Source organism: Arthrobacter sp. G.S.26 (assembly GCF_050847375.1).
In the GTDB taxonomy this organism is placed as follows: Bacteria; Actinomycetota; Actinomycetes; order Actinomycetales; family Micrococcaceae; genus Arthrobacter.
This window is the reverse complement of the sequence record NZ_CP193752.1, coordinates 2,499,143-2,556,813: the sequence shown is the minus strand read 5'-3', so window position 1 is coordinate 2,556,813 and position 57,671 is coordinate 2,499,143. Positions and strand designations below refer to the sequence as shown.

The following is a 57,671-nucleotide window of genomic DNA, read 5'->3' as shown; positions in this document are numbered from 1 at the left end:
CACCAAGATCCTTGCCTACGACCCCTACATCACCTCCGCCCGCGCCGCGCAGCTGGGCGTGCAGCTGGTCACCCTGGATGAGCTCCTGGCCCAGGCCGACTTCATCACCATCCACATGCCCAAGACCCCCGAAACAGTGGGCATGCTGGGCGCGGACGCGTTCAAGAAGATGAAGTCCACCGCCTACGTGGTGAACGTGGCCCGCGGCGGCCTGGTGGACGAGGAAGCCCTCTACACCGCACTGCAGGCAGGCGACATCGCCGGTGCCGGCGTCGACGTTTTTGTTAAGGAACCGAGCACGGACCTGCCCTTCTTCAAGCTCGACAACGTGGTGGTCACGCCGCACCTTGGCGCCTCCACCGACGAGGCCCAGGAAAAGGCCGGCGTCTCCGTGGCCAAGTCCGTCCGGCTGGCACTCGCCGGCGAACTGGTCCCCGACGCCGTGAACGTCGCCGGCGGCGTGATCGCCCCCGACGTCCGCCCGGGCATCCCGCTGATCGAGAAGCTGGGCCGGATCTTCACCGCCCTGACCCACGCCTCCCTGACCCAGTTCGACGTGGAAGTTGCCGGTGAAATCTCTTCCCTGGACGTCAAGGTCCTCGAGCTCGCCGCACTCAAGGGCATCTTCGCCGACGTTGTGACCGAGCAGGTCTCCTACGTCAACGCCCCCGTCATCGCCGAGCAGCGCGGCATCAACGTGCGGCTGATCACGACGGCGGAGACGGAGTCCTACCGGAACGTCCTGACCCTGCGCGGCGCCCTCAGCGACGGTACCCAGATTTCCGTGGCCGGCACCCTGACCGGACCCAAGCAGATCGAGAAGCTGGTGGGCATCAACGGCTTCGAGGTGGAGATCCCCATCAGCGAGCACCTGGTGGTGGTTGCCTACACCGACCGTCCCGGCGTGATCGGCACGATCGGCCACATCCTGGGCATGAACAACATCAACATTGCCGGCATGCAGGTGGCCCGCCACGACGAAGGCGGGCAGGTGCTGGCGCTGCTGACCATCGACAGTTCCGTGCCTCAGCAGGTCCTGGACGCCATCAAGGCCGGCATCGGTGCCGAGATGGTGCGCGAAGTGGACCTCGAGGACTAGGAAACGCCGTAGCTCCCGCTCCGCTTGGGCGCGCCCCGGCGGGGCCACGTATGATTGGCCGGTCTGCTTACAATGGCTTGGTCCTGGTTCAGGACCGCGCCGGCAGGCCGGCCAATACCTTTTGCACATCGTCCTTGATGGACCATGTCCGGCTCGGGCGGACATATGTGTGCGTACGCAATCCAGGTTTCAGGGAGTTCCATGAACGCCGTCCAGAGGTTCATCAGAAGCAAAGTGCTGCTGTTGACCGCTGCCATTCTGATCGCAGCCATGTGCTTGTCGGTCCTCGTCCAAAGCCAGTCGCAGGCGGCCCTTAACCGGACAGTGGATGAAAATTCGCGGGGGCTCTACGATGTCCTGGTCCAGGCCAAGACGTCTTCCGGCACGTTGCTGCAGCCGGAGATCGCCACCGGAACCGGCGGGATCGGCTTCGACCAGCTGGAGGCCATCAGGAAACTGTCCGGCACGGCCGTGGCGGCTCCCATCAGCCTGGTGTCCCGCGTGACCCAGAACCTCGAAACGCCGCGCCTGGACGCCATGGACTTCCTCGGCTACAACTCCGGGCTGGCAGGCACCGCGACCGCTGACCAGGCAACCGGCGCCACTGCGCCGGACAAATGGCCGGCCGCGGAATCCGTTCTGACGGACGAAGCCAAAAAGTACCGGCTCACCGCCAGCGCCGTCAGCTCCGACGGCGTCTCCGAGCAGACCCTGTTCAAATCCTCCGCTGAAGGCACCCTCGGCAAGGCCAAACTCCTCGAGGAAAAGGCCGGCGGCGGCAGCAGCATCCGCATCGCCGCGCCCGAGGACGAGACCGGCATCAAGTTCCCGTCCCCGGCCGGCGGCTCGGAACACAACCTTTTCAACCTCTCCGTTGCCCTGCCCATGGCACCTGAAGTCACGGAGTCCGTCGTCGCCGTCGACCCTGCCTCCGAACGCGCCCTCCTGGGGACCGCGGGAGACTTCCTCGCACCGCTGGAGAAGGCCCCGCCCGCCGACGCGCGCAACGCCGGCGCCGTGGGCCGTTACTTTGAAGGCCTCTTCACCAACGGCATTGACCTTTCCGAACTTGAAGAAGGCCCCGATTTCCTGGGTGTGAAGCTCAAGTACTGGGCGCCCCTGATGACCCAGTACCAGCAGGCCAAGCGCACCGGCGAGCTCACCGCCGACTCCCAGGCCATCCCGCTGGTGGTCCGGTCCGGGACGTCCCTTGACCTGACCTACAACGTCAAGATCGAGGAGATCGACGACGCCGGCAAGGTGGTCAAGGACGTCGGCACCGTTTCGCGCTCCCTGGGCAAGGATTACCTCCCGTTTGTGTCCAAGGACCCGTTTGTTCTCTCCTGGCCCGGTTCGACGGACCATTCCTCCCTCCTGGGCAGCAACGGCAACTTCAACCAGGGCCTCTACACACCGGCGAAGTGGAGCACCGATTTCTCGGCAGCCCCCAAGTACCAGGACGGCGAAACTGCCGCCAACGGCGCCGAGGGCAAAACCGCGGTGCCGGGGGAGTGGGTCACCGTCAACCGGCTGCCCGAGAAGAGCGCCACCGGCGGTCCCGTGGACCAGACCCAGCGTGAACCCGTGGACGAGCGGTCCTACCGGGACAGCGTTGCCACCGGCCAGAAGCTGGCAGCACCGTTGGCCATGGTGTACGGCACCTTCGATCCGGCCGCCGTCTCACAAGCCGCCGGCGACGTCAACAAGCTGCCGCTGGGCGGCTATGACCCCACCCCGTTCTCGCTGGTCAAGGACGCAGAGGGCAAGGCTGCCAACGCCGAACTGCAGCCCTCCCTGAGCGCCACGGGACTGGCCAGCCAGTCCGCCGGCGCCATCACCGACTACTACGGCCTGGCTGCCGCCCGCGGCTACACCGAAAACGCTGCCGTGATCGATGCCGTCCGGGTCCGGGCAACCGCTCCGGGCAGTTGGAAGGAAGCCCAGCCTGAGGTGGAGAAGCTTGCCGCCGACATCCGCAGCATGGGCCTGGAGGCCACAGTTGTGGCAGGCTCCGCGCGCGAGGACGCCAGCATCTTCGTCCCCGGCTACTCCAAGGACGACGCCGGCAAGGAATCGGCGCTGGGCACCGTCCAGCAGTCCTGGGTCCGCCAGAACGCCGCGGACGCCGTGACGGGTTCCCTGTCCGGAACCAACATCACCCTCCTCTTCCTCACCCTGTGCGGGGCAGCCCTGCTGACCGGCGCATCCACCGTGAGTTACATCCGCAAGCGCCGCACCGAGGCAGGCACGCTCCGCGCCATGGGCTGGACCCAGCGTAGGATCCGCAGCTGGGTGCTCGCCGAATTCGGTGTGGGAGCCATCCTCCTGGCCGCCGCCGGTGCCCTGCTGAGCCTGCTCAGCTGGAGCCTCACCACGGTCCTGGTCACGGCCGCCGTCCTGGTGCTTTACGCCGGCGCTGCGCTGTTTGCCGCGCAGCAGCTGCGCCACCGGGACGTGGTGGACCAGGAACCGCAGCACGACGAACGCCTCATCCCCGTTGACTCACCGCTGACCTTCGCCAACCGGCAGCTCGCAACGAACAAGTTCAACACCCTGTCGCTGGCCATCGCCGTAGGCGTGTTCGGCGCCGCTGTGGGCGGCCTGATCTCACTCCTGATCGACATCCCCCGGGCCGCGGGCGCCAGCGCCCTCAGCGGGCTGGCAGCAGCCAGCGTTGCGCTTCCCAGCATCCTGTTGGCAGTCGCCGGGGTGGCCGTGGGCCTGGTGCTTACCCTGGTCACCGGACGCTTCGAACTGAACGCCAAACGGCAGTACCTGGGCATCCTTGCGGCCATGGGCTGGAACCCGGACATGCTCCGCCAGGTGCGCCTGTTCGAAAATGCCCTGGTGGGAACCGTGGCCCTGCCCCTGGGTGTGCTGGGCGCTCTCGGGATAGGCCTGCTGCTGGCCCCCTACGCCGCGCTCTGGGCCGGCGTGGCCGGCCTGGTGGCTGTACTTTGCTGGATACCTATTGCAACGAAAGTGGTCCAATGACAAACCCGACGAATGTCCAACGGAGCCGCAGGGGCGGCGCCGGCGAGGTGCCCCTGCAGACCCGCGCGAACACCATCGTCAAGGCCGCCGACCACGCCACCCCGCTGGAACTGAGCGACATCACCATCCGTTACGGCGGCGGCAAAGGCGGGGCCGAAGCCGTCAGCGTGGTGGAGGGCTTCGACCTGACCCTGCACGCCGGTGAGATGCACTGCGTCGCCGGCCGCAGCGGCTCCGGCAAGACCAGCATCCTGACCGTCGGCGCCGGACTGACGCTGCCGACGTCGGGCCGGGTCTTCTGGGAAGGCGATTCGCTCGAAAGCATGGGCGACGACGAAATTGCCGACCGCCGTCGGGCGCTGATCGGTTACGTCGACCAGGGCGGTGCCCTGATCGACGGCATGAGCGCGCTGGAGAACGTCCTGCTCCCTGCCGTTCCGGACGGCGAAGTGGACCAGCGCCGGGACATGGCCAAGGACCTCCTGGACCTGGTGGGGCTGGGCCGCCGCATGCGGCACCGTCCCGCGCAGCTGTCCGGCGGTGAGCGCCAGCGGGTGGCCATTGCCCGTGCGTTGATCCTGGGCACCCGCGTCCTGGTGGTGGACGAACCCACGGCCAGCCTGGACCGTGCCTCCGCCAACCGCATCATCAGCATCCTCAAGGACACCACCTCCGACGGCATCGCCGTGCTGGTGGCGTCCCACGACCACGAACTGGTCCGGCTCAGCGATACTCTGACCGAACTCATCTAGCCTGTCCCTCCGCACCGAAGGTAACGCTCCAACCGTGACTGCTTCCGAGAAAACGCCGTTCTACATCACCACGGCCATCACCTATCCCAACGGTGTGCCGCACATCGGCCACGCCTACGAGTACATCGCCACGGATGCCATGGCGCGGTTCAAGCGGCTGGACGGCTTCGACGTGATGTTCCTGACCGGCACGGACGAGCACGGGATGAAGATCGCCCAGGCGGCCGAGAAGGAAGGCGTCACGCCCAAGGACCTGGTGGACCGGAACGCAGAGGTCTACAAGGCAGCGCACGCCGCCCTGGGCATCACGTATGACCGTTTCATCCGCACCACTGACGAGGACCACTACGCCGCGTCGCAGGCCATCTGGAAGAAGATGGAAGCAAACGGCGACATCTACCTCGACAAGTACGAGGGCTGGTACTCCGTCCGGGACGAGGCCTTCTACGGCGAGGATGAGACGGCCGTGAAGGACGACGGCGTCCGCTACTCGAAAGAGACAGACACCGAGGTGACGTGGACGGCTGAGGAGAGCTACTTCTTCAGGTTGTCCTCCTACCAGGACAGGCTCCTGGCCCTGTACGGCGAGCAGCCGGAATTCGGCGCCCCGCAGTCACGGTTCAACGAGGTCATCAGCTTCGTCAAGCGCGGCCTGGAGGACCTTTCCATCAGCCGCACCACGTTCGACTGGGGCGTCCCCGTCCCGGGCAACGACAAGCACGTGATGTACGTGTGGGTTGACGCCCTGACCAACTACCTCACCGGTGTGGGCTACCCGGATGTGGACTCGGCATCGTTCCGGAAGTTCTGGCCCGCGGATGTCCACGTGATCGGCAAGGACATCTCCCGCTTCCACGCCATCTACTGGCCGGCGTTCCTGATGAGCGCCGGGATCGAGCTGCCCAAACGCGTGATGATCCACGGTTTCCTGCACAACAACGGCGTCAAGATGTCCAAGTCCCTGGGCAACGTGGTGGCCCCGGCCGACTTCGTGGCCCAGTACGGCCTTGACCAGGTCCGGTTCTTTTTCCTCCGGGAAGTGCCGTTCGGCGCGGACGGCAGCTACAACCACGAGGCCATCGTGGGCCGGATGAACTCGGACCTGGCCAACAACTTCGGCAACCTGGCCCAGCGGTCGCTGTCCATGGTGGCCAAGAACTGCGAGGGCATGGTCCCCACGCCGGGAGACTTCACCGAGGCGGACAACGCCATCCTGGCGCAGGCCAACGGGTTGCTGGCGGCGGCCCGCGCTGCTTTTGAAAAACAGGAGTTCAGCCGTGCCCTGGAAGCCATCTGGACTGTCCTGGGCGACACCAACGCGTACTTCGCCGACCAGGCGCCCTGGGTGCTGCGGAAGACCGACGTCGAGCGCATGAACACCGTGCTGTACGTGACACTGGAGGTGTTGCGGATTGTCTCGATCCTGGCCCAGCCGGTGATGCCCACCGCCACCGCTGTACTCCTGGACACCCTGGGCCAGCCCGACGGCGACGCCCGGCAGTTCACGGCCCTGGCCACACCGATCGTGGCCGGTACCGTCCTGCCCGCGCCGGCACCGGTCTTCCCGAAGTTCGAGGAACCCGCCGCCTGACCCAACTGACTCGCAGTTGTTGTCGTTCTGAGCCCTCAAAACGACAACAACTGCGAGTCAGTTGGGCGGGGGCTACGTCGTGGCCAGCCCCGCCACCGGGGAAAGCCGCGCCGCGCGCCGCGCCGGGACCACCGAGGCCAGCAGGCCGGCGATGACTGCCACAGCGAGCACTCCCAGCAGCTGCAGCCACGGAATTGCCGGGGACACATCGACCACGCCGCCAAGCGCGGACATGGCACCCAGCCAGCCGTAGGCAACCCCCAGGACCGTTCCCATGATGGCGGCGACGGCTGCCACCAGTACCGCTTCAAGGGCCAGCATGCCCCGCAGCTGGCCCTTGGTCAGGCCCAATGCCCGCAGCAGCGAGTTCTCCCGGGTCCGTTCCAGGACGGAGAGCGAGAGGGTGTTGGCCACGCCGATCAGGGCGATCAGCACGGCCACCCCCAACAGCGCCGTGACCACCAGGAGCAGGACGTCGATCACCTGGTTGAAGGTCAGCCGTTCGATGGCCGCGCCGCTCACCGCGCTTGCGGGCACTGCCAGCGCCTCCGCCACCTGCTGCTGGACAGTCCGGACATCGTCCCCGGACAGCGTCCCGCCTGCCGGGTCAGCCAGCCGCAGCCACACGGCCTGGCCCACCGTGGGTGTCCCAAGCTGTTGGGCTGTCTCGGTGCTGACCAGCGGCGGCATGTTCCGGGTTTCCAGCACCACTGCGCTGAGATTGGCTGTACCGGCGGTGCCCGTGACGGTCACAGTGCCCGGCGTTGAGCCTTCCGGCAGGTAGATCTTTCCCGGTTCCAGGACCAGGCCGGCATCCCGGAGGATGGCCGCGGCCTGGCCTGCCGGCAGCGCCAGGATCTCGCTGGGATACCCGTCCAGGTCCGCCGAGCCCACTGCCGGCAGCGCCGCCGCGGACTCCACTCCGGGGAGGCCGCCCACAGCCGCCAGCTGCGTTTCGGTAAAACCGGCCGCCGCACCGGGGGGCTGGGTTGCAGCAGGCCCGCCGAAGGCACCGGCGCCAGGGGCGGTGACTGCCATGTCCACGGGATAGTTCTGCGCGAGGGCCTTGTCGAAGGCAATCCGGGACGTTGCGGCTCCCGTCATCATCATGGTCACCAGGGTGACGCCGATCAGGAGCGCGGCGGCCGTGACCGAGGTCCGGCCGGGATTGCGGACGGCGTTCAGCGCCGCAAGCTTTCCCGGGACGCCGGCCGCCGCCGCCAGCTTGCCCACCAGCGAAACCAGCGCGGGAATGAACAGAGAGGAACTCAGCAGCACACCAAGGAAGCTCAGCAGCCCGCCGCCGAACGCCGGAACCAGCTGGACCTCGAGGGCACCCCACACCAGCAGCGGAACGCCGGCCAGCAGGGCGGCGATACCCAGCACCAGGCGTACCCGGCCTTTGGTGTTGCGCAGCGAAGCGTCGTCCGCGGGGCGCAGCGCGGCCAGCGGGGCCACAGCCGTGGCGGCGCGCGCAGGAACCAGCGCCGCGGCCAGGGTCAGCAGGACTCCCACCACCAGGCCGGAAATGATGGCCGACGGCGGCACGGCCAGGGTGGCGAACGTCGAGTTGGGCTGGGAGCTGGCCCAGCCGATCAGGCCGGCCATCAGGCCGGTACCGGCGAGCACGCCCAGGAGCGAGGCGACCACGCCCACAACGAGGGCCTCCAGCAGCACGGAATTGCGGACCTGGCGCCGGCCGGCGCCCAGGCAGCGGAGCAGCGCCAGCTCCCTGGTGCGCTGTGCCACCAGGACCGCGAACGTGTTGGAGACCACCAGGGCGGCCACCACCAATGCCACGGCAGCAAAGATCAGCAAAACGACGGTGAGTTGGTCCTGGCCGCCGGTCATGGCGGCCACCTGGCTGGTCACTTCCTCCTGGGCGGTCCGGACGGTGGGGTCGGCTGCCCCGGCCGCTGACAGCACGCCGGCCAGCGATGCCTGCGCGGCGGCGGCGTCGGTGCCGGGCGCCAGGACCAGCTGCAGGCCCTCGGCGCCGGCCGGGCCGGCATCGGGTCCGCTGTTGGCCGTGAGGGTTCCCACGGTGGGTGAGAGGGCCACCAGTTGCGCGGTGGCACTGGCGAACGGGTCGTTGCTGGCGCGGAGGATCCCCGAGACGGTCAGGGACACGGTGGTGCGTTGGTCGCCGGTGGCCACTACCAGGGCCTGCCCGGCGCTCAGCCGGTAACGGTCCGCGGTGGTCCTGTCCACGGCCACCTGGTTGGCAGCAGCCGGGAGGGAACCGGATTCCAGGGAAGCCGGTTCCAGGGCTGCGGGGGCCAGGTTGCGGACCTTGCCGAAGATTTCCTGGCCGTTGACGCCGATGTAGGCGTACGCAGTCTGCTGGGCGTAGACGGCGCTGACGGCCGGATCCGCAGCCACGGCGTCAACCGCGGCCTGGCTGAACCCCGACGGGCCGGAGCCGTTGCCGGGACCGGGGGTGGCGATCAGATCGGCCTTGTTGTAGGACTCACCGAGGCTGGCGCCCAGCGAGGCCTGGGTGCTGGCGCCCACCATGAGCGTGGTGGCGAGGAAGGCGACGGCCAGCATGACCGCCAGCCCCACGGCGATGAAGCGCCTGCTGTGGGTCCGGAACTGCGAGAGGGCTACCTGCAGCACGGCTATGCCCCCAGCTTGCCGAGGGCTGCCAGGACGGAGTCGGCGGTGGGCTCGTGGATCTCGCCCACCAGGTTGCCGTCACTCATGAGGACCACGCGGTCCGCGTAGCTGGCCGCCACGGGATCATGGGTCACCATGATGATGGTCTGGCCCATCTCCTGGCTGCTGCGGCGCAGCAGGGCCAGGACCTCGCCGCCCGCCGTCGAATCCAGGTTGCCGGTGGGTTCATCGCCGAAAATCACGTCCGGGCGGGTCAGGAGGGCGCGGGCCACCGCCACCCGCTGCTGCTGGCCGCCCGAGAGTTCGTGCGGGCGGTGGCGCAGCCGGTCCTTGAGCCCCAGCGTGGCCACCACATAGTCGAACCATTCCTTGTCGGTTGCGGCGTTGGCCAGGGCCAGCGGAAGGGTGATGTTTTGTTCGGCCGTCAGCGTGGGCACCAGGTTGAAGGCCTGGAAGACGAAGCCGATCCGGTCCCGCCGGAGGGCGGTGAGCTGCTTGTCGTTGAGCGCCGTGATGTCCGTCCCGGCCACCAGGATCTGCCCGGCGTCAGCTGAGTCCAGGCCGGCCAGGCAGTGCATCAGGGTGGACTTACCGGAACCGGAGGGTCCCATGATGGCGGTAAAGCGGCCGGCCTCGAAGCTGACGCTGACATCCCGCAGGGCGCTGACGCGGGTGTCGCCGCGGCCGTAGGTCTTGGCCAGGGAGATGGCCTGGACGGCCGGGCCGGCGGCCGGGTTGCCGCTGGCGGGGGAGTGATGGTCATGCAGGGAAGTTGTCATGGTTCCACGCTATGGGCCGGCGCCGGATCCGGGATCGGCCGACGGGCTGGTCCTTTACGGCCGGTCCCTCATACCGTGGGCGGACGCCCGGCCCGGGCCTGTCCACCCACGTCGCTGCCAGGTGCCGTTGCCACGGATCGCTGCCAGGTGCCGCGCCGGACCGCGGCCTAGTTTCCGGGGACCACGATTCCCGTTTCGTACGCGATGACCACGGCCTGGACCCGGTCCCGGGCGCCCAGCTTGGCCAGGATGTGTCCCACATGGGTTTTGACGGTTGCCTCGGAGACAAACAGGCCCACAGCGATTTCAGGGTTGGACTGCCCCTGGGCGATCAGTTCAAAGACCTCCCGCTCGCGGGCGGTCAGCCGGGCCACCGCGGCGTCGTGTTCCGGCTGCGCCGGTGCCTGGGCGCGGAGCAGCGGGGCAACGTGTTCCAGGAGCCGCCGGGTGGTGGAGGGGGCAATCACCGCGTCGCCCCGGTGCACCGTTCGGATGGCTTCCAGCAGTTCCTCCGGCGGAGCGTCCTTGAGGAGGAAACCGCTGGCGCCGGCCTGGATGGCGGCCAGCGCGTATTCATCGAGGTCAAACGTGGTCAGCATGACGATCCGGATGTTGGCCCGCCGGGACCCGGCGGGTGCGGCCAGGGCGCGTTCCATCAGCTGGCGGGTGGCTTCGATGCCGTCCATGCCGGGCATCCGTACGTCCATCAGCACCACGTCCGCGGAGACCGCGGAGAGCGCCTGCAGCGCTTCGATGCCGTTGCCCGCTTCGGCCACCACTTCCAGGTCGGGTTGGGAGTTGATCAGCATGCCGAAGCCGGAGCGGACCAGCCGCTGGTCATCCACCAGGGCCACCTTGATGGTGCCGGCCGGCGGGGCTTCCAGGGGGTCGGTCATCGCTCAGGCTTCCGTGTAGGGCAGGAACGCGGAGACGTGGAAGCCTCCGCCGGCGGCCGGGCCGGCCGTCAACGAACCATCGTAAAGGCTGATCCGCTCCCGCATTCCCCGCAGGCCGTTGCCCGCGCCGTCGGTGGGATCGGCAGCGGCTCCCCGGCCGTCGTCGTGCACGTCCAGCTGCAGGCCCCGGGACTGCCAGCTGAGCAGCACCCTGGCGCCGGCCTGCGGCCCGGCGTGCTTGAGGACGTTGGTCAGCGCTTCCTGCAGCGCCCGGTAGGCGGTGAGTTCGGCCCCGGGCGGCAGGGTGCGCCGCGGAGTGCCGTCCTGGCCGGACTCCAGCCGCATCCCGGTGGCGCGGAAGCCGAGGAAAAGGTCATCGAGGTCCGCGAGTCCTGGCAGGGGCCGGGTGGAGGCGCCATCCTCCTGGCGCAGCACCCCCAGCAGCCGGCGCATCTCCGCGAGGGAGCCGCGGGCCGTGGCCGCAACGGTTGCCAGGGTTTCGGTGGCGATGGCCGGATCCGCGGCCGAAGCATACCGGGCACCGTCCGCCTGCGTGATGATCACCGACAGCGAATGGGCCACAATGTCGTGCATTTCCCGGGCGATGTGGGCCCGCTCATCAGCGGCAGCCAGTGACCGTTCCTGCTGTTGCTCGGTTTCCAGCCGCCGGGCCCGGTCCGAGAGGGTTTGGAGCTGCAGCCTGCGGACCCGGGTGAGGTCGCCCAGGGTCCAGCTGAAGAGGACCAGCATCCAGATCAGGACGGCATAGACGGCGCTGATGGTCAGGCCCAGCACCCCCGTTTCGGCGGTGCCGCTGAAGTTCCGGCTGGTCAGCATCACGCCGCCCACCAGCCCCAGGATCAGGACGGTGCGGCTGGCCCAGGCAGGCCCATAGGCTGCCACGGCATAGATGATGACGGGGACGGCCACGAGTCCGGCCAGCGGCTCCAGGCCCAGGGACCACTGGACCAGGCAGGCCAGGACAATCACCGATGCTGCGCGGACCGGATGGCTGCGCCGCCAGGCCAGGGGCACCACCATGGCCGTGGAAAGGATGAAGTGGTCCGGCCGGTCCGCCAGGAGGTACACCGGCCCGCAGAACAGGAGGATGCCGAGCATCAGCACGAGGTCCACCTTGAAGGTATTGTCCCGGAGCCAGTTGTACATGCTGTGCCGTCTGTCCACCATGGAACTCTATGCGCCCGTCGGACAGTGCCGCCTCATGCCCTGGGTGGATATCGCCGGGTGTTCGGATAATGAGACGGCTTGACCACCATATGGATGACTTGGCTACCCTGAAACCATGAGCGCATCCTCCATTGATCTGGCAGTTATTCCCGGCGACGGCATTGGCCCCGAGGTCATTGCCGAGGCCCTCAAAGTCCTGGAGAAGGCCGTTGCGGCCGAAGGTGTGGAGCTCAAGCAGACCGAATACAAGCTCGGTGCCGAGCACTGGCTGGCCACCGGGGAAACCCTCCCGGATGAGGTCCTGGCCGATCTCCGGACCCGGGACGCCATCCTTTTCGGCGCTGTGGGCGCGGCACCCGGTGACACCCGGATTCCGTCCGGGATCATCGAACGCGAGATGCTGCTGAAGCTGCGGTTCAGCCTGGACCACTACGTCAACCTGCGCCCGTCCCGCCTGTACGGGACCGTGGGCAGCCCGCTGGCCAACCCCGGAGTCATCGACTTCATCGTGGTCCGCGAAGGCACCGAGGGGCCGTATGTGGGCAACGGCGGCAGCCTGCGCACCGGAACCATCCATGAAGTGGCCACCGAGGTGTCCCTGAACACGGCGCACGGCGTGGAACGCGTGGTCCGGGACGCGTTCCGCCGGGCCAGCGAACGCGACCGCAAGCACCTCACCCTGGTCCACAAGCACAACGTGCTGGTCTTCGCCGGGCACCTCTGGAAGCGCACGGTGGAGGCCGTGGCGCAGGAATTCCCGGAGGTCACCCACGACTACCTGCACGTGGACGCCGCCACGATCTTTATGGTCACGGACCCGTCCCGCTTCGACGTCATTGTCACCGACAACCTCTTCGGCGACATTCTCACCGACCTTGCCGCGGCCATCACCGGCGGCATCGGCCTGGCCGCCTCCGGCAACATCAACATGGACCGGACGGCGCCTTCCATGTTCGAACCCGTCCACGGCTCGGCTCCGGACATCGCCGGCCAGGGCAAGGCCGACCCCACCGCCGCCATCCTCTCCGCAGCCCTCCTGCTGGACCACCTCGGCTTCACCGCGGCGGCCCGCAGGATCGAGGCGGCGGTGGTTGCCGACGTCGAACGCCGGGACGGTGCCGCGCGCTCCACCAGCGCCGTGGGCGACGCCATCGCTGCCGGGCTCTGAAGCCGCTCCGGAGCGTTCGTCTTCGGGCGTAAGCTTGATCCGAATCACCAAATGCCGCCCGACGTCCAGTGCTGAACAGAGGGCGGCCGATCGTGGAGGAACCATGACTCAGACTGCCCATGGCGTCGAATTCAGCCAGCAGCCCTCGGCCAACCCGAAGTCTGCGCAAGAGCGTGCTGCCATCCTGGCCAACCCGGGATTTGGCAACTACTTCACCGACCACACCGCCGTCGTCGACTACAGCGTGGACGAAAGCGGCAACGGCGGCTGGCACAGTGCACGGGTTGAGGCCTATGGGCCCATCAGCCTGGACCCGTCAGCGGCGGTGCTGCACTACGGCCAGGAGATTTTTGAGGGCCTCAAGGCCTACCGCCACGCGGACGGGTCCGTGTGGACGTTCCGGCCTGAAGCCAATGCCGCGCGGCTGAACAGCTCGGCCCGCCGGCTGGCCTTGCCCGAACTGCCCGCAGAATACTTCCTGGGTGCCATCCGGGAACTGGTGTCCGCGGACCGTGAGTGGGTTCCCGGCGGCGACGGCGAAGCCCTTTACCTGCGGCCGTTCATGATCGCCACAGAGGCATTCCTGGGCGTCCGGGCAGCCCGCGAAGTTTCTTTCCGGGTCATCGCGTCGCCGGCCGGCAACTACTTCGGCGGCGAATTGAAGCCCGTTTCCATCTGGATCTCCCGCGAATACGCCCGCGCAGGCCGCGGCGGCACCGGTGCAGCCAAGTGCGGCGGCAACTACGCCGCGTCGCTCATTGCCCAGCAGGAGGCGGAAGCCAACGGTTGCAAGCAGGTGCTGTTCCTGGACCAGGCCAACGACAATGCCGTTGAAGAACTCGGCGGCATGAACGTGTTCTTTGTGATGAAGGACGGCTCGCTGGTCACTCCCGCGCTCACCGGCACCATCCTCGAAGGCATCACCAGGATGTCCGTCATCCAGGTGGCCAAGGACATGGGCCGCGAGGTCAGCGAACGCAAGATCACCCTGGACGAATGGCGCGACGGCGTGGCCTCCGGCGAGATCGCCGAAGTGTTTGCGTGCGGAACAGCGGCCGTGATCACCCCTATCGGTGTGCTCCGCGACGCCACGGAATTCATCGGTTCCGAGGACGCCACAGCCGGTGAAACCACCATGGCCATCAGGACCCAGCTGCTGGGCATCCAGACCGGCGCCGTCCCGGACACGCACGGCTGGCTCACCCGCCTGGCGTAACCGGTTCACACAGCGCAGCAGCGCCCGTCGGGTCTTGGCCCGGCGGGCGCTGCTTCTGTTCCCGGGTGTTTTACACGCCCGACGGCGGCCCGTTAGCGCCGTGCGGCCTTGCGGGCTGCGTTCTTCAGGGCTTTGCGGGACACCGGCTTGAGTGCCTTCCGCGCGGCTTCCTCAGCCAGTGCATGGTCCCGGCGGGCGTCAATGACATCGTTCCAGAGGGCTGTGGCGAAAGCGCCGCCGTCCTGGGCATAGGCATCGTACGGGTAGGCGGCAAAAACGGCCGGTGTGGTGCCGCCGTTGGGAAGGTCCGTCCCGGCGGCCTGCGCTGCTGCGTCCCCTACGGCCCAGGTCCGGGTAAGGTGCGGGGTCAGGTTTTCCTGGACGAAGACGTTGGCGTCGGCCGATTCAGCAGCCCGCGCCAGCAGGGCTTCAAGGTCGGCGGCAAGCAGGGCGGCCGCAGCTTCCTCCAAGGGTGCGGAGGATGCCTTCAGCTCCGCTGCCGCGGCCTGCACCGCGTCGGTCCAGTCCGAGGTCTCACGGAACTTCTTCCAGGTGGGGAACCACACGATGCTCCCGGTGGCGTGGTTGTGGATGTGCTGGAGTCCGCTGTTCTTTTCGGTCGCTGCGTGGTCGTGGCCGGCCGCATCCGCTTCGGAGAGAATGCCTGCAAGGGTGGTGGTGCTGCTCATGGTGTCTTTTCCGGCTTCCTGGTTGACTGCAAGTGGTCTTCACCCGTGGTCAACGGCTGCCGCTCCCGGTTCTATTCCGGCGGCGACGACGGTCGGCATGCCCGGCCGGTGCAAGGATGGTGTGGTGACACACGCTTCCGGACCCGCCCCGCAGCGCACCTCCCCGCTGACACAGTCCATCCTGGCCCCGAACCCCGGGCCCATGTCCCTGGACGGAACCAACTCCTATCTGGTCCGGCGGCCGGGCTCTCCGGACGTGGTGGTGGTGGATCCCGGCCCGTCGGACGAAGGCCACCTGCAGGCCCTGGCCGGGCAACGGCGGGTGGTGCTGATCCTGGTGACCCACCGGCACGCTGACCACACCGAGGGTTCGCGCCGCCTGCAGGAACTCACCGGCGCACCGGTGCGGGCCGCCCTCCCGGAACACTGCCACGGCGGGCCGCCGGTCCGGGACAATGAGGTGATCCTGGCCGCCGGTGTGGACATCACCGTCCTTGCCACTCCCGGCCATACCTCGGATTCGGTCTGCTTCCACCTGCCGGCGGACCAGGCCGGGACCGGTTCGGTGTTGACCGGCGACACCATCCTGGGCCGTGGCACCACCATGCTGGACTTCCCGGACGGCACGCTCGGGGATTACCTGGCCAGCCTGGACCGGCTCGCGGAGCTTGGTCCGGCGACGGTGCTGCCCGCGCATGGTCCGGTTCTGCCGTCGGTGGCGGCGGCGGCCGCTGCCTACCGGGAGCACCGGCAGGGCAGGTTGGTGCAGGTCCGCGCCGCGCTGCAGCGGCTGGGCCGGGACGCCACCGCCGGTGCGGTGGCGGACGCTGTTTATGCCGACGTCGACCGTTCCGTCCGGCGGGCGGCGGAACTGTCCGTCGCTGCCCAGCTCCACTACCTCCGCGAAGGTGGCGGCGGACAGTAGCCGGCGGAGTGGCGCGGCCGGGACGGTAGGCTAGGGACCATGCGTATTGCCAGGTTTGTTGTTGATTCCGATCCCCTCTACGGCGTTGTTGAAGGTGATGCCGGCAGTGAGGAAGTCACTGTCATCCAGGGTGACCCCTTCTTCAATGGGGTGGAGCGCACCGGCGTCCGCCACAAGCTGGAGGACGTCCGGCTGCTGGCCCCGATCATCCCGCGCAGCAAAGTCATCGGCGTTGGCCGGAACTATGTCGCCCACGCCGAGGAACTGGGCAACGAAGTGCCGGCACAGCCCCTGCTGTTCCTGAAGCCCAACACCGCCGTGGTGGGTCCCAACGATCCCGTGGTGCTGCCGGAATTCTCCGAGGAAATCTCGTTTGAAGCCGAACTCTGCGTGGTGATCGGCCGGATCTGCAAGGACGTCCCCGAGGAGCGGGTTGACGACGTGATCTTCGGCTACACCTGCGGCAACGACCTCACGGCCCGGGACGTGCAGAAAACCGACCTTCAGTGGGCCCGCGCCAAGGGCTTTGATACCTCTGCCCCGCTGGGGCCGTGGATCGAAACCGAACTGGACACCGAGGACCTGCAGATCCAGGGCCGCCTGAACGGTGAACTGCGCCAGGACGGCAACACCAGCCAAATGATCCGCGGCGTCCGCGAACTCGTCTCTGTGGTGTCCCGGGCGTTCACCCTCCTTCCCGGCGACGTGATCATGACCGGCACCCCCGCCGGTGTGGGTCTCGTCACGGCCGGGGACCGCTTCGAGGTGGAAATCGAAGGCATCGGCCGGCTGTCCAACCCGATCGTCCGCCGCTAAGGCCGGCCCGGGGGAGCGTTGCGCAGGGTACCCGCCGACGCCGGCCAGTGGGAGGCCACCCGCCGGCTGCTGACCGGCCCCCGCACCGTCCGGTCCTTCCTGACGTACGCCGTGGCCTGTGTGGGCACCTTCGCCATGGCCGGGCGCGCCGTGCACTGGCTGGGCGGCCCGGTCTGGCTGGTGCTGGTCTTCCTTGGCCTCGGCGTGCTGCTGGCCGGCTACTATCTGGTGCGCGTGCTGCGGCGCCGGTCCCGGCCAGGCGGCAGCCGGGGCTGAGACGCGGGGCCGGTTCGTAGCGGGGCTGGTGGCAGGCGGTAAAGTTGAAGCCACTATGACTACTGCTCCCGCGTCAAATGCTGCCTCCATCCCGTCCGTCACCGCGGATACGCCCGTCAGGGTCCGTTTCTGCCCGTCACCCACGGGTACCCCGCACGTGGGCCTCATCCGGACCGCCCTTTTCAACTGGGCGTACGCACGCCACACCAAGGGCACCATGGTGTTCCGGATCGAGGACACCGACTCCGCCCGGGACAGCGAGGAAAGCTACCACCAGCTTCTTGACGCGCTGAAGTGGCTCGGCATCGACTGGGACGAGGGCGTCGAGGTGGGCGGCCCGCACGAACCCTACCGCCAGTCCCAGCGCAGCGACATCTACCAGGACGTCATCGCCCGGCTGCGGGAGGGGGGCTTCATCTATGAATCCTTCTCCACCCCGGACGAGATCGAAGCCCGCCACCGCGCCGCGGGCCGGGACCCGAAGCTTGGCTACGACGGCTTTGACCGTTCCCTCACCGCGGAACAGGTGGCTGACTTCAAGTCCCAGGGCCGGGAGGCTGTGCTCCGTTTGCGGATGCCGGACGAGGACCTGACCTTCAACGACCTGGTCCGCGGCGAGATCACCTTCCGCGCAGGATCAGTGCCCGACTTCGCCGTGGTCCGTGCCAACGGCGCACCGCTCTACACCCTGGTCAACCCGGTGGACGACGCCCTGATGGGGATCACCCACGTCCTGCGGGGCGAGGACCTGCTCAGCTCCACACCCCGCCAGATCGCGCTGTACCGCGCGCTGTACGCGGTGGGTGTGGCCAAATACATGCCGGAGTTCGGCCACCTGCCGTACGTTATGGGCCAGGGCAACAAGAAGCTCTCCAAGCGCGATCCCGAGTCCAGCCTCTTCCTGCACCGCGAACGGGGCTTCATCCCCGAGGGCCTGCTGAACTACCTGTCCCTGCTGGGCTGGTCGCTGAGCGCGGACGAGGACATCTTTACGGTGGAGCAGCTGGTGGAGAACTTCGACATCCACGATGTTTTGGGCAACCCCGCCCGGTTCGACCTGAAAAAGGCCGAAGCCATCAACGGCACCCATGTCCGCCTGCTGCCGCCCGAGGTGTTCCGTGAACGGCTGGTTCCCTACCTCCGCACCGCCGGCCTGGTGGGGGAGATCCTCACGGATCGCGAGGAACAGATCCTGACGGAGGCCGCACCGCTGGTGCAGGAACGCATCACCCTCCTGGGCGAGGCGCCGGAGATGCTGGCCTTCCTGTTCAAGGCCGACGACGCCATCGACGTTGCGGACGATGCCCGCAAGGGGCTGCCCGAAAACCTGGCGGAGGTCCTTGCTGCCGCCATTGCCGCCCTCGAGCCGGTCCAGGACTGGACACCGGAGAGCATCCAGGCAGCCTTGAAGGAAGCCCTGGTCGAAGGCATGGGCATCAAGCCCCGCCTGGCGTTCGGCCCCGTCCGCACTGCTGTTTCCGGCCGCCGGATCTCCCCGCCCCTGTTTGAATCCATGGTAATCCTGGGCAAGGAATCCTCGCTCCGCCGGCTCCGGATGTTCGGCGGCTGATGCCGGGCACAGGCACCGGGCAGGGCCGGGCCCTGGCGACGCCGTTCGGGCGCGTCGCGGGCATCCTCTTTGACATCGACGACACCCTGGTGGATCTGGGGTACGCCATGACCACCGCGTTGCGCGAAGTCAGCGAGCACCTCCTGCCGGGCCTTGACCAGGCCGGCTGGGACCGCTTCGGCCGGATCTTTACCCACGAAAGCACCCACTACTACGATTCCTACCTCGCCGGGGAGCTGACGTTCAACGAACAGCGGCTGCTGCGGGGACGCGCGGCCCTGGGCCACTTCGGGGTGGACCTGGTGGATGAGGTCGAATCCCACCGCTGGCTGATGGCCTACGCCGATAAACAGCCGACCTACGTCAAACCGTTTCCGGATGTGCTGCCGCTCCTGGACGCTCTGGACGCCGCCGGGATTCCCTACGGTGCGGTCAGCAACAACGTCCACGACTACCAGCGGGCCAAGCTGGACAGCGCCGGGCTGTCCCGCGTTGGCACGCTGGTGGGCACAGACACGCTGGGCGTTGTGAAACCCGATCCTGCCATCTACCTCGAGGGTGTCCGGCTCCTCGGCACGGAGCCAGGCGGGACCCTCTACGTGGGCGACAACCTGCTCCTGGACGCGGAAGGCTCGACGGCGGCAGGCCTGCTGGGCGTTTGGCTCAACAGGACAGGGGAGCCCGGCGCGGGCTACAGCGGTCCCGTGGTCCAGTCCCTGTCCGAACTGGTTCCCTGACCGCTGAGTGCCTGCCATCAGGAAAGGTCCGTCAGCTGCGGCTGACGGACCTTTCCTGTCCGGGACCTTCCTGCCCTGAAGGCGGCCCAGGACACGGCAGCTCGCCGATTTGTGCGAGCCGCGAGACTCGGGTAGAGTAATTTCTCGTGCTGAGGCGCACGGAGCGGGGCGAAAGCCCGGAATTCCGGCCCCAAAGTATCATTGGGATATGGTGTAATTGGCAACACTACGGTTTCTGGTACCGTCATTCTAGGTTCGAGTCCTGGTATCCCAGCTCTGTTTGGAAGGCTGAAAAGCTGTTCACCCAGAACGTTTCATCCGGTCCGCCGATTTGAAACGGAAGCAAAGTGTATGAAATAATCACTGAGCTTGTCCGGCAGGAATGCGGGACGGAAGTACTTGGCCCCATCGTATAGCGGCCTAGTACGCTGCCCTCTCACGGCGGTAACGCGGGTTCGAATCCCGCTGGGGTCACACATTAAATGGTCCCGGGCATCCGCCCGGGACCATTTTTGCTTAACCAAACTGGCATGATGGTCCTGTGACCACCCGGAACGAGCCGCACACCACGGTCCCAGCGCAGGGACCGCACGATTCCGCCGCGGTGCAATTGCTTGAAGCCGTCCGCAGTGGCCTTGCCGCGGTGACCCTGCCACTCGAATTGCCCGCCGCCGGCCAGGCCCGCCGGGATGCCGCCAATGCCGTCGCCCAGCTTGATGACTACATCCTTCCCCGCTACCGCAGCCTGGAGGCGCCGTTGCTGGCCGTCGTCGGCGGATCAACCGGCGCCGGCAAATCCACGCTGGTCAATGCCTTGGTGGGCCATCCCGTCACCCGCTCCGGTGCCATCCGGCCAACCACCCGCCAGCCCGTCCTTCTGCACCACCCCTCGGAAGGGCGCTGGTTTGACGGCCAACGGGTGCTGCCGGGCCTGGGCCGGATCAGGGGCCCGCTGGCGGACACACCGGGGCCACCGGATCCGGGCAGCCCGGCTACCGCGCCCGCCCTGGAGCTCCTGGCTGACCCCGCGGTCCCCCAAGGGATCGCCCTCCTCGACGCCCCGGACGTGGACTCCATCGCCGACGGGAACCGTGCCCTGGCGGGCCAGCTGCTGGCGGCCGCCGATCTGTGGATCTTTGTCACCACGGCGAACCGGTACGCCGATGCCGTGCCTTGGCAGCTGCTCCTGAATGCCGCGTCGCGGGACATTATGGTGGCAGTGGTGCTGGACCGTGTTCCGCCCGGCGCCGAAGACGAAGTGAGCGCGGACCTGCGTTCCCTCCTGGACCGGGAAGGCCTCGGCGCCGCCCGGCTTTTTGTGATCCCCGAGACCAGCCCTGACGTCCGGGGCATGCTCCCCGTCGGGATGGTCGGGCCGTTGCGGACGTGGCTGGAAGAACTGGCTGCCGATGCCGCCGGCCGGGCCGGGGTTGCCCGGCGCACCCTTAACGGCGCAGTCCGGGCGCTGGCGGCCCGGATTTCCGTTGTCGCCCAGGCGTCGGACGAACAGCGGGACGCCGCGGCACGGCTGGCGGACGGTGCTGAGGCTGCCTACAGCAATGCCGCGGCCCGGATCCTCGAGGCGAGCAGGGACGGCGCGCTGCTTCGGGGCGAGGTGCTGGCCCGGTGGCAGGACTTTGTGGGCACCGGCGAGTTCTTCCGCACCCTGGAACAGAATGTGGGCCGCTTCCGGGACCGCATGGGTGCGTTTTTCCGGGGCGAACCGGAGCCCGCGGTCAGAGTGGAAGCTGCCATCGAAACCGGCCTGCTTGCTGTCATCACCGACCAGGCAGCGAAGGCCGCCGAGGAGGCAGACCAGTGGTGGCGCTCCGACCCTGCCGGCCGCCACCTCCTCGGGGCCGCGGACCTGTCCACCACCTCGCCCGGCTTCGGTGCCCGCGCTTCGGCCGAAATCCGGGCCTGGCAGGAAGCCCTGATGGAGCTCATCCGGACTGAGGGCCAGGGGAAGCGGACACAGGCGCGGTGGCTTTCCTTCGGCATCAATGGGCTCGGCGCCGCGTTGATGATTGTGGTTTTTTCCATGACCGCCGGGCTCACCGGACTCGAGGTGGGGGTAGCCGGCGGGACGGCCGTGGTGGGCCAGCGGCTGCTTGAAGCCGTGTTTGGTGAGGATGCCGTGCGCCGGATGGCGGAGAAGGCACGGGAGGACCTCGCCGCCCGCTGCGTGCGGCTCCTGGCGGACGAGCAGCAGACATTCCTCAGCCTGCTGCCCCAAACCGGGGACGCCGCCACGCAGGCCCTTGCTGCGCAGTCCCGGGACCTGCTCCGGCTCGCGGAGCAGGCGTGAGCCGCCATAGCGGGCCCAGGGAGTTCTCAAGCCTGGACCGCAGGCTGCAGGCGCTGCACGACGCCGTTGACGCGGCGGCCGGCGTCCTTCCCGAGCCGCCGCTGCAGGCAGTGCTGGAGGTCCTGGCGCGTGCCAGCTCACGCCGCTCGCTGTCCGCCGACCATACGGTGGTGGGTTTTTTCGGCGCCACGGGCAGCGGGAAATCCTCGCTGTTCAATGCCGTCAGTGGCGCAGACATCGCGATGACGGCCGCCCGCCGTCCCACCACATCGGAACCACTGGCAGGCGTCTGGGGTGCGGACGGCAGCGGACCGATCCTCGACTGGCTCGATGTGGGCCAGCGGCACCGGGCAGATCCGGTGGAAGGCTTCGCGGACGAGTCCACCGGGCTGATCCTGCTGGACCTGCCCGACTTCGACTCGACCAGGGAAGCCAACCGCGCCGTTGTTCAACGGATGGTTGGCTTGGTGGATGTGCTGGTCTGGGTCCTGGACCCGCAGAAATACGCCGATGCAGCAGTGCACCAGGGCTTCCTCGCACCGCTGGCAGCCCACGGCGCCGTGACCCTGGTGGTGCTGAACCAGGTGGACCGATTGCCGTCGCCCGATGTGGCACCGGTCCTCGAATCACTCCGTGGCATCCTCTCCGGTGAAGGACTGGGCGCGGTGCGGGTGCTGGCTGCATCCGCGGTGACCGGACAAGGCGTTGACGCGGTGCGGACGGCCATCCGCACCGCTGCCGTGCAACGCAGGGCACAAGGACAGCGGCTGGCTGCGGATGTGGCCAGGGCGGCAGAGGAGCTGGCTGCCGTGTCCGGATCCGGCAGGGCCGCTGGAGTGCAGCCGGCGTCCAGGAAGCAGCTGGCGGCGGAACTGGCCGCCGCGGCGAACGTCCCGGTGGTGGTGCGCGCTGTGGCCCGCTCCTACCGGTTGGAGGCAACCCGCAGGACCGGCTGGCCTGTCACCCGTTGGCTGGCGAGGTTCCGGCCTGACCCGTTGCGCCGGCTCAACCTGCGCAGCAGCGCCCCTGCCGAAGTGAACCGGACGTCGCTGCCCCCGGCCGGAGCTCCGGAACAGGCACGCACTGACGCTGCGGTCCGCGCATTTGCTGATGCCGCCGGCGCGGGGGCTCCGGGTCCGTGGCGCGCGGCCATTCGGGCTGCGGCCCGGGAGGCACGCGACCGGTTGCCTGACGCGCTGGACCAAGCCATTGCGGGAACAGACCTCGCTGCCAACAAGAGGTCCTGTTGGTGGGGAGTGTTCAATGTGGTGCAATGGCTGGCACTGCTCACGGCCGCGGCGGGACTTGGCTGGTTGGCGGTCCTGGCCGGCCTGGGCTACCTGCAACTGCCCGTGCCGGAGGTTCCCCGGGTGGAAGGCTGGCCCGTCCCCACGGTGTTGATCGGGTTGGGTGTGGTCCTGGGGATTCTCCTGGCCCTCGCCGGGAGGTTCCTCGCGGCCGGCGCAGCAGCCGCGCGGGCGGCCACGGCCCGGCGTCGCCTCCATATGGCGGTGGCTGCCGTGGCCCAGGAGCAGGTGGTGGGCCCGGTGGAGCGGGCGGTGGATCGGTCCGCAGCCTTCGCTGTGGCCCTCAAGAAGGCCTCAGCCAGGTAGGGGAGCCAGAGCCGGCCGCGCGTTTACGGCCCGGGCGCAGGCTACTGCGCTGCGGCCTGTAACACCGCGACGGCGTCACGCACCTTGATGAGGGTGCGCAGGTTCCGGGTGGTGGTGGCCGATTTGAATTTTGGTTTGGCGGTGAGTTTGCTGAACGGGCTGTCCAGGGTCCCGCCCGCAGGAGCCAGCCACGCAACGGCCTCCGGGGCAAGGCGTTGCCGGCTGGATTCAGGCAGGTCTGCAGCTGCCGCCATCAGGTCGTCCAGTGCCGCCGGCTCCGACGACACGGTCACGTACGTGTGGGTGGACTTGTCGTCCTCGGGGTAAGGGCACGCGGCCACCAGCTGGGCAACCCTGCCGGCCGCCAGGACCACCACCCAGGCGTCATAGCCGAAGGCCTTCCGCAGGCATTCCTCGATGTCCTTTTTGACGTCCGCTGCGGCCGAGGTGCTGGAAAGCACCACGTTGCCGCTGGCCAGGAGCGTCCGCACGTCTGGATAGCCGCGCTCCACCAGGGCTTTGCGGAGGTCCGCCATCTTGATGTTGATCCCGCCTACATTGATGCCGCGGAGAAAAACTGCGTAGCTGCCCATGCCCGAAAGCCTAGCGGCCCGGCGCGCCCGCGGGGGAGGGCTCAGTCGTTGTTTTTGCGCAGTGCCTCGGTCAGCACCCGGGCTGCGTTGCAAACCACTTCGGCGTGCAACCTGCCGGGCTGACGCGTGAGCCGTTCGATCGGGCCCGAAATGGAGACGGCCGCGATGACCCGGCCGGACGGGCCGCGCACCGGTGCCGAGACGGAAGCGACCCCGGGCTCGCGCTCGCCGAGGCTCTGCCCCCAGCCCCGCCGGCGGACGCCCGCCAGGACCGTGGGCGTGAAACGGGCTGACTGAAGGCCTTCAAGGAGGCGGTCATGGTCCTCCCAGGCGAGCAGGACCTGCGCGGCTGAGCCGGCCTTCATGGACAGCTGGGTGCCCACGGGAATGGTGTCGCGCAGGCCGATGGGCCGTTCAGCGGACGCCACGCAGACGCGCCAGTCACCCTGGCGCCGGAAAATCTGCGCACTTTCGCCGGTGGCATCGCGCAACTGCATCAGGACGGGGCCGGCAGAGGCGATCAGGCGGTCTTCGCCGGCGGCGGAGGCGAGCTCCACGAGGCGGCTGCCCAGCACGAACCGGCCCTGGATGTCGCGGCTGACCAGCCGGTGGTGCACCAGGGCCAGGGCCAGGCGGTGAACCGTGGGACGGGCCAGTCCCGTGGCAGCCACAAGCTGCGCCAAGGTGGTCGGGCCGGCCTCGAGCGCGTCAAGTACATGGGCCGCTTTATCAATGACGCCGACTCCACTAGAATTGTCCATGTAATGATATTGCCGTCTCATTATCTGAGATGCAAATCTTTCGGCTGGCGGATTGCAGAGCCGTACTGATTCAGTTGAGCTATTCAGCCAAACAGCAGTGAAGGGAGATGGCCATGGCAAAGACATTGGCCGAGAAGGTCTGGGACGCACATGTGGTGCGTAAAGGGGACGGCGAAGGAGCCAACGCCCAGCCTGATCTTCTTTTCATCGACCTTCACCTGGTGCATGAGGTTACCTCGCCGCAGGCTTTTGAGGGCCTCCGGTTGGCGGGCCGGCCGCTGCGCCGTCCGGACCTGACGATCGCCACGGAGGACCATAACACCCCCACACTGGACATCGACAAGCCTATCGCGGACCTGACCAGCCGCACCCAGATCCAGACGCTGCGCAACAACTGCGCGGAATTCGGGGTCCGGCTGCACAGCCTGGGCGACGCCGAACAGGGCATCGTGCATGTGGTGGGCCCTCAGCTGGGCCTCACCCAGCCGGGCATGACCGTAGTGTGCGGCGACTCGCACACCTCCACCCATGGCGCCTTCGGTGCGCTGGCGATGGGCATCGGCACCTCCGAGGTGGAGCACGTGATGGCCACCCAGACGCTGTCCCTGAAGCCGTTCAAGACCATGGCCATCAACGTTGAAGGCACGCTGCGTCCCGGCGTCACGGCCAAGGACATTATCCTGGCCGTGATCGCCAAGATCGGGACCGGCGGCGGCCAGGGCTACGTCCTGGAGTACCGCGGCTCCGCCATCCGCGCGCTGTCCATGGACGCCCGGATGACCATCTGCAACATGTCCATCGAGGCCGGTGCCCGCGCAGGCATGGTCGCTCCGGACGAAACCACCTACGCCTACATGCAGGGCCGCCCGCACGCTCCCGAAGGAGCGGACTGGGACGCCGCCGTCGAATACTGGAACACGCTGCGCACCGACGACGATGCCACCTTCGACGTCAGCGTTGACCTTGACGCCGACACGCTGGAGCCGTTTGTTACGTGGGGCACCAACCCCGGCCAGGGCGTCTCGCTGTCCCAGTCCGTGCCGCGCCCGGAGGACTTCGGCGACGAAAACGCCAAGGCCGCCGCGGAACGCGCACTGCAGTACATGGGATTGACCGCCGGTACGCCGATGAAGGACATCCGGGTGGACACGGTCTTCCTGGGCTCCTGCACCAACTCCCGCATGGAGGACCTCCGTGCGGCCGCGGACATCGTCCGCGGCCGGGTCAAGGATCCGAACATCCGGATGCTGGTGGTACCCGGCTCGGCCCGGGTCCGGCTCGAAGCCGAAGCCGAGGGCCTGGATAAGGTCTTCACCGACTTCGGTGCCGAGTGGCGGTTCGCCGGCTGCTCGATGTGCCTGGGCATGAACCCGGACCAGCTTGAGGTGGGGGAGCGCTGCGCTTCCACCTCCAACCGCAACTTCGAAGGCCGGCAGGGCAAGGGTGGGCGCACCCACCTCGTCTCCCCGGTGGTCGCTGCAGCCACCGCAGTCCGCGGCACGCTCAGCTCCCCCTCGGACCTTGAGCCGGCCCCCGAATCCGCCGCCATCCGCATCGACGCAGCCTAGGACACGCCATGGAAAAGTTCACCAAGCACACCGGCACCGGCGTCCCGCTGCGCCAGAGCAACGTTGACACGGACCAGATCATCCCCGCGGTGTACCTCAAACGCATCACCCGTACCGGGTTCGAGGACGCCCTGTTCTCCGCCTGGCGCAAGGACCCCGCCTTCATCCTGAACCAGGAGCCCTACAACACCGGCTCGGTGCTGGTGGCCGGCCCTGATTTCGGCACCGGGTCCTCCCGCGAGCACGCCGTCTGGGCCCTGAAGGACTACGGCTTCAAAGCCGTCCTGTCATCCCGTTTCGCGGACATCTTCCGCGGCAACTCCGGCAAGCAGGGCCTCCTGGCCGCCGAGGTTGCCCAGGATGACATCGAGCTGATCTGGAAAGAACTGGAGAACGCCCCCGGAACCCAGGTCACGGTTGATCTCGAGTCGAAGACCGTGGTGTGCGGCAACATCGTGGCGCCCTTCGAAATCGACGACTACACCCGCTGGCGCCTACTGGAGGGCCTGGACGACATTGGCCTGACCCTCCAGCACGAGGAAGACATCACCGCTTACGAAGCCACCCGGCCGGTCTTCAAGCCGAAAACCCTTCCGGCGCGGCTGTCACAGTAGCTCCCGCCTCACAGCGGGGTGGCTCCCGTCCTGCAGTCCAGGACGGGTGCCACCCCTTTTTTGTTGCCGTGGTGTTTACCGCCACGCCCTGCTTTCGGCCCCGCTTATTTCGGTTCGGTAAAGCCACCTCCTATGCTTGGTGGGAGCCTTTGCAAGGACTTGGGGGCGAGTGATCGTAAGGAAACCGGTAAATGAGTAGTGTTCTGACAATCCGCGGCGGCGTCCCGCTTACAGGCCGCGTCACCGTCCGGGGGGCCAAGAACCTGGTCCCCAAAGCGATGGTGGCTGCGCTGCTGGGAAACGAACCCTCCGTATTGCGGAACGTACCGGAGATCAAGGACGTGGAGGTGGTGACCTCCCTCCTGCAGCTGCACGGCGTCACGGTCGCGAAGGACCCGGTGACGGGCGACCTGACCCTGGACCCCAAAGCTGCCAAGACAGCTTCCAGCACCGCCATTGACGCCCACGCCGGCGACTCCAGGATTCCCATCCTGCTCTGCGGGCCCCTGATCCATGCGATCGGCGAGGCCTTCATTCCCGACCTGGGCGGCTGCAAGATCGGCGACCGGCCCATCGACTACCACCTGGACGTCCTGCGCCAGTTCGGTGCCGTCGTGGAGAAGCGACCCGGCGGCATCCACATCTCCGCCCCCAAGGGCCTGCACGGCGCCAAGATCTCCCTGCCGTACCCCTCCGTCGGCGCCACAGAGCAGGTGCTGCTCAGCGCAACCCGGGCGGAGGGCATCACGGAGCTTTCCGGTGCGGCCACCGAGCCGGAAATCATCGACCTCATAGCGGTGCTGCAGAAAATGGGCGCCATCATCAGCGTCCAGACAGACCGCACCATCCGCATCGAGGGCGTCCGTGACCTTGGCGGCTACAACCACCGCGCACTCTCGGACCGCAACGAATCGGCGTCGTGGGCTTCCGCGGCGCTGGTCACCCGCGGCGACATTTTTGTGGAAGGCGCATCGCAGCGGGATATGATGACCTTCCTGAACACCTACCGCAAGGTGGGTGGCGGAATGGACATCGGCGAGGACGGCATCCGTTTCTACCACCGGGGCGGAAAACTGAACCCGCTGGTCCTGGAAACCGACGTGCACCCCGGCTTCATGACCGACTGGCAGCAGCCGCTGGTGGTGGCCCTGACCCAGGCCGAAGGCGTCTCGATTGTGCATGAGACCGTTTACGAAAACCGCTTCGGCTTCACCGATGCGCTGATCCGCATGGGTGCCAGCATCCAGGTGCACCGCGAATGCCTGGGCAGCGTGCCCTGCCGCTTCGGCCAGCGGAACTTCCTGCACTCCGCCGTGATTTCCGGACCCACCCAGCTCACAGGAACAGATATCGACGTTCCGGACCTCCGTGGCGGTTTCAGCCACCTGATCGCGGCGCTGGCGGCCACCGGCACCTCGCGTGTCACCGGCATCGACATCATCAACCGCGGCTACGAGCGTTTCACCGAAAAGCTCGCCGGCCTGGGCGCCGACTTCGACATCACCACCACCAAGTAGCGGGGCCACCGTGAAGGAACCGGCCCTCAGCAGAGCCACATTCATTTTCATCGCCGGCGTGGTCCGTCCCCTCCTGAACGTCATGATGGCCAAAAAATGGGAAGGGACGGAGAAGCTGCCGGCGGGCGGCTTCATCGCCGCGCCCAACCACTGCACGGAAATTGATCCGCTGGTGGTGGGGCATATGCTCTATAACCGGAAGCGGGCGCCGCACTTCCTCGCGAAGGCCGGGCTCTTCAAGGTCCCGGCGCTGGGCTGGCTGCTGCATTCCACCAAACAGATTCCCGTGGAACGCTCGACGGCGGGCGCGAACCGCTCGCTGCAGGTCGCCCAGGAAGTTGTCGCCGAGGGCGGGGCAATCGTTATCTACCCCGAAGGCACCCTGACCCGTGACCCCGACCTGTGGCCGATGAAGGGCCACACCGGGGCCGCCCGGCTCGCCCTTGAGGGCGGCATCCCCGTGGTGCCCATTGCCCACTGGGGCGCCCACGAAGTTTTCCCCCGCTACGGCAAACGCTTCCACCTCTTTCCCCGGAAACACTCTCGTGTCCTGGTGGGCGACCCCGTCGACCTGAGTGCCTTCGAAGGACGGCCGCTGGACAAAGCCACCCTCTCCGGCGCCACCGAGGCGATCATGGACGCCATCACGGAACTGCTCGCCACCCTCCGGAACGAAGAGCCTCCGGCGGAGCGCTGGGATCCCGCCAAACAGCAGCAGGCCCGGCACGGCAGGTTCATGGACCGGGGCCAGGATCCGTCCGGCGCAGGAACGGAAAATCCGTGACCCCTGAACGTGTGATGGCCGGCTCTGCCCGCTCCGTAGCGGTCCTGGGTGCCGGCTCCTGGGGAACAACCTTCGCCAAGATCCTCGCTGATGCCGCTGCGGCGTCCGGGGAAGAGCGCAGCATCCGCATCTGGGGGCGGCGCCCCGAAGTGGTGGACCAGATCAACGCCCGGTCCCGGAACCCGCAGTACCTCAAGGACGTCGAATTGCCCGCGACCATCACGGCATCCGTTGACGTCCGGGAGGTCCTCCGGGACGCGGACCTTGTGGTCCTCGCCGTCCCGGCGCAGTCGCTGCGGCCCCAGCTGCGGGAGTGGGCGGGCATGATCGGGCCCGATGCAGTGGTGGTCTCCCTCATGAAAGGCCTCGAACTCGGCACCGACGCCCGGATGAGCGAGGTCATCGGCGCTGAACTCGGCCTGCCACCCGAACGCATCGCCGTGGTATCCGGCCCCAACCTGGCGATGGAAATTGCCCGGGAGGAGCCAACAGCCTCCGTGGTGGCCTGCACCGACTCCGCTGTGGCCGGCTGGATCGCCCGGACCTGCACGGCGCCGTATTTCCGGCCCTACACCACGGCTGACGTGGTGGGGGTGGAGATCGGCGGGATCGTCAAGAACGTGATCGCCCTGGCCGTAGGGATCTGCGAAGGAAAGCAGATGGGCGACAACACCAAGGCCTCCGTCATCACCCGTGGACTGGCGGAAACGTCCCGCCTTGCCTTGGCGCTGGGCGGCGATGCGCAGACCATGGCCGGATTGGCAGGCCTGGGTGACCTCGTTGCCACCTGCTCATCCCCGCTGTCCCGGAACCACACCGCCGGCCGGCTGTTGGGCGAGGGTCTGACCCTTGACGAGGTGGGCCGGAAAATGACCCAGACCGCAGAAGGCATCAAATCCGGCCAGGCGGTGCACGAATTGGCCGCCAAACTGAACGTTGACATGCCCATCACGGCCGCCGTGGTGGCTGTCCTGGCGGGCAGGCTGTCCGTAGACCAACTGGGACCGGTGCTGCTGTCCCGGGAACTCAAACCTGAAGGCGATTACTGACATGTCCCACGACAAACTGACAGCAGGGGAAACGGCGGGCCGGGCCAAACCCCGGGTTGCTGTCCTCTTCGGCGGCCGGTCCAGTGAGCACGCGGTGAGTTGCGTCACCGCGGCAGGCGTTTTGGGCGCCATCAACAAGGATAAATACGAGGTCATCCCCATCGGGATCGCCAAGTCCGGGCAGTGGGTCCTGGCGTCCACGGATACCGCGCAGTGGTCCCTGGCCGATGAGTCCCTGCCCGAAGTCGCTGCGTCGCTGGAGACGGTGACCCTCGCTGAAATCGGCGGCGAACACCAGCTGATCGTTGCCTCACCCAACGAGGTGCCCCGGGAACTGGGAACAGTGGACGTGGTCTTCCCGCTGCTGCACGGACCCTTCGGGGAGGACGGCACCATCCAGGGCATGCTGGAACTCTCGGACACCCGCTACGTGGGCGCCGGTGTCCTGGCCTCCGCCGTGGGCATGGACAAGCACTACATGAAGGTGGTCTTCGAAGCCGCCGGGCTCCAGGTGGGCCCCTACATCGCCGTCACCGACCGGCAGTGGCTGACCGATCCCGAAGCCGTGCGCAAGCAGGTGGACCGCCTTGGTTTCCCCGTTTTCGTCAAACCGGCACGCGCCGGGTCTTCCATGGGGATCTCCAAAGTCGATTCACTGGCGGACCTGGATGCCGCCGTCGACGAAGCCCGCCGGCATGACCTCAAGCTCGTCATAGAGGCCGGGATTGTTGGCCGGGAGATCGAGTGCGCCGTGCTGGAAGGACGGGGAACTGACGCGCCGCGGACTTCCATGCCCGGCGAGATTTCCGTGGCCGGCGGAACGCACGAGTTCTACGACTTCAACGCCAAATATGTGGAGGATGACGCGGCCGCGCTGAGCTGTCCCGCGGACATCCCCGCCGAGGCGATTGCCCGGGTCCGGGAACTCGCCGCAGCGGCGTTCGACTCGGTGGGCGCCGAGGGCCTGAGCCGGGTGGACTTCTTCTACACCGGCCAGGGCGAGCTGATCATCAACGAAATCAACACCATGCCCGGTTTTACGCCAAAAAGCATGTACCCGCAGATGTGGGCCGCGTCCGGGCTGGACTACGCCGACCTGATCGATGAATTGATCCACCTGGCCCTGAACCGGAAAACGGGCCTCCGCTAACCGCCCCCGGGGCCTACTGGCTCTTTGGCAAATTCTGCAGTTCCTCCTGGCCCACGCAATTGCGCTGGGCCGGGACCTTGCCGGCGGCGGTGGAAAGATCCGCCAGTACGGTGGCGGAACTGATTTTGTCCGGATCCATCAGGATCTCCGTGGCCGGTTCGCGGCCATACGTGGTGAGGGTCCAGACCGGGTCACCTTCCCGGATCACCCAGTCGATGCCGTTCACAGTGACGCAGCGGTCAGTGGTGGGGCCGGGCACGTTGACCCCGCAGCGGAGGATCACCTGTGACGGATCGCCCCAGGCCGCGGTGGCCTGGCTGTTCGTCTGGCGCAGCCGGGAATCGCCGATCGCATCCGGAAGCGCGACCATCATCGGTGCGCAGGCCGGATTTGCGGCGTCACCGGCGGCTGCGACGTCGACGGCCGGGGCACAGGCTGCCAGGGGGAGCGCCGCCATGGCGCACAGAAAGGCTGTCGCGGTGCGGGGAAACGGGATTCGGCGGGGGGCAGGCATTGATTAAGCCTAGCCGGGGAATTACGTTTGGTTTTCGGGTTCCGGTCGGGCCCAAAGACATAACATATGCTGCTGGGAGTCACCTTCCAGTAGACTGACGAGGTTGGGTGCCGTTGGCGCCACGAATATGCAAGGTCTTCGCAGCTGCATCCGGCAGCGGATCGATGAACTTGGGGGGAAGGAAATCCGATGGGTCTTTGTGGCGTGAAAAGAAATGCCGGGCGGGCAATTGCGGGGCTGTCTGTCTCTGCAATCCTCCTAGCTGGTCCGGTCAGCGGAGCTTTCGCCACGGACATCGTGCTTCCGACACTGCCTCCGGCGACTGGAGCCCCCACGGCCCCAGGCCCCAGTGACCCTACCGGAGAACCCGAAGTTCCAGGGGGATCTGATCCCGGTACGACCGATCCGGGTACAACGGATCCAGGAACGACCGATCCGGGTACAACGGATCCAGGAACGACCGATCCGGGTACAACGGATCCAGGAACGACCGATCCGGGAACTGTAATCCCCGTTCCGGAGGTGCCCGTTCCTGTTGAGCCGGCCCCGGCACCGGCACCCGTTCCGGTCCCGATCGAACCCGTGGTGCCGGCCCCGGCCCCGGAAGTGGTTTTCGAACCCGAGGTTCCCATTGAGGAGCCCGCCCCCGCCGTGGTGGTCCCGGTTGTTGAGGAACCCGCGCCGGAACCCACCCCGCCTGCGGTGCCCGAGCCGGCCGTGCCCGTGAAAGCGGCGGCCGTGGCCAGCGCTGAGCAGCCCACCGCCGTCATCGAAGCCAAAGTCCAGGCCGTTGTTGCAGCAGCCACGGGCAGCCCGGTCGGCGTCCAGGCTGCGGTGGTTGTCTTCCTGCTGGGACTAGGCTATGCCTACTTCCGGTTCCTGGGTTCAAAACGGGTGATGGGAACACCAAAGCCGGGCAAGTCCTAAGGGATGCGAGGAAAACCTTCGGCCTCCGGCAGGAGCGGCCCGCCGGAACCAGGCAAGTTGCAGGTCACCCTGATCACGCACTCCTACTGGCCTGAGCAGAGCCCGCCGCAGCGGCGGTGGACCGCCATGATCAAGGAGTTCTCGCACGCGGGCTGGGGCGTTGACGTCATTACACCCGTGGCGCATTACCCGTTCGGCCGGCGCCAACTGCCGCGCTGGATGTCAGGCCGGCCGTTCCACCTGCGCAACGGCCAGTTCACCGAAAAAATCATGCACGTGCCTTATCTCCGCCACGGGACCTCGCGCATCGCAAGGCTTCTGGACCAGTGCTACTCCGCTGCACTTTCGGTGCCCGCCGGAATGATGGTGCGCAAGCCCGACGTCGTCATTGTCACCGCACCCGGCCTGCCGTCGCTGGCAGCGGGTTACGCGCTGGCGAAACTGCGCCGCGTCCCGCTGGTGGTGGAAATGCGCGATGCCTGGCCGGACCTGGCCCGCGACGCCAGGGTGGTCCAGGGCAACGTCAAGAGCGTCATTGAGCACGTTGTGGACTTTGTCCAGCACCGCGCGGACCTGGTGGTTACCGTCACTGAGGGGTTCGGGGCGACGCTGCGCGCACGCGGTGTACGGAACGTCGCGACCGTGACCAACGGCATCCACCTTGAAGCCATTCCTGTCCTGGACCCGCCGCCCCTGGACCGCCCCGTCTTCGAGGCGCTGTATCTGGGCAACCACGGCGAAAGCCAGCGCCTGGACGTCGCCATCCGTGCTGCGGCGCTGGTGGGGGAGTCCATGCACCTGCACCTCGTGGGGCACGGCACCCAGCGGCCTGCCCTGGAAAAGCTCGCCCGGGAGCTTAGTGCCCCGGTAACCTTCCACGCCCCGCTCACCGGCGATGACATGTTTGCCCGGTATGCTTCGGCTGACACGTGCCTGGTATCGCTCCGGGACGACTGGAAGTCCTTCGAGACCACCGTCCCCTCCAAAACCTATGAGGTCCTGGCCATCGGCCGCCACGTGACGGCTGTGGTCCGCGGGGAGGCGGCCCGTATCATTTCAGACGCCGACGCAGGTGACATTGTGGCCAGCGATCCCAAGGCCCTCGCTGCCCTGTGGTCCGGCCTAGCGGCGGACCGCGGCCGGCTGATCCGCAACTCCGACAGCCGCCAATGGGTGAAGACGCACGCGGACTACGACCTTCTCTCGGTCCAATACATGGAAATCATCAGGGACCTCGTCTCGGAGAAGTCCGCCTGATCCATGATCCAGCTATTACGTAATGCCCGGCTGACTGCCGCAACCATCCAGCAGCACCTGCTCGAGGACCCGATGGTCCTCTTCCTGCAACTGTCCCGGCGCCTGCCTGCTGCCGTCCGCCCCCTGGCCGGCGCAGTGGTCCGCAAGTGGCCCGCCGGCTCCACAGCAGGCCTGGTGTCCTTCCTCGCGCTAGTCAGTGGCAACGACGCGGAGATGGACCGGCGCATCCGCTTGGCAGCCGCCGCGGCAATCCCGGGGCCGAAGGCCCGCAGATTGGCGGAAATTGCCCTCGCCGCCAACCGGCCCGACCTTGCGGACCTCCTGATGGACCGCGCGTGCGCAGCACGCAATGGCCGGGCGACGGCGGCCCGCAGGTTGTGGCACGACGGTGCTGTTTCAGACGCCCTGGCGGTATGGGATGGAGCGTCAGGACCGGAACCCCTGCAGCAGCGCCGGTTGAAGGCCGAAGCGGCAGTCCTGCGCGGCGCCGCCCCGGTCCTGGCCTCCGTGCCGTTCCAGCCGGTCGAGGGCAGGGTGCTGCATCTGCTCACAAACTCGCTGCCCCACACGGCCAGCGGGTACGCGCAGAGGTCGCATTCCACCCTGCTGGCCCAGCAGGCCGGCGGCAAGGAAGTGCTGGCCGTCACGCGGATGGGGTACCCCGTCCAGGTGGGCAAGGTCCTGGCCAAGGGCCAGGACGTTGTTGAGGGCATCACATACCGGCGGCTGCTGCCGGGCAGGATGGCCGCCACGGTGGACGCCAGGCTGCAGCAGCAGGCCGAGGAACTCCTGAAAGTGGCACTGGAGTTCCGGCCCGGCGTCTTGCACACCACGACGCATTACGTTAACGGCATGGTGGTCCGTGCGGTTGCTGATGCCCTGGGTATTCCGTGGGTCTACGAAGTGCGGGGCCAGCTGGCTGATACTTGGGCCTCTGTCCGCGGGCCGGAAGCCCGGGAGAGCGAGAAGTACCGCCTTTTCAGCCAACGCGAGCGGGAGGCCATGCTGTCCGCCAGCCTGGTGCTGACCCTCGGCGAGGCCATGAAATCGAACATCGTGGCGGCAGGCGTGCCGGCGGCGAAGGTGCTGCTGATGCCGAACGCAGTCGGCGGGGATTTCCTTGACGAACCCCGCAGCCAGGCCGATGCCCGGCGTGAGCTGGGTCTCCCGGTGGCCGGCCAATACGTGGGCACAGTCTCCAGCTTGGTACCCTATGAAGGGATCCACGAGCTGATGCAGGCCTTTGTGCTGCTGGCCGGGGACCATCCTGACCTTAATCTGCTCATCGTTGGCGACGGCGTATCCACTCCGTCCCTCCGCGCGCAGGCGGAACAAAGCGACTTCGCGGACCGCATCATCTTTACCGGCCGGGTCCCGCAGAAGCTTGCGGTCCGCTATCACCAGGCACTCGACATTTTCGCCGTGCCCAGGAAGGACCTTGAGGTTACCCGCTCCGTTACGCCCTTGAAGCCCGTCGAGGCCATGGCCTGTGCCAGGCCTGTGGTTGCCACAGACCTGCCCGCCCTGCGGGAGATTGTGGAACCCGGCGTCACAGGCCTTCTGACGGAACCCGGAAACCCCGGGGCGCTGGCCGCCGGACTGCGCACCCTCCTGAATGACCCCGGGCTGGCCGCGGAACTGGGCCGGGCCGGGCGCGAACGGGTCCTGAACGAACGAACGTGGGCAGCCAACGCTGCCGCCCTGTCAAAAGAGCTGGAAAAACTGGGAGTCACCAACGGATGAGCATTGAAGAAAAGACGGAGATGCCCGCGGTCACTGTCCCCATCAACCTCAAGCGGCTCACCAGGATCGGGCAACGCCCCGATTTCCTTGACTACCTGGTGCAGTTGTGGGACCGCCGAAGCTTCATTTTCTTCGACGCCCGGGCAAGGGTTCAGAGCGGCAACGAAAAGAACCTCCTCGGCAGCGCCTGGCTGGTCCTGACTCCTGTCCTGTCCGGCCTGACGTTCTACCTGATCTTCGGGCTGCTGCTGAACACCAGCCGCGGCATCGAAAACTTCATCGGCTACCTGATCATCGGGGTTTTCACCTTCCAGATGAGCACCAGGGCCATCGTGGCCGGGGCCAAATCCCTGACCGGCAACACGGCCATGATCCGGGCGTTCCAGTTCCCGCGGGCTTCGCTGCCCATCGCCATCAACGTCCGCGAACTGCTGTCCAACGTTCCGGTCACCATCGTGATGCTGCTCTTCGTGATCTTCACGGCACCGGCAGAAGAAATCACCTGGCGCTGGTTCCTGGTGCTGCCGGCCATCTTCCTGCAGTTCATGTTCAACCTCGGTATCGGCATGCTGCTGGCACCTCTGGTCCTCAAGATCCCCGACGTCGGCATGCTGCTGTCGTTCCTGATGCGCCTCTGGATGTACGCCTCGGCGGTCTTTTTCTCGGACCACCGGTTCGATAACTACCCGGTCATCAAAACCATCATGGATTTCAACCCGATTTACCTGGTCATCAAAAGCATCCGCAACTCCGTCCTGTACGCCACCAGCCCTTCACTGCGCGACTGGACGGTGCTGGCGCTGTTTGCCGCCGTGGCAGTAGCCGCCGGACTCCTGGTGTTCTGGCGAGGAGAGGAATCCTATGGACGCGTCTAGAAACCCCGGCATCCACCTGGCCGAGCCCACCGTCGTCGTTGATGACATTTCTGTGGTGTACCGCACCAAGCAGCAGTCGGGGAGCAGGACCACGTCCCGCACCTCCATGCTCGGCGCCCTCCGCAAAGGCAAGGCCACCAGCAGCCCGGTCCGCACCACCGCGCTCAAGAACGTGTCCTTTGTGGCCAACCAGGGTGACTCCATCGGGGTGATCGGCCGCAACGGGTCCGGCAAGAGCACCCTGATGAAGGTCCTGGCGGGCCTCATCATCCCTGATGCCGGAACGGTCTATGCAGCCAGCAATCCCATCCTCCTGGGCGTCAACGCCGCTCTCATCTCCTCCATCTCAGGGGCCCAGAACATCCGGCTGGGCTGCCTGGCCATGGGGATGAGCCACGCGCAGATTGACGCGAAGTTCAACGACATTGTTGAAATGTCCGGGTTGGAAGATGAGATCTACCACCCCATGAATTCCTACTCCTCCGGCATGGGAGCGAGGCTCCGCTTTGCCATCGCCGCGGCCGTGGATCCTGAGATCCTGCTGGTGGATGAAGCCCTCAACACCGGGGACGCCCAGTTCAAGGAGCGTTCCAAGGCCCGGATGAAGCAGGTCACCAGCCAGGCAGGAACCGTCTTCATCGTCAGCCACAGCATCGAGACCATCGTGTCCACGTGCAACCGGGCTTTCTGGATCGACAAGGGCGACTTCATCATGGATGGCACCCCCAAGGACGTTGCCAAACAGTACAAAAGCTTCATCTGGCGCATCAACGAAGGCAACGCCGACTACGGCCGCAAGATCCGGGCCGAACTCATGGCCAGCCTGCCTGCCATGCGGACCACGCTCCTTCCCAACGGCTGGAAGCGGTCCAGGTAACCATGGGACTACGTAACCAGGCGGCTTACTGGCGCCGCGCACTGTGGCACGCCCGCCGGGGCGGCCTGCAGCAGGCCAGGAGCTACCTTCACCGGAGCTCACCGGAGCGGGATGAGGCAAGCCTTGCCGGCGTCCGGGGAGCCGAAGGGTCCTGGCGCGGTTTCGGCAGCAAACGCCGGCTCGTTTTCCGGGAGGCGCCGCCCGCCGTTAAGGCACCGCGGCGACCAGACCTGCACGTAGGCATCATCATGGATGACTTTTCGGCTGCGGCCTTCGCCTCCGAATGGTCGGTGCTGGCCATCAGCCCGCAGGACTGGGAGTCCCAGCTCCGTGATAACCGGCTTGATTTTGTTGTTGTCGAATCCGCGTGGGCCGGAAACGGCGGCTCGTGGCGGGGCAAGATCACCGGCACTGACGGCCCCTCGACTGCCCTGGTGGGATTTGTTGCGGCATGCCGGAGCGCCGGCATACCGTCCGTGTTCTGGAACAAGGAGGATCCGCCGCACTATGACGACTTCCTCCCCGCTGCCCGGCTTTTTGACCATGTCTTCACCACTGACGCCAACAAGCTGCCCGACTACCACAGGGACCTGGGGCACCAGCGCGTGTCCGTGCTGCCATTCGCTGCCCAGCCGAGGATCCACAACCCGGTTCGTCCGCACCATGGGTGGCATGCCCGGAACGTCGCCTTCGCCGGAATGTACTTCGCACACAAGTACGAGGACCGCCGTCGCCAGATGGACTACCTCCTCGGCGCCGCAGCCGACGTGGCCGCCGGGACCAAGTCCGGCTTCGAAATCTTCTCCCGCCAGCTTGGCAAGGAAACCCAGTACCAGTTTCCCGGCGACCTGAAGAAGCACGTGGTGGGATCGCTCAGCTATCCGCAGATGCTCACGGCCTACAAGGCGTACAAGGTTTTCTTGAACGTCAATTCCGTCACCGATTCGCCGTCCATGTGCGCCAGGCGGATCTTCGAGATCACGGCGGCGGGCACCTGCGTTGTGTCCAGCCCCAGCGAAGCGATCGAAGCCTTCTTCCCGGACGGGGAAATCCCCGTCGCTTCGTCCCGCGACGAGGCCGTGCAACTGTTGAAGGCCATCGACACCAACCCGGACTATTCCCAGCGGCAGGTGCATAAAGCGCAGCGCCGGATCTGGTCCGGCCATACCTTCAGCCACCGGGCCGCCACCATTGCTGCCGCCGTCAGGGCGGACCTGGCGGTCCCTGCGCCCCGCCCCCGGATTTCCGCGCTGGTATCCAGCTTCCGCCCCCACCAGCTGGAGCACGTGATCAACGGCGTGGCGGCGCAGCAGGGAGTGGACGTCCAGCTGGTGTACCTGGCCCACGGGTTCGACGTCGATGAGCGGCTTTTCCGGGAACGGTGCAATGAGGCGGGCCTGGCGGATGCCGTCCTCCTGCATCAGCCGGAAAGCACCCCGCTGGGGGCATGCCTGAATGCGCTGGTCGAGGGTGCGGACGGCGAGCTGGCCACCAAGTGGGACGACGATGACCTGTACGCGCCGCTGTACCTCGGGGACCTCGCCCACGCCATGATGTATTCCGAAGCAGCAATTGTGGGCAAGCGGGCACATTACATGCACCTGGCCGGGCCCGATGCGACCATCCTTCGCAACCCGCAGCTGGAGCACCGGTTTGTTACCGCCGTCTCCGGGCCCACGATCTTCGCGGCCCTGGACACGTTCCGCCGTTTTCCGTTCCAACCGGTGCAGACCGGCGAGGATACGCAGTTCCTCCGCGACGCGGTGGAAGCCGGCGCCGGGATCTACTCCGCGGACCGGTTCAACTATTGCCAGATGCGCGGGCGTGACGCTGCCTCGCATACCTGGTCCATCACCAACGACCAGCTGATGGCGTCATCAAAGATTCAGTTCTTCGGCCCGCCCGAAGACCACATCGTAGTTTAGGGGAACCATGCAGACGACAGTTTATGACCTGGCAGTGATCGGACTTGGCTACATCGGGCTGCCCACCGCAGCCATCTTTGCCGCCAAAGGCAAACTGGTGGCCGGGGTGGACGTTAAGCAGGCCACCGTTGACGCTGTAAACCGCGGCGAAGTCCCGTTCGTTGAGCCTGATATGGGCGTTGTTGTCTCCGGCGCTGTCAGCCTGGGCAACCTGGTGGCCATGACCGAGGTTCCGCACGCCAACGCCTACATCATTGCCGTTCCCACGCCCCTGGCCGAAGGCAAAGGGGCTGACATGTCCTACCTCACCAGCGCCGTGGAGGCACTGGCCCCGAAACTCCGCGGCGGCGAACTGGTCATCCTGGAATCGACGTCACCGCCAGGCACCACCGAACGGCTGGCCGCACACCTGGCCCGGGTCCGGCCGGACCTGTGGTCCGGCGCCGGAGAAGGCGCTGCCCAGGTCCACGTGGTGCACTCACCGGAACGCGTGCTTCCCGGCAGGATCATGATCGAGATGGCAACGAACGACCGTGTCATCGGCGGCCTCACCGACGAGGGCGCGCAACTGGCCAAGAAGCTGTACGAAGTCATCTGCCAGGGCGAAATCCTCCTCACCGATGCCACCACGGCCGAGATGACCAAACTGGTGGAAAACACCTTCCGCGACGTGAACATTGCGTTTGCCAATGAGTTGTCGGTGATCTGCGACAAACTTGGCATCGATGTATGGCGGCTCATCGAACTCGCCAACCACCACCCCCGGGTCAACGTGCTGCGCCCCGGCCCAGGCGTGGGTGGGCACTGCATTGCCGTGGATCCGTGGTTCATCGTTGACGCCGCACCACAGGAGTCCGGCCTGATCCGCACCGCCCGCGAAGTCAACGACGCCAAGCCCCACCACGTGGTGGACCGCGTGACCGAACTCCTCACCGACCGGGAAAGCGCCACGGTGGCCGTACTCGGCCTGGCCTTCAAGGCCAACATCGACGACGTCCGGGAATCCCCATCCATGACGATCGTCCAGGAACTCGCACGCAGACTGCCGCTGGCCACCATCCTCCCGGTGGATCCCCATGTCGAAGATCTTCCTGCCGCCCTGAAAAACACCGGAATCACCGCAATGCATTCCCTCCCTGAGGCATTGGCCGCGGCCGACGTTGTCCTGCTGCTGGTTGACCACGACCAGTTCCTCGCCGTCACACCGCAGGACCTCGAGGGCAAGCTGGTCATCGACACCAAGGGAATCTGGAACGACAGGCAGGCTGCAGTCCCGGTGCAGCCCGTCCTGGCGGGCGCGGACTCCGTTGGTTAGGGACAATAAGGCCGGCACGGTTACCGCCGACCTGGCGGCCATCGGCATCCAACTCAAGGCTGTCCACGGGCCCCGAACGGCGTCCGGGCTGGTCAGCGTCGTCATCCCTGCAGGCTCCGCAGCCGAACTCGACGTGGCAGCAACCGCCGCGTCCCTCCTGGCGTCTGCCTGCCAGGATTTCACGGCGGCGATCGTCGGGGTGCCCGGGACCGGTATGGCCGGTACCCGGGCGTGGCTCGGTTCTGACGCCAGGTTCAGCTGGCAGCCCGGCCCCCGCACGGGCCTGCATGACCCGACCTACACCCTGGTTCTGCCTGCGGGCACCAGGTTGGGAACCTTCTCCATCGAAGCACTCGTGGATGCAGCCCAGGCCACAGGAGCCCAACTGATCCGAGCCCTGGTGGACGGCCGGACTGATTCCGTCGAATTCTGGGACAGCGCAGTGCTCAACAAGACCAACACCGGTGGAGATCCGGAAAAGTCGGTCCGGGCCGCCGGGGGAGAACGGTGGGTTTCGGGAAGCTCCGTTGGCGTCCATGACTTCCGGCAACCGGCGCCGCGCCTGCATCTGCGAAAAGGGGCTGCTGGCCGCCATGACCTGACAGTCCTGGTCCGGGACGCCACTGACGCCGCCGTCCGGGCGGACTACGAACAGCGCATCAGGCAGCTTGAAGCCAAAGTAGCCAGGGCGGAAGCTGACAGCCGTCGGCTGGAAGCCGGAACCTCCCGGCAGCGGGGCGCTGCGCGGCTTGCAGCGGTTGCCCGGCGGGGTCCCGGCTACATCACCTCCCGGGCTAAAGCCATGCTCGGGCGGGCGCGCAACTCATGAAGCTGGACAGCGTCGCCGTCGGCTTCGGGACTGCCCGCATCGCGCCCGTCATGACAGCACTCGGGCTGGACTACGCCGCTACGCCCTGGCAGCGGCGCGATAGTGGCGACGCCGGGAACTGGCACCATGACGTACCCCTGGACAGGCGCTGGTGGGGCACCTACCTGGTCCGGGCCCGCTCCCTGGCTGAAGCGCGCAGCCTGCTCCCACTGCTCCGCAGCGAGGGCAAAGCCCAACGGTTTGTCCTGGTGATCGAAGGCCACGCCCCCCACCAGGACGCCGCCGCCTGGACCAGCAGGCATTTGGCAACCAAGGCGCAGGCCGCCGGCCGGATTGTGCCTGGCCTGGGCTTCGCTACGGTCATCGAAGGCGGAAAATGGGTTCCCATCCACGCCGCAGCCACCGCTGCCCTGGCCGGAGCTGGCCCTGCCGGACCCGTGCCGGTGCTGGGTGGAATCCGCGCCGGTGTGCTGGAACCCGGCGACCGTAACTGGCTCGCGGGGGACACCCTGGCAAGCCTGGTAACCCCTGACATGCTTAATCCGGAGGACGATGACATCTTCGCCGTGGACGTCATCGTGGGGCAGCTGCCCCGGCCATTGCCGAGGATTGAAGGGCGGGCAACCCCGCAGGCCTGGGTCCCGCGCCCCCACGACCTGCCTCCGGTCGACACTGCAGTCATCAGCCCCCAAGGGTTCAACCCCTTCGCCGACGGCCCGGTCGTTGACCTCGCGGCAGGAGCAAGCCCGGACGCCGTGGCCCTCACCGGTCCTGAGCTGGCTTCACTCCGGAACGCTGCCTACGTCAGCATCGACGGAACACATTTCGCCGCCATGGACCGGGCCTTGGCCCTGCGGCTGGCGGAACTGAGCGTTGCCGGCGTTCCCTTGCTGGCATCGCACCTCTCCGCCGGGGTGGAAGCCATGCTCGGTGACACGCTGGTCCGCCGCATCGCCGCATTCGATCCCGCGGACCCGCCCGTGCAACGGGAATCAAAATCAATCGAGCTCCGGCGCGCCGCCATCGAGGAATTCGCCCCGCGCCAGCGCTGGAACCGCGTCCTGCAGGGCTTGGGTCTTCCGCTGGCGGCCGAGCCGACGGTCAGTGTCCTCCTTGCCACCAGAAGGCCCGACAAGGTGGGATCCGCCCTGGCGCAAATAGCCCGGCAGTCCTGGCAACAGCTCGAGGTGGTCCTGGTCCTGCATGGTTTCGACCAGGAGGACCCCGCCGCCCAACAGGCCATTGCCGGCTACCAGGGCCAGCTGACTGTTCTGTCGGTGCCCTCCCAAACGATCTTCGGCGACGTCCTGAATGCAGGAACCAAAGTTGCCGCGGGTGACTACCTCACAAAGATGGACGACGACGACTGGTACGGACCGGACCATATCCGGGACCTTGTGCGCAGCGCCGAGTACAGCGGTGCCCAGCTGGTGGGGGCACAGGTTGAATTCGTCTACCTGGAGGCACTCGACATCACCACCCGCCGGCCGCCGCTGGGGGAGCAGTACTCGGACCACGTTGCCGGCGGCACCATGCTAATGCGGCTCGACGACCTTCGCCGGCTGGGCGGCTGGCGCCCGGTCCACCGCGCTGTTGACCGTTGCCTGCTGCAGGCCGTCCTTGCAGCCGACGGGCTGATCTATCGGTCCCACGGGCAGAACTATTTGATGCACCGGCATTCCGCCGTTGACAGCCATGGCGGGCATACCTGGAACCCGGACGACAGCACCTTTTTGCAAAGCGTTGCCGAACAGTGGGACGGGTTTGTTCCGCCGCCCCAGATTCAGGCCGGCCCGCAGGCCTTTGCTGGCCGCAGCGCAAACTTTTCGAGCTACTTCAGTACTGATAACAGGGGATGAGCAACATCACTTCTCAAAAGACCAATCAATCGTTGGGCTCAAAGATTCCGGTCCGGCAGTTCATTCGCCGCTTCGGCAGGCTTTCCGGCCAGAAGAAGATGGCGGTTCTTGCGGGCGTCCTCCTGTTTGTGGTGAGCATTGCCGCTGCCTATTTCCGTGCCCCCGTGGTGCTCATTGCGGCGCTCATCCTCCTGTTCCTCGGCGGCACCGCAGCGGCGCTGAAGGTGGACGCGCTGCTGAAGGGTGCGCGGACTGCTGCCCGGCGGAGCGCCCTGGCCCTGCAGGCAGTCCCGGCCCCGGCTCCGGCGCCGGCGAAAGCCTCTTTCGGCACCGATTCCGTCTGGGCCACTGACGCCAGACTCACGCCGGCAAAACTGGTGCAACGGCTCACCAAGCTCAGGTCACTCGACGGCCGCGACATCCTGGTCAGGATGGTGACCAACGGCCAGTGGAACTGGAAGGACCTGGAAACCGCGCTGGAAATGTACCGCCAGGGCGGACCGGCAAAGAAAAAGGCCACCAAGGTCCTGGACTCAACCGTCAAGATCCGGCTGCTCCTGATCGCCGACCTTTGCTACCGCCAGAATCTCCGGGCCGATGACATGCTCAACGCCGTCACCATTTACCGGTTTGTCTACCAAAAGCTTGGGGCAGCCCCCTTCAAGGGCAAAAAACGCGGCGAGTTCTACCTGGACGCACTGTCGCAGACCGGCAGGGGCGACCAGACCCTCAAGTTCCAGGGCCTGTACGACGCGGAGAAGCTGAACCCGACCGACCTGCACCTGTTCCGTGCCAACGCCAAGAACCCGTTCCGCCACCAAAGCCACACCGGCGAGGAATGGCTGGCTGAGATCAACGCGGTCTACGAATCCGCAGGACTCGCCACCATAGCGCTGCGCACGGGCTCCGGACCGGCTTTCGCCAGGCTCGCGGCCACTGCCGTGGACGCAGTGGAGACCGGGCCCCTCGTCACCGTGGTTATGCCTGTTTACCGCCCGGACGAGTACACCGATCTCGCGATCCAGTCGGCGCTTGACCAGAGCTACCGCAACCTCGAAATCATCATCGTGGACGACGGTTCCGGCGACCCGTACACCCAGAGGCTGGACAAATGGGAAACAGCCGACAGCCGGATCCAGGTGATCCGCAATACGCCCAACTCCGGCGCCTACACCTCACGCAACATCGGCTATTCCCTCGCGACCGGCCAGTTCCTCACCATCTTCGACGGCGACGACTGGCAGCACCCGCAGAAAATCGAGATGCTGGTGGCTGCCGCCGTCGAACGGACCGACAACCGCCTTGTTTCCGCCCCCTGGGCACGGGCGGACCAGGACCTGATGTTCCACTACCGCGGCTGGCGGGGCGCCTACGTAACACCGGCGCACGTCTCGGCGATGTTCCCCGTGGACGTGATCCGGGAAAAGCTGGGTTTCTGGGACACGGTTCGGAAGGCAGCCGACACCGAATTCATCCTCCGCTACAGGATGCTGGTCAGCCGTGAGGAACCGCTGGAAGTCACCAACGTTCCCCTGACCCTCTCACTGGTCGGCGCCAGCAACCTCTCCATGGACGATTTCAGGCTGGGTTACCGGTCTCCGGACCGGGTAGCCTACAGGTCCGCCTACGAGCACTGGCACGAGAAGGTGGAACAGGGCGAACACAGCGGCTTTATGACCTTCGAACCGGGCGTCAGGTGTTTCCCCGCTCCGGCGAAGTTCCTGCCCGTCCGCGGCGGAACCCTTGCCCTCGGGGTCCTGGTGGTGGGCGATTTCGCCGCGCCGGAGCCCATGGCGGCCCCGCTTTGGAACGCCGTACGGGACGCCCGGGCGGAGAACCAGCGGGTGGGCGTGATGCACGTGCCAAGTATCATCAACACCCTCTCCATCGACGCTTCCTTCCCGAAAACCACCATGGAGGAATTCGACGCGGGCACCCTGCACCGCGTCGAAATCACGGACGCCGTATCCTCCGCTGTGGTCCACATCTTTGACCCGACGGCATTCGAATACACGCGTGAGCTGCGCAGCGGGCAGTCCGCGGAGTCCGTCGTCGTCCACGCATCTGCCTCGCCCTACAACCGCGCAAAGCGGGAACAGCGGTACTCAGTCGGAGTGGTGTCCCGCAACGTGGAGAAGATCTTCGGCGCGCCCGTCCGGTGGACGGCAGCCGAGCAGGAAGTCTACGAAGCGATCGGGAAGAACCTTGCGCGGGCCTCAGACCTTGAACTCGTTCCGTACGCTGAGCCGGAGTTCGAAGACGAAGCTTTCCGCCCGGACCACCAAACGGCTGTGACAGCATGACCAACCAACCAGGGGAATCACCAATGACTGACCACGACCCCGGCGCCTGGGATGAGGCGCACAACGCTCCGATCCTTTCCTGGCATCCCGAGTCTGCCCCGGAGCAGCTCCCCGACCACCCTGTGCACCTTGTTGTTGAGCCCAGCGAACCGGGAAGATTGCACGGCCGGATGCTCTACGAACCGTTCGACAGCGGCACCCTCATCGTTTCCCTGCATGGGGCGCTGAACCGGGGACGGTTCAAAGTGCCCAGGTTTGAGTGGCGCCGGACCCTGAACCAGGTGCAGTGCGCCCGCCTGTACCTTTCCGACAGCACGCTGGAACAGAGCGGTTCGCTGGAGATCGGCTGGTACATCGGCAGCGCCCAGCAGGACCTGATCTCCGAATACGCCGAGAGTGTCCGGGCCATTGCCCGGAACGGCGGATACACCCGGGTGATGTGCGTCGGCAGCAGTGCCGGCGGGTTCGGCGCCCTGGCACTCTCCCGGCAGATTGCCGGCTCGGCCGCTGTGGTGTTTTCGCCGCAGACGTCCATCGCCGGGTATCTCCCAAGCCACAAAAGGGCCCTGACGGCTGCTGCGTTCAAGGACCGTGGCTCGCTCAACGACATCGAAGCGGAATTCGGTGAACGCGTGAACATGCGTAAGCTTTATAAGGCCTCAGCGGATACCAACTACGTCCGCTTTGTCCAGAACACCCGGGACCGGTTCCACTTCGAGGCGCACTACGCACCCTTTGCCCTTTCCTTGGGCGTGGATCCGGACACCGGCGGATCCACGCCCGACGGCAGGATCAGTTTCCACGCTGAACGCCAGGAGGAAGGGCACGCCCCACCGTCCCGGGGCCGCTTCCTCAAGCACATCGACGACGCACACCAGCAATTCTTTGGCACGAACCTCACCATCATTCCGGCCGAAGCACTTCAAGGAAAGGACCTGGGAAATCGATGATGTCTTCAACATCTGACGAACGGGCCATTGGCAACCAGGGCGGCGTGTACTTCCGCAACGGCTTTGTGATCACAGAATCCGGCCGCCAGGTCCCGGCCCGGCCGGGCTGGCAGCATGCTGTCCTGGGCGGACTGCAACTCCTGACCCACCCTGATACTTCCGTCACGGCAGGCTCCGCCCACGGAATCCACGTCGCCATCCTTGGGTCCGCTTTCGACCCCGAGCGTGCAGTGTTCGCGGAATCAGCAGTCCTGGAACAGTTGCTCGACGATATCCAGCACGAGGACGCCTTCTACGCGACGCTGGACCGGCTTGCCGGACGTTTCGCCCTCGTCGTCCACTCGCCCGCGGGCACCGAAATCTACCAGGATGCCATGGGATCCCGGTCGGTGTTCTACTCAGCAGCCGGCCCGGCTGTGGCGGCGTCGCATGCTGAACTGGTCCGCGAAGCCATCGGTGCCAATTTCGCCGACTTTTTTGTCCCGTTCATCATGTCCAAAAACTACGTCCAGCGGGACGTCAAGTACCTGCCCGGCGTTGCTTCCCCCTACGAAAACGTCCTGCAGCTCACCCCGAACACCAAACTCCACCTCACGGAACAGCGCCCCGAACGGTTCTGGCCGCGGGAAGAGGCCGGCGAACAGATCGGCAACGAGGACGCAGCCGCCGTCCTTGTAGGACACCTGGAGGGAATGGCCGCGTATCTGAAGCACCGCGCCTCCCGGCCCGTTCTCGGGCTCACAGCGGGCACCGACAGCCGTGGCGTCTTCGCCGCCGTGAAGGACCTGAACCCTTACGTCTTCACCTACGTCCGCAGTGAAAAAGGCAACGTCGTCAACTCAAAGGATGCCAGGATTGCGGGCGAGCTCGCCCAGCAGTACGGGGTGCACGCCCATGTGTGGGGCATCCCCAACCGGTTGACGCTGAACAACGCCGACGACGTGTTTTCGCACGCCTACAGGCTCGCCACCGCCTACTACCGCGGTGCGGGATCCGCATGGCTCGCCGAACTGACGAAGTCCGCGGTTGAAGTTCCCGACGGCCTGTTCGTCCGCGGGTTCGGCGGCGAGGTCATGCGCGGCTTCTACCAAGGCACCATGAACCAGGTCAGCGGCGTCAGCGTCCGCCAGCTCGCCAACGCCTACGACGTCAACTCCGGATCAAACGTCACCCGCAACCTCTTCGGTGACATGATGGACCGCACCTCGTTCACCACCGAACGGCTGGCGGGCTACGACCCGAACGATATTTTCTACTGGGAGCACCGTATGGGCACCTGGGGCAGCGTATCCCTGACTGAAGCCGACCTCGCCATGCCGGCGATGGTGGGATACAACTCGCGGAACCTGTTCAAGGCGTTTATGCGTCTCAGCGGACCGGACCGGCTCTCGCGGGTAGCCTTCGACCTGGCCACCAATGCCCTTGCGCCCAAACTCGCGGCCGTGCAGTAGCACCAACCGCCGCTCCGGCGCCCACCCATCATCGCCGAACGAAGGAAATGCATTACGTGAGCACACCTAAGGAATCCCTGGCCCCGATCGCGGTACGCGGTCAGCGCCTCGTCGATACCCAGGTATTTGACGCCGAGTACTACGCCGCCGAGTGCGGGCGGGACTTTGAGTCGAAACGCGCCGCTGTAAGGCATCTGGTCCAGTTCGGCATGAAGGCCGGCTTGAGTTTCCACCCCCTGTTTGACCTCGGCATGTTCCCCTTGCACCTGCGGGAAGCCTACAAGGCCGGAAACGTCGAGGCGCTCCTGACCTACCTGAGGAGCCAGCAGTCCCGCGAGCACCGCTGGTCCTGGCTGTTTGACCCTTCGCTCTTCACGGATCCGGCCGACGAAGGCTCCCTGCTGCTGTCCCGGTTCCGGGCAGGCCGCGACCGGGAACTGCCGGCACCGGACAAGCTGATCGGTGCGGCGCCCGGCTGGCTGGATGCGCGGGCACTGGTCATCGCCCACGCCAGGAACGCCAAGCAGATCGAACTCGGCAAAAAGCCGCTGCGGCGGACCACCTGGTCCGCCATCGAAGAAGACGTGTGGCTTGCCAGCATCGACGACGTTCCGGCACCGGCTGAGGGCGGTGAACCCGCTGTCAGCATTGTGATGCCTGCCTGGAACCGCGCCCTGGTGATCGAGGAAGCCATCGACTCCGTCCGCCACCAAAGCCTTGGCGCGTGGGAACTGATCGTGGTGGACGACGGCAGCACCGACGGAACCCAGGACGTGGTCCGTGCGCTCTCCGAAGCCGACCCCCGCATCCGCCTCGTGGAAGCCGACCATCAGGGAGTCTGCGCCGCCCGTAACCGCGGCATCGACGAAGCACGGGGCGAATTCCTCGCCTTCCTTGATTCCGACAACACCTGGCGGCCGGACTTCCTCAAGAACATGCACGCCGGCCTGTCCGTGGAAGGCAGCCTCGCCGCCTACTCCGCGGTGAGGATGCTCAACGATCGGGAAGAATACACCGGGCAGATCATCACGGCCGAGAAGCTCCTGGTCCGCAACTACGTGGACCTGAACGTGCTGGTGGTCCAGACGGCCCTTGTCCGCAAGCTGGGTGGCTTCGACGCGTCCCTGCGCCGCTGGGTGGACTACGACCTGGTCCTGCGGATCACGGAAACAGCCACGATTGAGTACTTCCCCTTCATCGGCTGCGACTACGTGGATGACCACAACGAGGACCGGATTACCCGGCGCGAGTCGGCCAACTGGGAATTCGCCGTGCTCGGCAAGAACCTGCAGAACCGGTTTGTGCCCGATCTGGCTGACCAGCGCACGGATACCCCTGCCGTCTCCGTGATCATGCGCGTTACGGACAGTATCGACCTGGCCGTCCGCAGCATCCGCCAGATCCAGGAATCGGATGACGCGGACGCCGTGGAACTGATCGTCGTGGACGAAGTTCCGGGCTTCCGCACGTCCCTCCGGCTCCGGACCGCTCTTGCCGGCATCGCGCACCTCAAGTACCTCAAGCTTCCCCGCCGCTACACGCCGGCCATCGCCAACAACATCGCTTCGGCACACGCCACGGCGCCGAACCTGGTGTTCCTGCGGGAAGGCGTGGAACTCCGGGCCGGCGCCGCCGGAAAACTTGCTGACCGGCTGGCGGACGCCGCCGTCATCGGCGCCCAACCCCTCCTGACCGACGGCGTGGGTGTTGTAGTGTCCGGCGGCGGAGTTTCCCACCGGAACAGCCTGGCGATTCCCCTGTTCAAGGGGCTGGCCATTGACGATGCCCGCCGACACAATGGCCTACACCTGGACGAGTTGGCGCCGGCGGCTTTCTGTGTCCGGGCAACTGACTTCGAGCGGCTGGGCCGGTTCACCAACGTCTTCGCCGGCGACGCTGCCATCATCGACTTCCTGCGCCGCCTCAAAACCGGCTCGGACGGGGACTTCGTCTGCGCCGGCGAGGCCCTCGCCGTGGACCACGCCGCCGACTCCTACACTGAAGAAGCTGCCCTCACCGCCGGCGACGCGGAATGGCTGTCCGCCGGCACCGGACCCGTCCGCAGCCTGGCAGCGCACTACGGCGACCTTGGACTCCTTGTTGACGCGGTGGTTGCCCCCCGGCACCCAAGGCTCCAGCCGGCGTCGGCCGTTGTGTCACGGGCCGCCGCCGCTGAAGCCGAAGTGGCAGAACCACGCCTGCGGTGGGCCATCAAAATCGGTGCCGACTTCAGCTCAGGCGGCGACCGGTGGGGCGATGTCCCTTACGCCGCGGATCTGGTTGAAGCGCTCCAGGCACTGGGCCAGGATGCGCTGGTGGACCGCGCAGGAGCATTCTCGCGGCCGTCCAACCACCTGGACGATGTGGTGCTGGTGATCCGCGGGCTGGTCCGCTGCGAACCGCAGCCGGGTAAGACCAACGTCCTGTGGGCCATCAGCCGGCCGGACCTGATCACCAGGGATGAGCTGCTTGGGTTCGACATTGTTTTCGGCGGGTCGCGGATCTGGTGTGAGCACGTATCCAGCGAGTGGGGCATCAACGCCCACTACCTTCCCCAGGCGACGAACCCCCGGCGTTTCCACCCGGATGCCGCGAAAGCCGGCGCCACACAATACGGACTGACATTCGTGGGCGGCCCCCGCAAACCCATTGGCCGCAAAATTGTTGCCGACTGCGTGGGGCTGGGCAAGGACGTGAGCGTCTGGGGTCCGCGGTGGGAGCAGTTCATCCCCGCTGGGATGGTGGCTGACGACTACATTTCCAACGATGACCTGGCGGGCCTTTACGGCTCCTCGGCAGTGGTGCTTAATGACCACTTCGAGGACATGGCCCGCTGGGGGTTCGCCAACAACCGGCTCTACGACGCTGTGGCGTCCGGTGCCAGGGTCATCAGCGACGAGGTAGACGGGATCGCCGAGATCTTCGGCGGCGCTGTCCGGACCTACACCACGGTGGAAGAACTGGAGCAGGTCCTGGCCGATCCGGACGGGTTCCCCGATGACGCGCAGATGGCAGCCATCAGCCAGCGGATCCGCGACGAGCACAATTTTGATGCCAGGGCCGCCACGCTGCTGAAGGCAGTGCGCGCCAAACGAAACTAAGCACCCGCGGGCGTGGCAGCGCCACGCCCGCACCGATTCAAACGGTACCAATGGAGGTAGCCCGCGGATGGACAGCACGACCCCCACGATTTCGCATGTGTTTATTTCGCAGGCCCACCTCCTGAGCTACGGCGGCTCCGAAATGGTCACCCTGGAACTGGCTGAGCATTTCGCGGCCGCCGGCAGCAAAGTCACCATCGGTACCTGGAGCATCGGGCCGCCCGTGATGTCGCACCTGTCCGGCCGGCCCAACATCGCCTGCTTCGACCTGGACGATCCCAGACTGGATGAACGGCTTGCCAGCGACCCGCCCGGGCTCGCCTGGATCCATCACCAGTTGGTGCCGGGTTATCTCCTGAACCATCCGGAACACACATCGTTTGTGTTCAACCACATGTCATCGGTCCATCCGCTGGAGATGTCCTGGTCGGCAGGGATGGAGGCCCGGCTCGCCGGGCTGCACCTGTACAACTCACCGGAGACCCTCGACCTGCACCGCTCCAGTGGCTCCGCCGCCGGTTTTGACGCCGACCGGATGATGGTGTTCGCGAATCCTGCCCCGGATGCCTTCAGCCAGGCCGTGCCCGGCGAACGGGGACTGAAGCGACGGTTCGGCATCGTCTCCAACCACGTGCCGGCGGAACTGGCGGAACTCTTTGACGCCCCGCCTGCCGGTATCGAATTCCAGCCCATCGGCACCGGCGGCCTAAAGGACTCAAAGCCCCTCCGGGTCACGCCCGGGACCTTCGCGGGCCTGGACGGCGTCATCACCATCGGCAAGACCGTCCAGTACGCCTTGCTCGCCGGCGTCCCTGTCTACTGCTACGACAAGTTCGGCGGTCCAGGCTGGTTGGGGCCGCAGAACTTCGACGCCAGTGAATACCACAACTTTTCGGGCCGCGGGTTTACCCGCAAGGACACCGCCGCCATTGCCGGGGAATTGGTTTCGGGATTCGACGACGCCGCCACTTTCGCCGCCGCGACCAAGGAAGCGGACGACGTCGGCCGGTTCAGGTTGTCCGAGGCCGTGGGTAAAGTCGTGGGAAAGGCTCTGGCGGGGACCGGTACGCGTCCGGCCCTGGACCGGACCGAGATCGATGCGCACCTGCGGCAGCAGAAAGTGGTGGGCCACTACGCCCGGAACTGGCTCCGGTTGCTCCGCAGGACGGCTGCAGGATAGCGCGCGGGGCCGGCCGCGCCGGCGGAAAGCCTAGGCCCCGTTCAGCTCCAGCATCACGGGGATGATGTGGTTGACCGGGAGCGGGTTGTGGCCGGCGGCCTCGCTGCTGAAGAAGCGGACCTGCAGCCCCGGCTTACCGATGTCTTTGTTCACCATTCCCTTGATCATCGGCGCGATATGGTGCTCGATGTGCCACGGATCGTAGGTGTTGACCATGATGATCCCGTGCGGGATGTACTGCTCGCTGTCAAAAAGGGCAGCGATGCTGAAACGGTGCGCGTGGTCCCGCTGGATGCTCATGTTGCTGACACCGAGCCAGCCCGCCTCCAGGACCCTGGACAGTTCACGCACGTCATGGAAGCGCAGGAGTTCGGTCTGCGGATTCATGGCCAGCACTTTCGCACCGCGGATATGGGTGGCAAGGACCAGGGAAACGAACCCGCCGCCCGAGGAGCCAAAGAACAAGGCATCGTGGTTGGCGATGCCGAAGTGGGCGAACAGCTTCTCAAGGTAAGCGGCAATTGTTTTTGTGTAGTCCACCCAGCGCGAGCCAAGGAACCAGCCGATCTGGATGTCATCGGCGAGGTCAAGGGAAGGATCCGCCATGGAGATTCCGATCCCGTCCAGCTCGGAAAACATCCGGATCCGCTGGAAATACGGGTGCGGCTGGTCTGCACGCTTGAAGAAGCCAGGGGAGATGACATAGGCCTTCCTCGCCGCCGATGGCCGGAAGTAAAAGTTCAGCTCGAATTTACCGAAATCCACGGCGTACCACCCCGCTTCGGTCAGCAGGTGATAGTCCGCGGGCGCTATCTGAATCTTCTCCACCGGAGCAGTATAGGACGCAGCGGCAGGCTGCCGGCCCCCGGTGGGCGGTGCCCCCGGCAACATGACGTTAACCACCACGGCGGCAACAGATGGGGAGCATTCCCGGCCCTGACGATATAGTGGACGCGTTTGGTTGCGTCGTTTGCATGCAGCAGGAACCTGAACTCTTTCAAGAATTTACCGCGGCAACTGGGGGACTAGTGACACTGAAACTTACCGTTATCGGGACGGGATACCTTGGCGCGACCCACGCGGCCTGCATGGCTGAGCTGGGATTCGAAGTCCTCGGCGTTGATGTCGACAAGGAAAAAATCGACAGCCTCAGCAGGGGCGAACTGCCCATCCACGAGCCTGGCCTGCCGGAGCTCCTGCGCAAGCACACCGAGTCCGGACGGCTCCGGTTCACCACGTCCTTTGAAGAGGCCGGCGCCTTCGGCGATGTCCACTTCATTGCCGTCGGAACCCCCCAGCGCGCCGGTGAGCACGCCGCGGACATGACCTACGTCGACGCTTCCGTCTCCGCGATTGCCCGCGCCGCCACCAAGGATTCCCTCATCGTGGGCAAGTCGACAGTACCTGTCGGATCGGCCCGCCGCCTCAAGGCGCTGGCTGCAGAGGAAGCGCGCGACGGCGTCAGCGTCGGTTTTGCGTGGAACCCGGAGTTCCTGCGTGAGGGCTTCGCCGTGGAAGACACACTGCGGCCGGACCGCCTGGTCATCGGGTCCGATTCTGCCGCGGCAGAGGCCATCCTGCGCGAAGTCTATGCGGATGCGCTCAGCCGTGAGACGCCCTTCATCTCCACCGACTTCGAGACGGCTGAGCTTGTCAAGGTTGCAGCCAACGCCTTCCTGGCCACCAAGATTTCCTTCATCAACGCCTTCTCCGAAGTCACGGAAACTGTGGGCGGCAACATCCGGACCCTGGCTGACGCCATTGGCCTTGATGCCCGCATTGGCCGCAGGTTCCTCAACGCCGGCATCGGTTTTGGCGGCGGCTGCCTGCCCAAGGACATCCGCGCCCTGCAGGCCCGGGTCTCCGAGCTGGGCCTCGACTCCACCATGCGATTCCTGAATGAGGTCGACGAAGTCAACCTCCGCCGCCGCGACCGTGCAGTCCACGTTGCGGAGACTCTCCTGGGCTCCCTCGAAGGCAAGCGCATCGCTGTCCTCGGCGTGGCCTTCAAGCCCAACAGCGACGACGTCCGCGACTCGCCCGCCCTGGACGTGGCGGCACGGCTCTTCAACAGCGGGGCTGACGTCAGCGTCTACGATCCGGCAGCCAACGCCAACGCCGCCAAGCGCTACCCCCGGCTCAACTACGTGGACAGCCTCGCCTCAGCGGTGGACAGCGCCGATCTCGTGATGCTGCTGACCGAGTGGTCGGAACTGGTCTCCGTGGATCCCGCGGAGCTCGCCAAGGCCGTTGCGCATAAGCGTATGTTCGACGGCCGCAATGTATTGGACCACGGCACATGGAACGCCGCCGGCTGGGACATTGTCTCGCTGGGCCACAAGAGTGAGCTGCTGGACCTGGCTGCCGCCAACTAGGACTGACTGCAGTAATAAAGGCGCCGGCGGGATGCAACATTCCCGCCGGCGTTTTTGCTGTGCTCCCGGGTCAGCGACAGCCTTGCGCGTGACATGCAAGGCAACAGTCCACTTGGATAGGATTCAGAAATGACTTCCGGCAGCCTGTATCTATCCCTCATGCGGCAGCGTTTCGACATGTTCAACGATCCTGCAGCTGATCCCGTCCCGTGGGAGCTGGACGACAAGGACACGGCTTACAACTACGTCACCGCGGCCGGTTACGCGGTGCCGAGGTATGCGAAGGTTGGCACCGCAGCAGAGGCCCTGGCGGCCGGTGAGGGCTTCGGGCCCCGCTTTGTGGTCAAACAACCCAACCAGCACTCCACCAAGGGCATCTACGTGCTGGAGCCGCTGGGCGGCGGGCAATACCTGGAGTTGCTGAGCCTGCGGACGCTGACCGCGGAGGACCTCGTGCCGTTGGGACGCCCGCCCGCCTATTGGCTCGCGGAGGAATGCATTGATTCCGGCATTGCGGGCAAGCCCCTGCCCTTCGACTACAAAATCTATGCCTTCCGGGGCCGGGTCACCCACGTCAACCAGATTGACCGGAACGTCTCACCGCCCAGGATGGCTTTTTTTGACGGGGCGTTTCTCCCGCTCGAGCGGGACAGGGACTACACCATCGACGAGCAGCGCTGGCTGCCCGAAAACCACGTTGTTCCCAGGCACGCCGGGGCCATGCTGGAAATGGCCGCCGCCCTTTCAGCGGGGCTTGATACCCGGTTTGTGAAAGTCGACTGCTACGACGGGCCGGACGGACCCGTCTTCGGTGAGTTCACGTTCGCGTCCGGAGGCGATGACACAGGCATGGTCCGCTACAGCAGCCGGATCCTTGATTTCCTGGACCGCTCGATGGCGGGCGAGGATGTGCCGGCGCTGTCAGGCTTCGACATTGACCTGCCGGTGTTCCGTGCATCGTTGGACCGCAAACCAACAGTGACAGCCCACCCCACGCTGTACTCGACCATGTCAGCAGCCGCCGTCCAGGGGGACAGGCGCTATCCCACGGTCCTCAGCGGGAACCTGGCGCCAGGAAAGTCCCGCCCGGTTTTTGTCCTGGCGGCACATCTGATCGGCTACCTGAACGGGGACGGCAGCCGGGCGTTCGCCGTCCAGCAACTGGTGCGGAGCAGTGCCGGTCCCATCACGGGCACCGGCCGGCTCCAGGAATTCGAAGCGAAAGCCCTCGGGTTCCATGAGCCGCGGGCCCAAGGAAACCTGTGGCACACGGCACGCGCTGCGGAAGTCCGGCTCGCGGCCGGTGACGGTTCAGCCCTCGATGTCCTGCGCGGGCTGGCGGCGGACGGGTACGCCCACGCGCAGCGGGTTGTGGCCCGCTACGGGGCGTAACCGCAGTTCCGGTGCAGCCCGCGCCAATCAGGCCGCTACAGCGCCGCCCAGAGCCTGCCAGTGCTTGTGAGCGTCCCGTCGCTCTTAAAGATGGTTGAGCACCCCATTTTGATGTCGCCCGCCGGCCGGGTCTTCCACGCGAAGCGTTCAATGAAGGGCATGGCACGCATCCCAGCCACCGTGGCACGCATGAAGTCCTCGGTCTCGGCCCGGCTGTACTTGCACGGGTTGGCCGCCGTGGCGCCCCAGTCTGCAACGGCGTACTCGGTGACCCAGATCGGCTTGCCGTACTTGTCGTGGAGCATGTTGAGTTTGTTCAGAAAATCCGTGGCGTTCGGCCAGGCATAGATGTGCATGGTGATGAAATCCACGCGGAGGCCCTTGTTCTTGGCTTTTGCCATAAAGTCGGCCAGCCAGGGGCTGCTGGGTGCCACCGTGGCCGGCGACCCCAGGCGCAGGCCCGTGGCCTGCAGCTTCGGCCACAGGCTGATGGCCTTGTCCACGCTCATGTTGGCCTGGGCAGTGACATCCGGCTCATTGAAACCGAGCAGGTGCTTGGTGTTCGTCTGGGCCAGCTGCCGGGTCACGATCCCGATGGCGTCCTGGTCGAGCACAGCGGCGTTCCGGATCATGGGAACGAAGGGCGGGGCGAAGAAATTGGCCCGGGAACCCCACGAGTAGTGCCATTTCAGGTTCAGGCTTTTGAGCTGCTGCGCAGCGAGCGCATCCTTGCCCGACAACCCGAATCCCTTCAGTCCGGTGGTGGTGGACGTGGCGGCCTGGGCGGGCTGCGCGTTAGCGGCGAGCAGTGCGCCCGGGACGGCAGCAGCAGCGAGGGGCAGTTTTAAAAAATGACGTCGTTCCATTGGGAATCCTCCCGGATAAAGATGGTTGAGACCATTCGGCAGAGTACAGGCGATCGGAGACACCCGTCCGCATATTTTCGTGGCCCCGGTGACCATTTACAAGGGCAGGAGGACGATGGGTCCCGGCTTTCGGCGAATTCAGCCGGCGCCGATCTGTGCCGGCGCGGTGGGTCCGCTACAGTGACCGGTACAGTTCCCCGGTGTCCGTCAGCGAACCATCTTTCCGGAAGAGCGCCGAAGCACCCATGATCGGATCGTTTTCGGCGCGGGTTTTCCAGGCAAACCGCTCAACGAAGGGCATCTCCCGAAGGCCCGCAACGGTGTCCGCCATAAACGCCCGGATGTCCTGGGCCGAGTGCCGGCTGGGTCTCTTGGCGGTGGCGTCCCAGTCGGCCACGGCGTACTCGGTGATCCACACGGGTTTGCCGTAGTAAGCGTGCACCTTCCTGACGGTGTCCAGGAATGCGCCGGCATCGGGTGACGGGTACATGTGCATCGCCACAAAATCCACCCGGAGCTGCTTGGCCTCGCAGGAAGCCATGAACCGCTTGAGCCAATCCCCGAGCGGCTGGACAGGGGCCGGGGAACCGAGCCGGAGGCCCGGCTCCTCAAGCTGGGGCCACAGGTTCACGGCCCTCGACACGCTCATGTCTGCCTGCG

General features: G+C 66.3%; 46 protein-coding genes and 2 tRNA genes (2 of these 48 running past the window's edge). 37 read left to right on the top strand and 11 right to left on the bottom strand.

Features of this window, described 5'->3' with window-relative positions:
* From serA to metG, 4 genes are all read left to right on the top strand, one after another.
* On the top strand, positions 1-1,099 hold the 3' portion of the coding sequence (gene serA, locus ACRB8A_RS11650; protein ID WP_050687279.1) for a phosphoglycerate dehydrogenase. Its footprint begins 491 nt before the window's first position; 1,099 of the gene's 1,590 nt are visible here — the last part of the coding sequence; the start codon falls outside the window, past its left edge; the stop codon is at positions 1,097-1,099.
* Positions 1,100-1,300: 201 nt separating this feature from the next.
* A complete protein-coding gene (locus tag ACRB8A_RS11645) occupies positions 1,301-4,093 on the top strand; it encodes an FtsX-like permease family protein (RefSeq protein WP_432244745.1) in 2,793 nt (930 codons plus the stop codon).
* Positions 4,090-4,845 (top strand): ABC transporter ATP-binding protein, encoded by a 756-nt coding sequence (locus tag ACRB8A_RS11640; RefSeq protein WP_050687275.1) that lies wholly within the window; start codon positions 4,090-4,092, stop codon positions 4,843-4,845. Before ACRB8A_RS11645 ends, ACRB8A_RS11640 begins: the two co-directional genes overlap by 4 nt.
* 34 nt (positions 4,846-4,879) lie before the next feature.
* Positions 4,880-6,436, top strand: a complete 1,557-nt coding sequence (metG, locus tag ACRB8A_RS11635; protein WP_432244744.1) for a methionine--tRNA ligase — start codon at positions 4,880-4,882, stop codon at positions 6,434-6,436.
* 72 nt (positions 6,437-6,508) lie between these two features.
* Here the strand turns inward: metG and ACRB8A_RS11630 are convergent, their stop codons facing one another.
* The 4 genes from ACRB8A_RS11630 to ACRB8A_RS11615 form a co-directional block, all read right to left on the bottom strand.
* Positions 6,509-9,055, bottom strand: a complete 2,547-nt coding sequence (locus tag ACRB8A_RS11630; protein WP_056597328.1) for an ABC transporter permease — start codon at positions 9,053-9,055, stop codon at positions 6,509-6,511.
* 2 nt (positions 9,056-9,057) lie between these two features.
* Positions 9,058-9,834, bottom strand: a complete 777-nt coding sequence (locus ACRB8A_RS11625; RefSeq protein WP_050687269.1) for an ABC transporter ATP-binding protein — start codon at positions 9,832-9,834, stop codon at positions 9,058-9,060.
* Positions 9,835-10,001: 167 nt separating this feature from the next.
* Positions 10,002-10,730, bottom strand: coding sequence for a response regulator (locus ACRB8A_RS11620; protein ID WP_197273608.1), 729 nt, complete (start codon positions 10,728-10,730; stop codon positions 10,002-10,004).
* Between the two features lie 3 nt (positions 10,731-10,733).
* Positions 10,734-11,918, bottom strand: coding sequence for a sensor histidine kinase (locus ACRB8A_RS11615; RefSeq protein ID WP_432244743.1), 1,185 nt, complete (start codon positions 11,916-11,918; stop codon positions 10,734-10,736).
* 115 nt (positions 11,919-12,033) lie between these two features.
* On the opposite strand from ACRB8A_RS11615, the gene ACRB8A_RS11610 reads away from it, so the two are divergent.
* Both ACRB8A_RS11610 and ACRB8A_RS11605 read left to right on the top strand, forming a co-directional pair.
* Positions 12,034-13,086 (top strand): 3-isopropylmalate dehydrogenase, encoded by a 1,053-nt coding sequence (locus ACRB8A_RS11610; RefSeq protein ID WP_050687267.1) that lies wholly within the window; start codon positions 12,034-12,036, stop codon positions 13,084-13,086.
* Positions 13,087-13,189: 103 nt separating this feature from the next.
* A complete protein-coding gene (locus ACRB8A_RS11605; RefSeq protein ID WP_056597330.1) occupies positions 13,190-14,302 on the top strand; it encodes a branched-chain amino acid aminotransferase in 1,113 nt (370 codons plus the stop codon).
* 92 nt (positions 14,303-14,394) lie between these two features.
* On the opposite strand, the gene ACRB8A_RS11600 is transcribed toward ACRB8A_RS11605, so the two are convergent.
* Positions 14,395-14,991: a hypothetical protein gene (locus ACRB8A_RS11600; protein ID WP_056597332.1), complete on the bottom strand. Its 597-nt coding sequence runs from the start codon at positions 14,989-14,991 to the stop codon at positions 14,395-14,397.
* Positions 14,992-15,115: 124 nt separating this feature from the next.
* On the opposite strand from ACRB8A_RS11600, the gene ACRB8A_RS11595 reads away from it, so the two are divergent.
* The 9 genes from ACRB8A_RS11595 to ACRB8A_RS11555 all read left to right on the top strand — a co-directional run bounded on the left by ACRB8A_RS11595 (position 15,116) and on the right by ACRB8A_RS11555 (position 23,236).
* Positions 15,116-15,916, top strand: coding sequence for an MBL fold metallo-hydrolase (locus tag ACRB8A_RS11595; RefSeq protein ID WP_432244742.1), 801 nt, complete (start codon positions 15,116-15,118; stop codon positions 15,914-15,916).
* Between the two features lie 39 nt (positions 15,917-15,955).
* Positions 15,956-16,732 (top strand): fumarylacetoacetate hydrolase family protein, encoded by a 777-nt coding sequence (locus ACRB8A_RS11590; protein WP_050687260.1) that lies wholly within the window; start codon positions 15,956-15,958, stop codon positions 16,730-16,732.
* Between the two features lie 18 nt (positions 16,733-16,750).
* Complete coding sequence (locus tag ACRB8A_RS11585) at positions 16,751-17,008, top strand: hypothetical protein (protein WP_050687258.1); 258 nt, start codon at positions 16,751-16,753, stop codon at positions 17,006-17,008.
* Positions 17,009-17,063: 55 nt separating this feature from the next.
* Positions 17,064-18,578, top strand: a complete 1,515-nt coding sequence (gene gltX / locus ACRB8A_RS11580) for a glutamate--tRNA ligase (protein WP_050687256.1) — start codon at positions 17,064-17,066, stop codon at positions 18,576-18,578.
* Positions 18,578-19,315, top strand: coding sequence for an HAD family hydrolase (locus tag ACRB8A_RS11575; protein ID WP_056597335.1), 738 nt, complete (start codon positions 18,578-18,580; stop codon positions 19,313-19,315). The genes gltX and ACRB8A_RS11575 overlap by 1 nt, the downstream gene beginning before the upstream one ends.
* Positions 19,316-19,517: 202 nt before the next feature.
* Positions 19,518-19,589 (top strand) — tRNA-Gln (locus ACRB8A_RS11570).
* 127 nt (positions 19,590-19,716) lie between these two features.
* A tRNA-Glu gene (locus ACRB8A_RS11565) sits at positions 19,717-19,789 on the top strand.
* 67 nt (positions 19,790-19,856) lie between these two features.
* Positions 19,857-21,623, top strand: coding sequence for a dynamin family protein (locus ACRB8A_RS11560; protein ID WP_050687252.1), 1,767 nt, complete (start codon positions 19,857-19,859; stop codon positions 21,621-21,623).
* On the top strand, positions 21,620-23,236 hold the full coding sequence (locus ACRB8A_RS11555; protein WP_432244741.1) for a GTPase: 1,617 nt from the start codon (positions 21,620-21,622) through the stop codon (positions 23,234-23,236). Before ACRB8A_RS11560 ends, ACRB8A_RS11555 begins: the two co-directional genes overlap by 4 nt.
* A gap of 41 nt (positions 23,237-23,277) precedes the next feature.
* Here the strand turns inward: ACRB8A_RS11555 and ACRB8A_RS11550 are convergent, their stop codons facing one another.
* Positions 23,278-23,829, bottom strand: a complete 552-nt coding sequence (locus ACRB8A_RS11550; RefSeq protein WP_050687247.1) for a DUF1697 domain-containing protein — start codon at positions 23,827-23,829, stop codon at positions 23,278-23,280.
* A 41-nt stretch (positions 23,830-23,870) separates the two neighbouring features.
* Positions 23,871-24,590: an IclR family transcriptional regulator gene (locus tag ACRB8A_RS11545; RefSeq protein ID WP_050687245.1), complete on the bottom strand. Its 720-nt coding sequence runs from the start codon at positions 24,588-24,590 to the stop codon at positions 23,871-23,873.
* A 113-nt stretch (positions 24,591-24,703) separates the two neighbouring features.
* Between ACRB8A_RS11545 and leuC the strand changes: the two genes are divergently transcribed.
* From leuC to ACRB8A_RS11515, 6 genes are all read left to right on the top strand, one after another.
* Positions 24,704-26,158, top strand: coding sequence for a 3-isopropylmalate dehydratase large subunit (gene leuC, locus ACRB8A_RS11540; RefSeq protein ID WP_050687293.1), 1,455 nt, complete (start codon positions 24,704-24,706; stop codon positions 26,156-26,158).
* An 8-nt stretch (positions 26,159-26,166) separates the two neighbouring features.
* On the top strand, positions 26,167-26,772 hold the full coding sequence (gene leuD / locus ACRB8A_RS11535) for a 3-isopropylmalate dehydratase small subunit (RefSeq protein ID WP_050687244.1): 606 nt from the start codon (positions 26,167-26,169) through the stop codon (positions 26,770-26,772).
* A gap of 191 nt (positions 26,773-26,963) precedes the next feature.
* Positions 26,964-28,289: a UDP-N-acetylglucosamine 1-carboxyvinyltransferase gene (murA, locus tag ACRB8A_RS11530; RefSeq protein ID WP_050687242.1), complete on the top strand. Its 1,326-nt coding sequence runs from the start codon at positions 26,964-26,966 to the stop codon at positions 28,287-28,289.
* Between the two features lie 10 nt (positions 28,290-28,299).
* Positions 28,300-29,073 carry a lysophospholipid acyltransferase family protein gene (locus ACRB8A_RS11525; protein WP_050687240.1) on the top strand — a complete coding sequence of 258 codons (774 nt, stop codon included), beginning with the start codon at positions 28,300-28,302 and terminating at the stop codon, positions 29,071-29,073.
* A gap of 14 nt (positions 29,074-29,087) precedes the next feature.
* Complete coding sequence (locus ACRB8A_RS11520; protein ID WP_050687291.1) at positions 29,088-30,122, top strand: NAD(P)H-dependent glycerol-3-phosphate dehydrogenase; 1,035 nt, start codon at positions 29,088-29,090, stop codon at positions 30,120-30,122.
* Position 30,123: 1 nt separating this feature from the next.
* A complete protein-coding gene (locus ACRB8A_RS11515) occupies positions 30,124-31,272 on the top strand; it encodes a D-alanine--D-alanine ligase family protein (protein WP_050687239.1) in 1,149 nt (382 codons plus the stop codon).
* 13 nt (positions 31,273-31,285) lie between these two features.
* On the opposite strand, the gene ACRB8A_RS11510 is transcribed toward ACRB8A_RS11515, so the two are convergent.
* A complete protein-coding gene (locus tag ACRB8A_RS11510) occupies positions 31,286-31,786 on the bottom strand; it encodes a DUF3515 domain-containing protein (protein ID WP_050687237.1) in 501 nt (166 codons plus the stop codon).
* A 522-nt stretch (positions 31,787-32,308) separates the two neighbouring features.
* Here ACRB8A_RS11510 and ACRB8A_RS11505 point away from each other — a divergent pair.
* The 14 genes from ACRB8A_RS11505 (at position 32,309) to ACRB8A_RS11440 (ending at position 52,378) form a co-directional block, all read left to right on the top strand.
* Positions 32,309-32,713, top strand: a complete 405-nt coding sequence (locus ACRB8A_RS11505) for a hypothetical protein (protein WP_432244740.1) — start codon at positions 32,309-32,311, stop codon at positions 32,711-32,713.
* A gap of 57 nt (positions 32,714-32,770) precedes the next feature.
* Complete coding sequence (locus ACRB8A_RS11500) at positions 32,771-33,970, top strand: glycosyltransferase family 4 protein (RefSeq protein ID WP_432244739.1); 1,200 nt, start codon at positions 32,771-32,773, stop codon at positions 33,968-33,970.
* Between the two features lie 3 nt (positions 33,971-33,973).
* Positions 33,974-35,713 carry a glycosyltransferase family 4 protein gene (locus ACRB8A_RS11495; RefSeq protein ID WP_432244738.1) on the top strand — a complete coding sequence of 580 codons (1,740 nt, stop codon included), beginning with the start codon at positions 33,974-33,976 and terminating at the stop codon, positions 35,711-35,713.
* Complete coding sequence (locus tag ACRB8A_RS11490; protein ID WP_050686994.1) at positions 35,710-36,588, top strand: ABC transporter permease; 879 nt, start codon at positions 35,710-35,712, stop codon at positions 36,586-36,588. The genes ACRB8A_RS11495 and ACRB8A_RS11490 overlap by 4 nt, the downstream gene beginning before the upstream one ends.
* Positions 36,575-37,465, top strand: a complete 891-nt coding sequence (locus ACRB8A_RS11485; protein WP_432244737.1) for an ABC transporter ATP-binding protein — start codon at positions 36,575-36,577, stop codon at positions 37,463-37,465. Before ACRB8A_RS11490 ends, ACRB8A_RS11485 begins: the two co-directional genes overlap by 14 nt.
* 2 nt (positions 37,466-37,467) lie before the next feature.
* On the top strand, positions 37,468-39,390 hold the full coding sequence (locus ACRB8A_RS11480; RefSeq protein WP_432244736.1) for a glycosyltransferase family protein: 1,923 nt from the start codon (positions 37,468-37,470) through the stop codon (positions 39,388-39,390).
* A 7-nt stretch (positions 39,391-39,397) separates the two neighbouring features.
* Complete coding sequence (gene wecC, locus ACRB8A_RS11475) at positions 39,398-40,705, top strand: UDP-N-acetyl-D-mannosamine dehydrogenase (RefSeq protein ID WP_432244735.1); 1,308 nt, start codon at positions 39,398-39,400, stop codon at positions 40,703-40,705.
* Positions 40,698-41,534, top strand: coding sequence for a hypothetical protein (locus tag ACRB8A_RS11470; protein WP_432244734.1), 837 nt, complete (start codon positions 40,698-40,700; stop codon positions 41,532-41,534). The genes wecC and ACRB8A_RS11470 overlap by 8 nt, the downstream gene beginning before the upstream one ends.
* Positions 41,531-43,393, top strand: a complete 1,863-nt coding sequence (locus ACRB8A_RS11465) for a glycosyltransferase (RefSeq protein WP_432244733.1) — start codon at positions 41,531-41,533, stop codon at positions 43,391-43,393. The genes ACRB8A_RS11470 and ACRB8A_RS11465 overlap by 4 nt, the downstream gene beginning before the upstream one ends.
* A 32-nt stretch (positions 43,394-43,425) precedes the next feature.
* Entirely contained in the window at positions 43,426-45,696 is a 2,271-nt protein-coding gene (locus ACRB8A_RS11460; RefSeq protein ID WP_432244732.1) for a glycosyltransferase family 2 protein, read from the top strand.
* 23 nt (positions 45,697-45,719) lie between these two features.
* Entirely contained in the window at positions 45,720-46,646 is a 927-nt protein-coding gene (locus tag ACRB8A_RS11455) for a hypothetical protein (RefSeq protein ID WP_432244731.1), read from the top strand.
* Entirely contained in the window at positions 46,643-48,097 is a 1,455-nt protein-coding gene (locus ACRB8A_RS11450) for a hypothetical protein (protein WP_157370904.1), read from the top strand. The genes ACRB8A_RS11455 and ACRB8A_RS11450 overlap by 4 nt, the downstream gene beginning before the upstream one ends.
* Positions 48,098-48,153: 56 nt before the next feature.
* Positions 48,154-51,198 (top strand): glycosyltransferase, encoded by a 3,045-nt coding sequence (locus tag ACRB8A_RS11445; protein ID WP_432244730.1) that lies wholly within the window; start codon positions 48,154-48,156, stop codon positions 51,196-51,198.
* Positions 51,199-51,265: 67 nt separating this feature from the next.
* Entirely contained in the window at positions 51,266-52,378 is a 1,113-nt protein-coding gene (locus ACRB8A_RS11440; RefSeq protein ID WP_432244729.1) for a hypothetical protein, read from the top strand.
* 30 nt (positions 52,379-52,408) lie between these two features.
* On the opposite strand, the gene ACRB8A_RS11435 is transcribed toward ACRB8A_RS11440, so the two are convergent.
* Entirely contained in the window at positions 52,409-53,206 is a 798-nt protein-coding gene (locus tag ACRB8A_RS11435) for a hypothetical protein (protein ID WP_432244728.1), read from the bottom strand.
* A gap of 206 nt (positions 53,207-53,412) precedes the next feature.
* Between ACRB8A_RS11435 and ACRB8A_RS11430 the strand changes: the two genes are divergently transcribed.
* Positions 53,413-54,753 carry a UDP-glucose dehydrogenase family protein gene (locus ACRB8A_RS11430; protein WP_050687051.1) on the top strand — a complete coding sequence of 447 codons (1,341 nt, stop codon included), beginning with the start codon at positions 53,413-53,415 and terminating at the stop codon, positions 54,751-54,753.
* A 129-nt stretch (positions 54,754-54,882) separates the two neighbouring features.
* Entirely contained in the window at positions 54,883-56,145 is a 1,263-nt protein-coding gene (locus ACRB8A_RS11425) for an ATP-grasp fold amidoligase family protein (protein ID WP_285240981.1), read from the top strand.
* A gap of 35 nt (positions 56,146-56,180) precedes the next feature.
* On the opposite strand, the gene ACRB8A_RS11420 is transcribed toward ACRB8A_RS11425, so the two are convergent.
* Both ACRB8A_RS11420 and ACRB8A_RS11415 read right to left on the bottom strand, forming a co-directional pair.
* Entirely contained in the window at positions 56,181-57,011 is an 831-nt protein-coding gene (locus ACRB8A_RS11420) for a glycosyl hydrolase (RefSeq protein WP_050687020.1), read from the bottom strand.
* A 175-nt stretch (positions 57,012-57,186) separates the two neighbouring features.
* A protein-coding gene (locus ACRB8A_RS11415) for a glycosyl hydrolase (protein WP_050687021.1) crosses the window boundary here: on the bottom strand, positions 57,187-57,671 show its 3' portion. 226 nt of this gene lie beyond the right edge of the window; 485 of the gene's 711 nt are visible here — the last part of the coding sequence; the start codon falls outside the window, past its right edge; its stop codon occupies positions 57,187-57,189.

Excerpts from the sequence above, each read along its gene's own strand:
- ACRB8A_RS11645 (WP_432244745.1), top strand. The coding sequence starts at position 1,301 with ATGAACGCCGTCCAGAGGTTCATCAGAAGCAAAGTGCTGCTGTTGACC.
- ACRB8A_RS11640 (WP_050687275.1), top strand. The coding sequence starts at position 4,090 with ATGACAAACCCGACGAATGTCCAACGGAGCCGCAGGGGCGGCGCCGGC.
- ACRB8A_RS11625 (WP_050687269.1), bottom strand. The coding sequence starts at position 9,834 with ATGACAACTTCCCTGCATGACCATCACTCCCCCGCCAGCGGCAACCCG.
- ACRB8A_RS11620 (WP_197273608.1), bottom strand. The coding sequence starts at position 10,730 with ATGACCGACCCCCTGGAAGCCCCGCCGGCCGGCACCATCAAGGTGGCC.
- ACRB8A_RS11615 (WP_432244743.1), bottom strand. The coding sequence starts at position 11,918 with ATGGTGGACAGACGGCACAGCATGTACAACTGGCTCCGGGACAATACC.
- ACRB8A_RS11610 (WP_050687267.1), top strand. The coding sequence starts at position 12,034 with ATGAGCGCATCCTCCATTGATCTGGCAGTTATTCCCGGCGACGGCATT.
- ACRB8A_RS11605 (WP_056597330.1), top strand. The coding sequence starts at position 13,190 with ATGACTCAGACTGCCCATGGCGTCGAATTCAGCCAGCAGCCCTCGGCC.
- ACRB8A_RS11600 (WP_056597332.1), bottom strand. The coding sequence starts at position 14,991 with ATGAGCAGCACCACCACCCTTGCAGGCATTCTCTCCGAAGCGGATGCG.
- ACRB8A_RS11590 (WP_050687260.1), top strand. The coding sequence starts at position 15,956 with ATGCGTATTGCCAGGTTTGTTGTTGATTCCGATCCCCTCTACGGCGTT.
- gltX (WP_050687256.1), top strand. The coding sequence starts at position 17,064 with ATGACTACTGCTCCCGCGTCAAATGCTGCCTCCATCCCGTCCGTCACC.
- ACRB8A_RS11575 (WP_056597335.1), top strand. The coding sequence starts at position 18,578 with ATGCCGGGCACAGGCACCGGGCAGGGCCGGGCCCTGGCGACGCCGTTC.
- ACRB8A_RS11550 (WP_050687247.1), bottom strand. The coding sequence starts at position 23,829 with ATGGGCAGCTACGCAGTTTTTCTCCGCGGCATCAATGTAGGCGGGATC.
- ACRB8A_RS11545 (WP_050687245.1), bottom strand. The coding sequence starts at position 24,590 with ATGGACAATTCTAGTGGAGTCGGCGTCATTGATAAAGCGGCCCATGTA.
- leuC (WP_050687293.1), top strand. The coding sequence starts at position 24,704 with ATGGCAAAGACATTGGCCGAGAAGGTCTGGGACGCACATGTGGTGCGT.
- leuD (WP_050687244.1), top strand. The coding sequence starts at position 26,167 with ATGGAAAAGTTCACCAAGCACACCGGCACCGGCGTCCCGCTGCGCCAG.
- murA (WP_050687242.1), top strand. The coding sequence starts at position 26,964 with ATGAGTAGTGTTCTGACAATCCGCGGCGGCGTCCCGCTTACAGGCCGC.
- ACRB8A_RS11520 (WP_050687291.1), top strand. The coding sequence starts at position 29,088 with ATGGCCGGCTCTGCCCGCTCCGTAGCGGTCCTGGGTGCCGGCTCCTGG.
- ACRB8A_RS11515 (WP_050687239.1), top strand. The coding sequence starts at position 30,124 with ATGTCCCACGACAAACTGACAGCAGGGGAAACGGCGGGCCGGGCCAAA.
- ACRB8A_RS11510 (WP_050687237.1), bottom strand. The coding sequence starts at position 31,786 with ATGCCTGCCCCCCGCCGAATCCCGTTTCCCCGCACCGCGACAGCCTTT.
- ACRB8A_RS11495 (WP_432244738.1), top strand. The coding sequence starts at position 33,974 with ATGATCCAGCTATTACGTAATGCCCGGCTGACTGCCGCAACCATCCAG.
- ACRB8A_RS11490 (WP_050686994.1), top strand. The coding sequence starts at position 35,710 with ATGAGCATTGAAGAAAAGACGGAGATGCCCGCGGTCACTGTCCCCATC.
- ACRB8A_RS11485 (WP_432244737.1), top strand. The coding sequence starts at position 36,575 with ATGGACGCGTCTAGAAACCCCGGCATCCACCTGGCCGAGCCCACCGTC.
- ACRB8A_RS11480 (WP_432244736.1), top strand. The coding sequence starts at position 37,468 with ATGGGACTACGTAACCAGGCGGCTTACTGGCGCCGCGCACTGTGGCAC.
- wecC (WP_432244735.1), top strand. The coding sequence starts at position 39,398 with ATGCAGACGACAGTTTATGACCTGGCAGTGATCGGACTTGGCTACATC.
- ACRB8A_RS11465 (WP_432244733.1), top strand. The coding sequence starts at position 41,531 with ATGAAGCTGGACAGCGTCGCCGTCGGCTTCGGGACTGCCCGCATCGCG.
- ACRB8A_RS11455 (WP_432244731.1), top strand. The coding sequence starts at position 45,720 with ATGACTGACCACGACCCCGGCGCCTGGGATGAGGCGCACAACGCTCCG.
- ACRB8A_RS11450 (WP_157370904.1), top strand. The coding sequence starts at position 46,643 with ATGATGTCTTCAACATCTGACGAACGGGCCATTGGCAACCAGGGCGGC.
- ACRB8A_RS11440 (WP_432244729.1), top strand. The coding sequence starts at position 51,266 with ATGGACAGCACGACCCCCACGATTTCGCATGTGTTTATTTCGCAGGCC.
- ACRB8A_RS11425 (WP_285240981.1), top strand. The coding sequence starts at position 54,883 with ATGACTTCCGGCAGCCTGTATCTATCCCTCATGCGGCAGCGTTTCGAC.
- ACRB8A_RS11420 (WP_050687020.1), bottom strand. The coding sequence starts at position 57,011 with ATGGAACGACGTCATTTTTTAAAACTGCCCCTCGCTGCTGCTGCCGTC.